The organism is uncultured Phascolarctobacterium sp., assembly GCF_902463975.1.
In the GTDB taxonomy this organism is placed as follows: domain Bacteria; phylum Bacillota; class Negativicutes; order Acidaminococcales; family Acidaminococcaceae; genus Phascolarctobacterium_A.
In genome coordinates this window covers 1-42,276 of the sequence record NZ_CABQHJ010000028.1, presented here as the reverse complement: position 1 = coordinate 42,276, position 42,276 = coordinate 1, and the positions used below count along the sequence as shown (strand labels likewise).

Below are 42,276 nucleotides of genomic sequence, written 5' to 3'. Positions count from 1 at the left end.
ATATAATTGATATAGTAGTAACAAGAACTACTATGAAGCAAATTTTAAAGAAAGGAGAAAATGCAATGCTGAGAAAAATTATTAGCTTGAGCATATCGTTAATTATTATTGTAACCGGACTCATACTAACAAATTTATCTTTACCGTTTTTATCAAATTACTTGGGCTATGATTTACACGGCAATGGCTTAATGGGAATTACCTTTGCTACAATGATACTGACCTTACCAGGTCTTTTTATATCTTCCTGGCTTGGCTTAGTATTGGCACCGTTTATTACAAAATGGCTGTTCAATTACGCTGAACGTCTGACGGTTTCTCTCTCCGGCGTACCTACCAGTGATATTCTGGTAATGATTTTCGGTATCGGCATCGGTCTGATTTTAGCAAATCTGATAGGCAGTCCTTTTTCCAGACTGCCGGTTATCGGACCGTTTATTCCCATCGTACTAAGCCTTGTACTTTCGGTTGTCGGTGCTAAGCTGGCTTTGCGTAAGCATAATGATATTGTGGAGTTTTTTAACCGCATTCCTACGCGTAAGTCCGTAAAGCCTGTCGATGAAACAAAGAGCGTATTGGATGGCCCTTTGGGGGACCGTCTTTACAGCAGCAATAAATTGCTTGATACCAGCGTCATTATTGACGGACGTGTTATGGATATTATGGCTGCAGGCTTTTTAGATGGACAGCTGGTGGTGCCGAATTTTGTGTTGGAGGAGCTGCAGAAGCTGGCGGATTCTTCGGACAACATGAAGCGCGCCAAAGGGCGTCGTGGTCTGGATTTGGTGCATGATTTGCAAATAAGCTACAAGAATCGTATTCTGGTTGTAGATAATGATTACGATGATCTGGATGGCGTGGATGCTAAGCTGGTACGTTTGGCAAGACAGGCTAATGCTGACATCATTACTAATGATTATAACCTGAATAAGGTTGCCGGTATCCAGGGCGTTAAGGTATTGAATATCAATGAGCTGGCGAATGCCATTAAACCGGTAGTTGTTGCAGGCGAGGAAATGAATGTCTTTCTGGTTAAGGAAGGCAAGGAGCAGGGACAAGCTGTTGCTTATCTTGATGATGGCACTATGATTGTCGTAGAAAACGGACGTCACTCTATTGGTCACAGTGCGATTGTTGTGGTAACCAGTGTACTGCAGACATCTGCCGGAAGAATGATTTTCGCCAAAACAAAATAGGAGCTTTGAGATGGGCAAGGATGAACTTATTGTAATTGTTCCGGCTGCAGGCGCCGGTAAGCGTTTGGGGCTGGGGATTAATAAGGCCTTTGCTATGCTGAACGGTGCACCGCTTCTGGTGCACTGTCTGCATATGCTGGAGGCAACAAGTCTGGTTAAGCGTGCCGTTGTCGTGTTGGCGCCGCAGGAGGTTGTTGAAGGCCGTGAGCTTTTGGCAGGCTATCAGAAAGATTATTTTCGGACACTGCCGTTTTGCGTGGTAGCCGGTGGCAAGGAGCGTCAGGATAGCGTTGCCAATGCGCTGGCGACAGTGGAGGAAACAGATTGCTATATAGCTGTACACGATGGCGCGCGTCCCTTTGCGGGACGCGCTGTTTTTGAACGCACATTGGCTGCTGCCAAGGTGCATGGCGCTGCAATTGCTGCCGTTCCGGTGAAGGATACCATCAAGGTTGTCGGCACCGACGGTATTGTAACTGCTACGCCTGAGCGCAGTACGCTGATGGCAGTACAGACACCGCAGATTTTTACCGCAGAACTGCTGAAGCAGGCTTACGCGCAGCTGGCGGCACATCCCGCTGCTGTTACCGACGATGCTTCGGTAGTAGAGCTGATGGGCCATAAGGTAGCGACAGCGTTAGGACGCTACGAAAATATTAAAATTACTACGCCGGAGGATTTGCTTTTTGCAGAAAATCTGCTGGCACAACAGGAGCAGGAAGATGGAAAATAAAATTGTAATGCCGCAATTTCGCATCGGCTGCGGCTATGATGTACATAAGCTGGCAGAAGAGCGCAAATTAATTATCTGTGGTGTTGAGGTTCCATATGAAAAAGGTCTTTTGGGACACAGTGATGCAGATGTAGCTTTGCATGCGCTGATGGATGCGCTTTTGGGCGCTGCGGCCATGGGCGATATCGGCAAGCACTTCCCTGATACGGATGAACGCTTTAAGGGAGCGGACAGCATGCAGCTGACGCTGCATGTCAAAAAGCTCTTGCAGGAGGAAGGCTGGCAGGTTAATAACGTGGATGTGACGATTATTGCCCAACGCCCGAAGCTGGCAGGCTATATTGCCGCAATGCGTACTAATGTTGCCAAGGTTTTGGATGTTGCTGAGTCGGTAGTAAATATTAAGGCGACAACAACAGAAAAGCTCGGTTTTACAGGAAGAGGCGAAGGTATTGCCGCTGAAGCTGTGGCGAGCATTGTCAAGATGTGATATAATAATTAGACTGATAAGTGTAATCTGTTTGGATATACCGGCGGAAGGAAATTTATTTTAGCCGGAGCCGGAGTGATTGTGCTTTTTTGGTAAATCTAATGTTAATAGATAAATTTGGAGGGATATATCAATGTGTAATGATGAAGTTAGAGTAAGATTTGCGCCGAGCCCGACTGGCCCGTTCCATATCGGTGGTGCGCGCAGTGCGCTGTTCAACTATCTGCTGGCCCGCAAAACCGGCGGCAAGCTGATTCTGCGTATCGAGGATACTGACCGTGAGCGTTCTACCCCGGAATCCGAGGAAAATATCAAGGCTGCTTTGAAGTGGCTGGGTATGGACTGGGATGAGGGTGTTGATGTTGGCGGCCCGAACGGACCGTATCATCAGATGGAACGTCTTGATATCTACAAAAAATATACTGACAAGCTGCTGGCTGAAGGCAAGGCTTACTATTGCTACTGCACCGATGAGGAGCTGGAGGAAGAACGCCAGAGCCTGATTAAAGAAGGCAAAATGCCGCGTTATATGGGTAAATGCCGTCATCTGACCGAAGAGCAGATTGCTCAGTTCAAGGCTGAAGGCCGCAAACCGACTGTGCGCTTCCGTGTTCCTGCTGATCAGCAGATTCTCGTTCGCGACATGGTTCGTGGCGATGTAGTTTTTGATTCCAATAATATCGGTGATTTCGTTATTGTTAAATCCGACGGTATTCCGACCTATAACTATGCTGTAGTTATCGATGATGCGCTGATGCACATTACTCATGTAATCCGCGCTGAAGAGCATCTGTCCAACACTCCGCGTCAATGCCTCGTTTATGATGCACTGGGCTTCAAACAACCGACCTTCGGTCACATTTCCCTGATTCTGGGCAAGGACCACACCAAAATGAGCAAGCGTCACGGCGCTACCAGTGTTGACCAATATCGTCAGCTGGGTTACCTGCCGGAAGCTATCAACAACTTCCTGGCACTTTTGGGTTGGGCTCCGAACAGCGAGCAGGAAATCTTCAGCATGGACGAGCTGATTCACGAATTCAGCATGGACCGTGTTGCCAAGAACCCTGCTGTTTTCGATATCGACAAGCTGAACTGGATTAACCAGCACTATATGCGTCAGCTGGATGCGGAAGCATTCTTTGAAGCTGCTAAACCGCACATGATTGCTGCAGGCTACATGACCGGCGAAGAAGAAGGCGAGAAGCTGGCTTGGCTGAAACGCGTTGTAGCAACCGCACAGGAGCACATTTCCTATGCTGCCCAAATTCCTGAATGCGTAGAAATGTACTTCAATGATGAATTCAATTTTGAAAACGAGGAAGCAGAAGCAGTTCTGAAGGCTGAAACTGTACCGACCGTTATCAATATGCTGCTGGAAGAGCTGCCGAAGGTAGAAAACCTGGACAATGCTGCAGTTAAAGCTCTGTTCAAGCAGATTCAGAAAGCAACTAAGCTGAAGGGCAAGGATGTATTCATGCCGATTCGTGTCGCTCTGACCGGTAATCAGCATGGTCCTGAGCTGGCAGCAATGGTTCCGCTGCTGGGCGTTGAGCGTACTGCAAAACGTATTAAATCAAGCTTGGCAAAAGCAGGCGTAACTCTTTGATTGATGACTGACGATAAGGCTTCAACTGCTTCGTAACGGCGTTGCTTGCATCCAAGGCCTTCTCGTCGCTCAGAGAATTTTTGCAAAGGAATAGTTATTATGAGCATTAAAGTATATAACACCTTAACCAAACAAAAAGAAGAATTCGTACCTATTCATCCGGGCAAAGCCAACATTTATGTTTGCGGTGTTACTCCGTACAACCATCCGCATGTTGGTAATGCGCGTCCGTTCGTAACCTGGGACGTTATCCGCCGCTTCTTGGAGCATGAAGGCTATGACGTAACCCATGTACAAAACTTTACCGATGTTGATGACAAGATTATCAACACTGCCAATAAAGAAGGCGTACAATGGTATGATATCTGCAACCGCTATATTGACTCCTACTTTGAAGTAATGGATAAACTCAATGTGCGCCGTGCGCATGTTTATCCGCGTGTATCCGAGCATATCGATGATATCATCAAAACTGTACAATGCTTGATTGACAATGGCTATGGCTATGTTGTTGACGGCGATGTTTTCTACAGTGTAGAAAAGTTTAAATACTATGGTCAGCTTTCCGGCCGTAACATTGAGGATATGATGGCCGGCGCGCGTGTAGACGTTGATGACCGCAAGCATAATCCGATGGATTTTGCGCTGTGGAAATCCGCTAAACCGGGCGAGCCTGCTTGGGAGAGCCCTTGGGGTCCCGGTCGTCCCGGCTGGCATATTGAATGCTCTACCATGAGCATGAAGTATCTGGGCGAAACCTTTGACTTCCATGGCGGCGGCAGCGATTTGATTTTCCCGCATCATGAAAACGAGATTGCTCAATCCGAAGGCTGCACTGGCATTCATCCTTTCGTGCATTACTGGCTGCATAACGGCTTTATTACCGTTAACGAAGAAAAAATGTCCAAATCTCTGGGCAACTTCTTCATGGTTATCGATATCTTAGAGCATTACGATCCGGAAACTCTGCGTTTCTTCATCGTTTCCACGCATTATCGCAGCCCGCTGGACTTCAGCGATGCACGTCTTACCGAAGCACAAAAGAGCCTTGCACGTCTGCGTCAGGCACAGGAAACTTTGGGTGAGCTGAGCGAAATGCTGAGCGCCGGCCCGACTGCCGAAAGCTTGGCACTGCGCGAGAAGGTTAAAGAGCTGCGTGAAGCATTTATGGAAGCTATGCGCGATGACTTCAATACTGCGCTGGCTATCAGCCATATGTTTGCTCTGGCTAAGGAAATCAACATTTACCATAAGGCAGTTGTTGATGCCGGCATTAAACCGGACGGTAAGCTGGTTGCTATGTTCAACGATGTCTTTGCAGAAACCTGCTCTATCATCGGTGTATTGGAAAAAACTGCTGCTCCGGCTGCAGAAGAGGCAGGCGACAGCAAGGAAGCTGAGCTGGTGGAAATGCTTATCGCTATGCGTCAGGATGCACGTAAAAACAAAAATTACGCACTGGCAGATGAGCTGCGCAACAAGCTGAATGAAATCGGCATTGTGCTGCAGGATACTCCGCAAGGCGTAAAGTGGTCTAAGCAATAATGAAATTTGAACAATACAAAATGCTAAAGGAGCATGCCCTGGCAGCCTGTGCGGCTGCCGGTGCTCCTTTTCCTGCAACTAAGGAAATAAATCCGATTCTGTTGGCGTATATCGGCGACGTAGTTTTTTCTATGTATGTCCGTCTGCGCCTTTTGCCGACTTCCAAGCATGTACGCATTGTACATGACATCGGTTCCAAGATGGTTTCTGCAGTGTGCCAATGTCAGGCAATGCAGCAGCTGGAGGCTGGCCTGAGCGAGGAGGAAAGCGTTATTTTCCGCCGCGGCCGTAATGCCAAGTCGATGGTGCCGAAAAGCGCCTCAGTGCATGAATACCGTATGGCAACAGCTTTTGAAGCACTTTTGGGCTGGTTGTTCCTTGAAGAACGCGAGGAGCGCCTGCAAGAGGTTATGGATCTTTCCTTTGATATTATCAGCAAATATATGCAGGAAAATCACAAAAAATAATACCCCTCTATTTGTCCGTTGAAAAGAGAGGAGATGATAAATATGATGGTAAAATTAGTACGTCATACGCCGGAGCCGGAGCGTACTGTGGCTATGAGCGCACGTCTGTGCTATTCACCGATCGGCGCTGCTCAGCTGGAAGAAAAAATCAGTGATGAGCAGGCAGCAAATCTGGTACGCAAATTGGTAAGCATGGGGCACTTGTCCACCTTGGAGCATGTTACCTTTACCTTTGCTATCGAAGGTGTATCCCGCGTTTTGACACATCAGCTGGTGCGCCACCGCATTGCTTCTTATTCCCAGCAGTCTCAGCGCTATGTAAAGGAGCATGATTTTGAAACAATCGTGCCTGCTTCCATTGCTTCTAAGCCTGAGGCTAAGGCTAAATTCGACAAGCTGATGACTGAGATTCAGGCAATGTATGATGAGTTTATCGCACTTGATATTCCGGCTGAGGATGCCCGTTATATTCTGCCTAACGCAACAGAAACGAAGATTGTCTGCACGTTTAATGCACGCTCCTTGCTGAACTTCTTCAGCCTGCGCTGCTGCACCCGTGCACAATGGGAAATCCGTGCGCTGGCTAATGAGATGCTGCGCCAATGTCAGGCTGTAGCACCAGTTATTTTTGAAAATGCAGGTCCGACCTGTGTATCTGAGGGCGTTTGTCACGAGGGCGCTATGTCCTGCGGACGTCTGCAGGCAATTTTGGCGGCAAAAGCCAAGGCAGAGCAAAAGCAGTAAGGAGAAACTATGGCTGAGCAGAATAATGATTTAATAGCTGGACGTAATGCGGTTAGTGAAGCCTTGCGCAGCCAGCGTTCAATAAACAAAATACTTTTGCAGGAAGGCGCTCATGGCGGCAGTCTGGGCGAAATCATTGCCTTGGCAAAGCAAAAGGGCATGCCTGTAGAAACAGTAAAGGCCGAAAAGCTGGATAAGCTGGCTAAGGGCTTGCGTCATCAGGGTGTAGCTGCTTTGGCGGCACCGATTGCATTCCGTACTCTGGATGATGTTTTTGCCCGTGCGGCAGAAAAAAATGAAGAGCCGTTTATTTTGCTTTTGGATGAGCTGCAGGATCCGCAGAACGTGGGCGCGCTTATCCGCAGTGCCGATGCTGCAGGTGTACATGGTGTGCTGATGCCGCGCCGTCGCAGCTGTCCGCTGAACGCTGTTGTTGCCAAGATTTCCGCAGGTGCGGTTGAATATGTACCTGTTGTGCAAATCGGTAATATTGCCCAGACTATTGAAGAGCTTAAGCAGCGCGGCTGCTGGGTTGTAGGCGCTGATATGGATGGCGTTGATTTTTATGCTGCCAATATGAGCGGTCCGATTGTACTGGTAATCGGAGCTGAAGGCAGAGGCTTAGGCCGACTGGCAAAACAAAAATGTGATGATGTTGTCAGCATTCCGATGAACGGCGGCGTTAATTCTTTGAACGCATCGGCTGCGGGAGCTGTCCTGATGTACGAGGTAGTACGTCAACGACATCAATTCTAAAGAGGTGAAGGCATGGGCGAATATCTGATAATTGATGGGTATAATGTAATTAACGCCTGGAAGGATTTTGCCCAGCTGCGCCAGGAAAATCTGGAGCATGCACGCGAGCTGCTGGTAGCGGGTGTGGCAGAATATGCTGCCTTTAAGGGATATCGTGCTGTCGTAGTTTTTGATGCTCAGGAGGTGGCAGGCGCTGCTGCTTCAGAAAAGATTCACGGCATTGATGTTGTGTTTACTAATGAAGGTGAAACAGCAGATTCCTGGATTGAACGACGTACCTATGAGCTGCGGCACGTACAGGCCAAGGTTTTTGTTGTAACCAGTGACTATGCTGAGCAGATTAACATTTTGGGAGCAGGTGCGTACCGCATTTCTTCTAGGGAATTCCGCGAGCAGTATTATAAGACTAAAAAGGAAATTGCCGAGCGTCTGCATGTCCCCAGACGTGCTTTAAACCGCAATGAGCTTGGTGGCAGAGTGAGCGGACATGTTCTGGCTCATCTGGAAAAATTGCGTCGGGAGAAAAGTTGACGGAAAACACCAGGCAGGATATAATAAAAACACTGATGCTTTTATTATGAAGATATTTGCAATAACTGTTTTGCAAGACATTGGCAGATAGATAAACAGACGGAGGATATGCTATTGATGGCTACAGATACTGTAATGCAAAACGATCCTAATGACGCTTTTGCAAAGATGACTGATGAGGAAATCGTTTTAGAATCACAACAGCATGATAATGTTTTAGCACAGGAATATCTGCTGCATAAATACAGAAACTTCGTCAGAGCCAAGGCTCGCAGCTATTTTTTAATAGGTGCCGAGCGTGAAGATATTATTCAGGAAGGCATGATCGGTCTTTATAAGGCTATCCGTGATTTCCGTGCCGACAAGCAGGCTTCGTTTCGCGCTTTTGCTGAGTTGTGTGTAACAAGGCAGATTATTACGGCGATAAAAACTGCTACCAGACAGAAGCATATCCCTCTCAACTCCTATGTATCGCTTAATAAGCCAATTTATGAGGAGGACAGTGACCGCACGCTGCTGGATGTCATCAGCGGTGTGAAGGTTGCTAATCCGGAGGATATGATTATCAGCCGTGAGGAATTCAGCGATATTGAAAGCAAGATGAATGATATTCTCAGTGACCTGGAATGGAAGGTTCTGATGAGCTATCTTGATGGCAAATCCTATCAGGAAATTGCTGCTGAGCTGGGGCGTCATATCAAATCTATTGATAATGCGCTGCAGCGTGTAAAGCGTAAACTTGAAAAATATATCATCAGCAAAGGAGATATTACTGATCTGCGTACAGTTTACAGCGGACTGCTGGCTATTGATCCGTATGAGCGTTTCAAGAATAAAAATTCCTGAAAAAGCGGATAATTGATAAAACTGTAACAAAAATCTACATCATTTTGAAATTTTCAGAATGGTGTTTTTTTATTAAGAGGATTTTTGACAAGTATAGCGAATAAATATATTAACAAGTCAGTAAAGAAAAATTGACACTTCGGTGTTAGAGGAGGTTTTTCAAATGAATCAAGTTGAAGAATTAGTGAAGGTTGTAGCAGAGGCTCAGGCCGACAAAGGAAATGTTGTTATTGTTACCGGTAAACCGGGCAGTGGCAAGAGCAAAGTTTTACGTGAAGCTGCAGAATCTCAAAAATGGACCTACGTTGACTGCCGTATGCTGATCAGTGAGGAATTCCTGGCAATTCCGGCTGCTGACAGAGGCTTGTATGCTCCTGATATGTTTGCTGATATTCTGGCAAGCTACAATGCAGATGTTATCATTCTTGACAGACTGCAGACCTTGTTTGTACCTGTATTCCACATCAATACCGACAGCCTGATGCGTAAGCTGAGCAAAAAGTTTACCATCGTAACCGCATGGCCCGGATACATTGATAACGGTAACCTGTGCTATGACAAATTTGACGGTACCGAAGCTATCCGTATCAGCCCCGATGGCTTTAAGATCTGGAACGTAGAAGGTTAATAGTTAATAAGCGGAGGCTTGATATGGAGCAGAAAAAACGTCGCTTTGCTGTTTTGACCGGCGGAGGTGACTGCCCGGGATTAAACGCTGTAATCCGTGCAGTCGTAAAAACCTTCCTGCAGAACGATTGTGAGGTTTATGGCGTACTCAATGGCTTTAACGGTCTGATAAACGATAATCTAAAATTAATGGATTATGCTGCAGTATCCGGCATTTTGCCGCGTGGCGGAACCATTTTAGGCACTACGAACCGTGATAATCCCTTCCATTTTGCTGTTGAAGAAAATGGTGAGCTTGTATATAAGGATATGCGCGAAAAGGTAGTTGAAAACCTGCGCAAATACGATATAGAGGCCTTGGTTGTTATCGGCGGCGACGGTAGCTTGAATATTGGTGCTGAGCTGGCGCGTGAATGCGATATTAAGGTTGTTGGTGTGCCTAAGACTATTGATAACGATTTGCCCTGCACAGAGCGGACATTCGGCTTTGATACTGCTATGGCTATGGCTACCGAAGCGCTTGACAGACTGCATACTACAGCCGAATCACATCACCGTGTTATGGTGTTGGAGGTTATGGGCCGTTATGCCGGCTGGATTGCTTTGCACAGTGGTATTGCCGGCGGTGCGGACGTTATTTTGCTACCGGAAATTCCTTATAAGCTGGAACCGGTGATTGCTAAGATTCAGGCACGTAAAGCTGCCGGCAAGAATTTCAGTATTGTAGTTGTTGCTGAGGGAGCACGTCCTGAGGGTGGCGAGATGTCAATCGCACGTATGGTTGAGGGTAGCTTTGAGCCAATCCGCCTTGGCGGTGCAGGCGAAAAGGTGGCACAGGCCATTGAAGAGCAGACAGGCATCGAATCACGCTGTACCGTATTAGGTTATCTGCAGCGTGGCGGTTCGCCTACAGCGTTTGACCGTGTGCTGTCGACGCGTTACGGCGTGGCAGCAGCAGAGGCTTGCCTGAGACGTGAATATAATGTTATGGTTTCACTGTACCATGATCAGATTGTTACCGTCTTTATTCAAAAGGCAGCATCCAAACCGCGTCAGGTTCCTGTAGACAGCGAAATCATTCGCACAGGACGCCAGCTTGGATTGTGCTTTGGCGATTAATTTAAACTTGATTAATAGATTTAACCCCAGATTAAGATAAGAATTATATATTACAGAGGATGGTGGCAACACCGTCCTCTTTTTTTTATCAGGAAGCTTTAAGAAGTGTGAAAAATTTAAAAAAATAGTGAGATTTAATTGCAGTTAAGCACGATTCAGAGTATAATAAAAAGGCTTAGTGTTTGCGAAAGGGAGTAAATCATGGACTTAAATTTAATTGCTGTTATTGTGGGTATTGTCGAAGGTCTGACGGAATTTTTGCCGGTTTCTTCTACCGGTCATATGATTATTGTCGGTCACGTGTTGGGCTTTGAAGGCCAGCTGGCAGATGTTTTTGATGTGTTTGTACAGTTGGGTGCCATTTTATCTGTTGTTTTTATTTACAAAGAGCGCTTTGCCAGATTTTTTACTAAGGATGGTTGGGACATCAACAAAGGACTTTCTGTCTGGCATGTTGCTGCCGGTATCGTACCGGTTATGCTGGTAGCCTTCTTCCTGTATCACTATATTAAGGAGTATCTGTTTTCTCCTTTTACGGTAGCAATAGGCCTTTTCCTGGGCGGTTTGTTGCTGATGTTTGCGGAATATAGAACTAAAGGCCGTGAGGCTGAACTGGTTGATGATGTTGATAAAATTTCTATCCGTCAGGCAGTATGGGTTGGCATTTATCAATTTCTTTCCCTGTGGCCCGGCTTTTCCCGTAGCGGCAGTACTATTGCCGGAGGTCTTTTGGTTGGGCTGACTCGCAGTGCCGCAGCAAATTATACCTTTGTGATTGCTGTACCGCTGATGTTTGTGGCCTGTATTTATGATCTGCTTAAAAACCTTCAGTATCTTTCTGCAGGTGATTTGCAGGTATTGGTAATAGGCTTTGTGGTATCCTTTATCGTTGCTTATATTTCTGTATTATGGTTCCTAAAATTTTTGCAGAATTCCAAGCTGACCAGCTTTGCTGTTTACAGAATACTGTTGGCCGGTGTAACCTACTGGTATTTTTACATGTAAGCTTGCTCTGAAATCTTTGCTTGCGAAAGTATTGACAAAACAGGCTTTATCCTTTATAATAATAAAAGAATTTTGTGCTGGCATAGCTCAATTGGCAGAGCAGCTGATTTGTAATCAGCAGGTTGTGGGTTCGATTCCTATTGCCAGCTCCAATGAATTTTTCGCCGTTAGATGTTTATCTGACGGCGTTTTTAGTATAATTTCACGGAGGTGTGTAATATGGTATATCCTTATATGACTCTTGCTGATGGAACAGAAATTGTTTATACTAATGTATTCGAAGAGGATGGCATAAAAAAAGTAGAGGTTCATTTTGAAAGACCTACTGAAAAGGGGTTTGATACTGCCAGGTGTCAATTGCCGTCATATACTTGGCTTATACGGGAAGGCTTCTCCGATGAAGAGATGAAGATGTTTGATGAATTTATGCATAGTAATGCGCACCTATTCTATAAGTACGGTGCGAACGGAGGACTAAAGATTGCCTAATTTATTTACTATTTTAGGATATAAGGTTTATTTTTGGTCAAATGAAAATGATGAGCCGATACATGTGCATATTTCTAAAGGAATACCCAGTAAGAATGCTGCAAAAATATGGTTAACAAGAAATGGTGGCTGTATTTTAGAGAGTAATCCTGAGCGTATTCCCCGAAAAGACCTGTCTGAGCTTTTAGAAATAGTTCAAGCGCAGTTTTTTATGATTTGCGCAGCATGGAAAAAGCATTTTAAGGTTGAACAAATTAAGTTTTACTGCTAAGTCAGGTAATATGTATTTTTCGCCGTTAGATGTTTATCTGACGGCGTTTTTATTTTTCCTGCAAAAAAATAACTGCTAATTCACAGCGAATTAGCAGTTATTTGCTTTATGGCTTATTCTTCTTCAGCAATTTTGCCTTTGAGGTCATGGTCGGTCATTGCGCAAACGCAGGAGTCGGACCAAACGTTTTCTGCGGTTTCAACCATATCGATGATTGTGTAAATCGGCAGGATGATACCCATGATACCGATAGGAGCGCCAATGCCGCTCATCAGAGACAGGGTGAGGAAGTAGCAGCCCATCGGTACGCCTGCGTTACCAACAGCAGCCAGTACGGATACCAGCAGCCAGGTAAGCATGGTGGTCATGGACAGCTCAAAGCCTGCATTCTGCATAACGAAAATGGAAGTGATCAAAATGAAGGCAGCGCAGCCGTTCATGTTGATGGTGGTGCAGATAGGCAGTACAAAGCGGGAAACAGCTTTGTTAACCTTCATGTTTTGTTCAGCGGACGCCATGGTTACAGGCAGGGTGCCTGCGGAGCTCTTGGTGAACAGTGCAACAGCGACTGCCGGAGACATTTTCTTGAATACATCAATCGGGTTCAGGCCTCTTGCCAGCAGGAAGATAGGCAGAACGATGAAGAACTGTACACAGTTGCTGGCCATGATAACCAGAGTGTATTTGCCCAGAGCGCCAACGATTACGCCGGCTTCAATCTGTGCGGAAAGCTGACCTGCGAATGCCAGAATACCGAGAGGCAGTACGAACAGTAGCGCTTTAATAAGAGTGAACAGCAGCTCCTGGAAGCCTAATACTGCTTTCAGCAGAGCTTCTCTGTTTTCGGTTTTAGGCATAAATGCCAGACCTAAACCCATAGCAGCAGCAATCAGCATTACGGAAAGCACGTTGCCTGCGAGGAACGGCTGCAGCATGTTGTTAGGAATAACATTTAAAATGTGGTCATAGTAGCTTAACTTGCCAAGATTTTGCGGTACATTGGACATGCCGCTGCCGACAATTTCTGCCGGCAGGTTGCCGGGAGCTACCCAAAGATAGATAGCAAGACCGATGCCTGCTGCACAAACAGTAGTCAAAAAGGTGTAAACTACGGCGTGAGCAAAAATCTGGCCGGTTTCTTTTTTGCTTCCCAAAGCAGCCAATGTGGTAATTACGGCTAAAGCAATGGTAGGTACGGCGATAAATTGGAAGAGGCGTGTATAAACGGTAGCGATGAAATTGAATAATTCGTTCAGGGGTTTGATTCCCATATAACCGAGAACAGCACCGACTACCAGTGCGCCCATCCATAGAATAAATTGACTTTTGTTGTTTTGTGATTTGTTTTGATTTATCACTTTTTGTGCTAAATCCTTCACATCTGCATTTTGCTGCATTATATCCCTCCTAAAATAGGTGCTGTCAGATTTTTTAGAATTTCTGGCAGCTAATACTCCCTAGGTAGCCTTGCAACATACCTAAAAAATATTATAGCATTTTCTGAAAGATTTGTAAATTTCAATTTAGCAGTCATTAATGATATTTGAATATGGGATGTTTGTGTTTAGGCTTACAGTTATTTCTTGCAGCAAAGCACGTTTTAAGAGCAGTAGGATGTATACTTAGGTCAGAACAAGACGTTATGACGCTGAAATAGCATTTTCATTGCATTTTCATGCCGTTTATGGTAATCTATAATATATTAAAAACGTATAATTTTTTACATAACTGCTATATAAGCAGCATGTTTATTTTTGAAGGAGAGTGAAGGATTGATGCAAAACAATGCACAAGAAATGGTGCTCGTAATTGACTTCGGCGGGCAGTATAACCAGTTAATCGCCAGACGCGTACGTGAAAGCGGTGTGTACTGCGAAATCGTATCCTATAAGCATAGCCTGGAAGCAATTAAGGCTAAAAATCCGAAGGGTATTATTTTTACCGGTGGTCCTAACAGCGCTTATCTGGAGGATTCTCCTACTATTGATCCGGAAATATATACCTGGGGCGTACCTGTTCTGGGCATTTGCTACGGCAGCCAGCTGATGATGCATATGCTCGGCGGTCATGTATGCGTAGCTCCCGAGCGCGAATACGGCAAAACCGTTGTTGACCTCGACACTACTAGCCCGATGTTCGTCGGCCTGCCCGAGAAAAATGTTTGCTGGATGAGCCATAACGATTATATCGAAACCGCAGCTCCCGGCTTCAAGATTGTTGCCAGCACTCCGAACTGCCCGGTTGCTGCTGCTGAGGATGAAGCACGTAAATTGTATTGCGTACAATTCCATCCCGAGGTTCTGCATACCGAAAACGGCACCAAGATGCTGAGCAACTTTGTTTACAATGTTTGCGGCTGTGCAGGCACCTGGAAAATGGATTCCTTCGTAGAGCAGACTGTTGCCGAACTGAAAGAAAGAATCGGCGACGGCAAGGTGCTGTGCGCGCTTTCCGGCGGTGTTGATTCCAGCGTTTGTGCCGCTATGCTGGCTAAGGCTATCGGCAAGCAGCTTACATGCGTATTTGTAGACCACGGTCTGCTGCGCAAAAACGAGCGTGAAGAGGTTTGCGCTGTTTTCGGTGAAGGTGGTCAGTTCGATATCAACTTCATCTGCGTTGACGCACGCGAGCGCTTCTATAGTAAGCTGGCAGGCGTAACTGCTCCGGAAGGTAAACGTAAAATTATCGGCGAAGAATTCATTCGCGTATTTGAAGAAGAAGCTAAGAAAATTGGTGCTGTTGACTATCTGGCACAGGGCACCATTTATCCTGACGTTGTAGAAAGCGGCCTCGGCGGCGAATCTGCAACTATTAAAAGCCATCACAATGTTGGCGGTCTGCCTGACTTTGTTGATTTCAAGGAAATCGTTGAGCCTCTGCGTGACCTGTTCAAGGACGAGGTTCGTCAATCCGGCCGTGAGCTTGGCCTGCCTGAAAACCTGGTAGCACGTCAGCCGTTCCCGGGACCCGGTCTGGCAATCCGCATCATCGGCGATGTAACTCCGGAAAAGGTTGCTATCGTACAGGATGCAGATGCAATTTATCGCGAAGAGGTAGACAAGCTGCCGATGAGCGAGCGTCCAAGCCAGTATTTTGCAGCTCTGACCAATATGCGCAGCGTTGGCGTTATGGGCGACGAGCGTACCTATGATTATGCTATCGCTCTGCGTGCGGTAACTACCACCGACTTCATGACTGCAGAAGTAACTATGTTGCCGCCGGCAACTATTACTACTGCGGCTAATCGTATTGTTAATGAGGTTAAGCACATCAACCGCGTACTCTTTGACTATACCACCAAACCGCCTGCTACTATTGAGTTCGAATAATAAAGAAAAGCCGAAAAAAAACCAGTAATATCAAGACTTTTCGGACTTCGCCCATCGTCTCTGAGAAGGTTTTGATAAGAATCCGCTTGAACGCCATTATTCTGCGTGACAAGTGGTTTGCGAGTAAAGAGTAATTATCAAAGGCTCGCAAAAATATCCATATAACATTTTAGCCCGTACTGATCGGATGTCAGTACGGGCTTTTTGTCGTTCATTTTTCGGTTCTATAATAAGTGTTGGGGTATTGACCTAGATTAGGTCAATACTTGTACTAGTCAACAAATTTTAGACACAAATCACAAAAAAATATACAACAAAAATCTCTCTGTTATTCAGCTACACTTCTATAATGCAACTCGCGATATTGAATAGGCGTCAGATAGTTTAAAGAATAAGCAGGACGCTGTTCATTAAAGAAATGAATGTATTCTGTTACTTCATCTATAACAGACTTTTCTCCTGTTACATGAAAATCAGTAAACATTTCTGCTTTTATCCAACCATTAATTGCTTCCATTGCTGCATTATCGGTAGGTGTTCCTGCACGAGACATAGAATGGGTAATGCTATACATTGGCAACAAGTCATTAAATGCCTTAGACGTGTAAACGGAACCTTGGTCTGAATGTAGGATCATTTCATATTCTGGATACTGCTTCTTTAAAGCAATTAAATCCTCCAAACCGCTAATATATGTCATGCGGTCACCGCGTTTAGAAGAAAGAGAATGGCTTACAATTTCATTATTCCAAAGGTCCATATACAATGTCAGCTCATAATAAATCCCTTTAACATGAAAAGCAGTCATATCGCTTACAATACATTGCAGCGGTCCATCAATCTGCATTTCTTTCATAAGCAGATTCGGGAAAATCCGGTATGAATCCCTTGGTTTCTTGTATTTGTAATGCTTAGTCTGACTTTTAATACCAGTCATTTTGCAACACTTATGTGCATATGCATCCGAAAGGATAAGACCGGTATCCAGACGAATCTTAGCGTTGAGCCAGCGATATCCGTGAGAAGGATATTTAGCATGGTACTCATTAAAAAGCAAAATATTACTAAGCAGATTCCGCATTCTTGTAGAAGGATGAGAGAGCTTCTTCTTCCATGCATAGAAGCTGCTACGCTGTACATTCATTGTTTCGCATATAAGTTTTACCGGAAATTCACCAGAGAGTTCTAATATTATTTGGTATTCTTGTTGCCGTATAGAATTACTCTACCATCCCCTTTCACCGCATAGCCTTTTTTTAATCTAGCTTCTGCAATTCTTGCTTTAAGCAACTCACGAATTAATTCTTCCTTGGTCATAGATTGATAATCATCCGTGTTCGCAGAAAGTGCAGGTGCATTGGGATGTATTATATTACATTTTTGTTGTTTACAATTTTTTGCAGGCAGGTTATTCGCATCTCTGTACATACGCATATAGGTGCGTGCTGTACCTTCGCAAATATTGTATAACTCTGCTGCTTGATAGCGAGTAATCTCGCTGTCATATATTCGGCGACCAATGTCTAATTTTTCTTGTTTAGTGTATTTCATGGTAAACCTCCTGTTTAGACCGAAGTATTGCTTGTTTATTGATGCATATATTAGTGTATTCTATTATATATCATCTGTACAAGAAATACCCCCTCTGTGTCTAAAATAAGTTTACCATTTCAGCTCTTGCCGATCAAGGCATTACTGGCGAGGGGCGTTCTCTGACCGAGCGTAATTTATGGGTACAGAGAGAAAAAGAAGACCTTACAGAAATCATGATGGAGCATAAAATCGAGTGGGAGCAAAAAGGCGAACACAGGGAGCATTTGAGTGTGCTTGAATATAAGCGAGAGCAACGCACCCAAGAGCTTGCCGAGCTGACCGAGCAGACACAGAAAAAGACTGCAGAAGCAGCGGCATTGGATAAGCAGATCGAAAAGACCAAGCAGAAAAAAGTCAATATCGAGAGCATTGACAAAATCGAGGTCAAGCCCGTTATGCTTTCTCCGTCGAGAGTATCCCTTGAAAAGACGGACTACGAAACGCTGTCCGCCGCCGCCAAGAAATACTATGCACAGGAAAAGAAAGAATCCAAGATCCAAAAATTGTTGGATGCGGCAAACAAAAAGATAGACGAATTGAAAGCCGTCATTAGTTCTCGGAGAGAGCAGGTTGCTTCTCTGACCGCTGAGCTATCCAAGTACAAGTCTGTCCGTAACAGGCTCAATTCAGCCAATTTAGAAAAGGAGCACGAACGCCTGAAGAAAAAAGTTCGCACCTACGAGGAAGTAATATCCGAAAACAAACTGTGGCATCTGTTTGGCAAAGTGCGTGGCAAAACACACACAAGGGACGATGCCCGATAATCAAAATCTAAGGAGGAACGGAAAATGAAAGTTATATCTTGTGAGTTCAACATCGACACCGCTTGCGTGGAGCTTTGGCTGGAGGGCGGAACGCTGATTGCCATTGATTGCACCGCTGTGGAAAACGAGGTAGCCGACAATATTTACGAGCGGTCTGAGCTGGACTATTTCACTTACAACGCTCCGCTTGAATATGCGGACTTGATACTCAATGGCGATCCTGCGAAGTATCTGAAAACCGTGACCGTGTATAAGCCTTTTGAAAACTGATTATGGTGAGTGGACATTTTGTCCACTCACCATACCGCCGCCCGTGGGAGCAATCCTACGGGCAGTTTTCTGCATAGTCACAAAAAAGTTACATACTAATTTTCGAAACGGTATTGCAATTATTCGAGCATTAGAATATAATATTACTATTAAAATAGGAGGTATGGCTATGGAATTTATGTCCGCAAGAGAAGCTGCTGATAAATGGGGGATTTCCCAAAGACGAGTTGCTGTCTTATGTTCTGAAAACCGAATTGATAACGCTACTATGATTGGGAATATGTGGATTATACCTACTACGGCAGAAAAGCCGATTGATGCAAGAATTACTCGCTATTCGCAGAGCGATGGCAAAAAAGTTAAACCGTTTTTGAAATGGGCTGGTGGCAAAGGGCAACTTCTTGCTGAGCTTGAAAAGTATTATCCTTTCGGGGATGGAACAATCATCAAGTATGCAGAGCCGTTTGTAGGCGGCGGTGCTGTGCTTTTTGATATTCTGAGTAAATACGACTTAGAAGAAGTGTACATCAGCGATATTAACGCCGAGCTTATTAATACCTATCGTATCATTCGAGACGATATAGACGAGCTTGTAGATATGCTGATGGTTATGCAGAGCGAGTTTGTCCCGATGGATACAGAGCATCGCAAGATCTACTATATGGCAAGGCGTGAACGCTTTAATGATTTGAAAGTCAACGGCAACGAAGCCGTAAATATTGAGAAAGCAGCCTTGATGATTTTCCTTAACAAGACCTGTTTTAACGGCTTGTTCCGTGTCAATAAAAAAGGATTGTTTAATGTGCCTATGGGCTCCTACAAAAATCCGATGATTTGTGATGAGGACAACCTTAGAGCTGTATCTGAAAAGCTCCAAAGAGTACAAATCATTTGCGGCGATTACAGAGAATCTGCAGAGTTTATTGATGAAAACACCTTTGTTTATTTCGACCCTCCGTATCGTCCTATCACCAACACAGCAAGTTTTACGGCATATACAGAAAACCTGTTTAATGACGAAGAACAGATTGAACTTGCAAAATTTGTTGATGATATGAATAGAAAAGGCGCAAAAATTGTAATCAGCAATTCCGACCCTAAGAACTCCAACACAGAGGATGATTTCTTTGATAACATTTATTCGTCCCATAGGATTAAGCGTGTTGAAGCGACCCGCATGATCAACTGCAACAGCGGGGCAAGGGGAAAAATTAAGGAACTTTTGATATCTAATTTCTAAGGAGGATAATTATGATTTGCAACAAAAAACATCGTTATTTGAAAGAATATGATAAACTTCCAGACGCACAGGATAATCAGTATGGTGATAGACACATTTGTGCTGGATGTGCATACGAAGAAGGCTTGCGTGATGGTTTAGCTGGGAATACACCTCAAAGAGATCTTTCTCATTTACCATTTAGCCAAGCAGGCACAGTTCGCCATAAGGATGCTAAAGCTGCGTATGATGCGGGTTATGCCGAAGGTCGAAAAAGAAGTTCTTAATACTGGAAGGGGTTAAAATAATGCGTAATTTTAATGCTTGGTTAGCCAGTTTCCGTGACAGCATTGCGGATTATGGATATTACATTGATTTCGAAAAAGTCCACCGCAATGTCGATGGTATCAAGGTGGAGTTGAATATTCTCAATTCCCTTATTGGCTCCAAAAACATAAAAGAGGATTTTAAGGCTCTGATTAAAAAATACCCCGAAGTATTAAAATGTATTCCTCTGCTCTTGGCTGTCAGAGCGAATGAAATTTACTGCCAGGACGAGAACGGAGGATACCTATATCAGTTTGATTTTGGCAAATATCCTCCGAATAGCTATGCTCACTATGAACGCTATTCCTACTTTATGGACCATACTGGTCTATTTGATTTGCTGTCAAACCACATCATAAACAACCTCGTCGATTACGCCACTGGTGTTGAAACAGGGCTTGATTCCAACGGTCGTAAAAACAGAGGCGGTCATTTGATGGAGGACTTGGTAGAAAGCTTTATCAAAAAAGCTGGATTTATCAAGGGCAAAACTTACTTCAAGGAAATGTACATACATCAGATTACCGATAAATGGGGTGTCGACCTTTCTGCCATTTCCAATCAAGGCAAAATGGAAAAGCGTTTTGATTTCGTTGTCAAAACGCCTACTATGATTTATGGCATTGAAACCAATTTCTATGGTAGCGGCGGCAGCAAGCTCAATGAAACAGCGCGCAGCTATAAAACGCTGGCTCTTGAAACAGATACTATTGATGGATTCGCCTTTGTGTGGTTTACAGACGGCAAGGGATGGACAAGCGCTCGTAATAACCTTGAGGAAACCTTTGATGTAATGGAGAACATTTACAGCATCAAAGACCTTGAGGATGGCATTATCACAGAGGTTTTCAAATAATGGCAAAGAAAATTACAAAATGGGAACCGGAGGACTTTGAGCTTGAAATGACTACGCATTGGTCTTTTCCAAAGCGTGGCGATTGGGCTACCCACGATGCAAAATGGCGTGGAAATTGGTCCCCGTACATTCCGAGAAACATTCTATTGAGGTATTCTCAAGAGGGAGATTTAGTGCTTGATCAGTTTGCCGGTGGAGGTACAACACTTGTTGAGGCAAAGTTGCTCAACCGTAATATTATCGGTGTCGATGTCAATGACGTTGCTCTCGCACGATGCAGAGAAAAGATTGATTTTGAATACGAAGGGGCTAACGGCAAGGTTTATATCCACAAGGGCGATGCTCGGCATTTAGATTTTGTTCCCGACAGTAGCATTGATCTTATTTGTACTCACCCGCCGTATGCTGATATTATTCAGTACAGCGAGGATATTCCGGAAGACTTGTCACTGTTGAAAGTAAAGGATTTCATTGAAGAAATGAAAATGGTAGCCAAAGAGAGCTACCGTGTGCTGAAAAAAGATAAGTTTTGTGCTGTTCTGATGGGCGATACCCGTCAAAAAGGCCATATGATCCCTATGTCTTTTGAGGTTATGCGTGTTTTTGAAGATGCAGGATTTAAGCTAAAAGAGCTTATAATCAAGGAACAACACAACTGCAAAGCTACGGGGTATTGGAAAACAAACAGCGTGAAGTATAACTTTTTATTAATTGCTCACGAGTATCTGTTTGTGTTTAGAAAGTAATATTCAAAATAAAAAGAGGTATTGGAAGAGGGGTGATGGTATGTTCGAGACAGGATTGCAATATGTTCGTGCTGATTTTCATTTGCATACGTGTAAAGACAAAGAATTTATTTATTCTGGCGAACAAAACTCTTTTATAAACGATTATGTTTCTGCACTAAAAGAAGCTAATATAAATATTGGAGTAATTACAAACCATAACAAGTTTGACAGAGAAGAATATAAGGCTATTCGTAAGGCTGCAAAAAAGCAAGATATATTTATTCTTCCGGGAGTGGAATTAACTGTCAAAGAAGGGGCAAACGGAATTCACACGCTAATTGTGTTTGATCCGGATGAATGGTTTGAAAATGGTAATAATCATATTCAAACTTTTTTAACAGCAGCATTCGCCACAATCACTAATCCTGAAAACCGTAATACCAAAAGCATATATGACCTTAAAAATGTATTTGAGCAGTTAAACGCTTATGGACGAGATTATTTTATGCTATTCGCTCATGTAGATCAGAATAGCGGTCTGTTTAGTGAATGTAAAGGCGGATTGCTTGAATCTTTGGCAGGATTTACGCCTTTTAGAAATCGTGTTCTTGGCTTGCAAAAATCCAGAACACGTGATAATCTCACCCAATTTGAACGGTGCTGTGGTTATTTGCCTGCTCTTGTTGAAGGTTCTGATCCCAAGTCTATCACAGATATAGGAAAGGGCGATAAATGCACATATTTGAAAATTGGTGAATATTCGTATGCTGCAATTAAATTTGCTTTACAAGATCACAGAGATAGAGTCAGCGAAAATATCCCTGATAGCAAACACGGATTTATAGAGTCAATATCGTTCCAAGGTGGAAAATTTGACGGGCAAACAATAATGTTTTCCCGTGAGCTGAATACACTTATTGGCATAAGAGGTAGCGGAAAATCATCTGTTTTAGAAGCTGTTCGATATGTTTTGGGTCTTACAGCGCAAATGGACAAAGAATACAAAGATTCTCTCGTTAAAAATGTCTTTGGTTCCGGCGGCAAAGCAACGTTAAATGTAATAGATAAACATGGCAAACGATATGCTGTCAGCCGAATATTTGGAGAGCGGATAAATGTTCTTGATGAGAATGGCAATGACTTAAATATAAATCCGATCAGCTTGTTCGATGGGGTTCAATATTTTGGTCAAAAAGATCTATCCAGCAGTGCAGATCACGAAAACGGTCTGTTGGAAAAATTGATTAGTGGCAGAATTGGTCAACCCTCTAATTTGGATAGCTGTGTAAATGAATTGATCAGAACAGTAGAACGTTTGCTGGATGTGAGCAAAATTCCACAGCAAATGACCGAAGTTACGACATTACAAACCGAACTTGAGCATAAACTTTCTATTTTCGAAGAAAAAGGTGTGGCGGACAAACTAAAAAAGCAAAGCGGTTATGCTACTGACACCACAAAACTTGATGCGGTAAAAATTAAAATAGACGCTATTTCACGTGATATTCGTAATGCGTTTTCAAAGAACGCTGTTGCATCAAATGCTTTGGATGGCTACAGCAGTGACTTTAATAAAGACATATTTGAAGATGTTTCCAGAGTATTATCGCTAATAGATGTTCAGCTCACACAAATCGGTTCTTGCATTGCTGAAATTGATAAACAACGTAGTGGTATGGAAAACATCATATCCCGTCTGAAGGAGCGAACTGATAGTTTAGCAGATAAATTCGCTGAAATTAAGAGGGAGATCAAGGACGAGACTTTGGATGTTGATAGTTTTGTCAAGATGACCGCTGATCTACAAAAAATCAAAGAAAAGCTAAAGCAATTAAGCGAAGAAGCTTCCTCTAAATCAAAAATAGAAGCATCATTTACCAAGGCAATACGAGAGCGCAATGATGCTCTGTTAGCAACCTATAACGCTTATAAAGCTGAAACCGAACGTATTAACAAGAATCAAACCGAACTACGAATTAAAATCACATTCAAAGGAGATCGAGAAGGTTTTAAATCTCAACTGAAAAATGATTTCAAGGGTACTGGTGTCTCAGATATTAAATATCAAGCAATTTGTGATGCCTTTACTGATTATGCGGCGATCATAGAAGATTGGATTATTTCTAATGGTGGTAAACTGAAAAGCATCGTTACCTCCGGCGAATATGTAAAAATGGAAGATAAGCTTCGAAATCAATATGAGGAATTGTTGGGCAGACAAGTTGAAAACAAAGTAGATATTTATTATCATGGAAAACTGTTGCGACAACACTCGATTGGTCAACGAGCGTCAGCACTTATACTGTTCATAGTGACACAGGATGATAATGATATTATCTTCATTGATCAACCGGAAGATGATCTTGATAATAAGGTAATCTATGACGAAGTCATCACCGCTATTGCGCAGAAAAAGCCTTATATGCAGTTTATATTTTCTACGCATAATGCAAATATCCCTGTGCTTGGTGATTCCGAAAGAGTGTTAGTTGTCGAGTTTCAAGAAACCAAAATTGATGTTACCCAAGGTAATATCGACCTGGATTCTACACACAAACAAATTGTTGACATTATGGAGGGCGGCAAAGAAGCATTTGATAAGAGACAACTTATCTATACTTCTTGGCGTTAAAGTTCCACCACTCGTGGCAACGTTTTGGCAACAAAAAATCAGATAGCCCATGCTACCTGAATAATGAAAGCAATATAAATAATCTGTGCTAAATCTCATAAGCAAACCTGTTTAGAATAGGTTTGATGGGAGCGAGTTCGAATAATTTCTGACACAATATTATAGTAAAAAATAATCCCTTAGCTGTGGGTATAAAACTCATAGCTAAGGGATTTTTGTGTCTGTACATATTTATGCGCTGGCCATATTCTGCTTTTTGTTTTACAATAATATCAGGTGATGCATAATTATTGCTTAAGAGGAAAAACTTTTTGAAGAGGCTGCATTTAAAATTATTATATGTATGCACAAAGCAAAGGAGGACGAAAAATGTCAGATAAAATGGAGGTTTATTATTTCAGTCCCACGGGAGGAACGAAAAAGGTGAGCGATATTTTTGCCGCTGCCGTAGGCAAAGAGGCAGTATGGCATGATTTGGGAGATAAGCAAACGGCAATAGAACAGCCGCAAGGCGAACTGATTGCAGTTGCGGCTCCTGTTTTTGCCGGACGGATTCCTTCTGTTGTAAGTGAAAAAATAAAAATGCTTGCCGGTGAGGGAAAGCAGGCTGTAACTATCGCTGTTTATGGTAACAGGGCCTATGAAGATGCGCTGCTGGAGATGAATGACATTCTGATTCAAGGCGGCTTTACGGTAATAGCTTCCGCTGCCTTTGTGGCGCAGCATTCTATTGTGCCGGAGGTTGGCGCCGGCAGACCGGATGCTGAGGATGAAAAGGAAATCCGCATATTTGCAGAGGAGGTTAAGAACAGTACTTCTGCAGAAAATATTCATGTACCAGGCAATCGCCCGTATAAGCCGGAGATGAAGGTGCCGGCAGCGCCGCTTTCGCTGCCATCCTGCACTGCGTGCGGAGCATGCGCTAAAATCTGTCCGATGGATGCTATAGCAAATGAGGATGGCAAGATGGTTACGGATGCAGCAAAATGTATTCTTTGCATGGCCTGCATTCATGTATGTCCTAAGCAGGCAAGAATTCTTCCGCCACCATTGCAGCAAAAAACAGATAACATGCTTGCTGCATTCAAGGATGTCAGAAACAAGAATGAGGTGTTTTTCTAAGAGCTTTTGCTTATATGCGCTCTAACGGCTTTTTAACATACAGAAATGCCGTTGCTTTTGCCAGCAGGCGCAATTTATGCTACAATATAATATCATGATTATTTAAGAGCGGAGAGTAGCGATGATAGCTAAAATAATTATAAGCGCCAATGAAGACGAAACCCGTATGGGGTTGCTGGAAAACGGAATATTGATGGAATATCTGGTAGAGCGCAAGGAAGAGCAGCATCTTGTAGGCAGCATATTTAAAGGTAAGGTCTGCAATGTAGTCCGTGGCATTCAGGCTGCCTTTGTTGATATCGGCCTGGAGCAAAATGCATTTCTGTATCTGGGCAATAAAAAGAATGTTACAGAAGGCCAAAGTCTGATAGTGCAGATATCTAAGGATGCACGCGGTACCAAAGGTCCTACCGCTAACCGCGAAATTACCTTGCCGGGACGCTATGTTGTGCTTTTACCGCAGGCAGATTATGTGGGCATTTCGCGCAAGATTACCGACAAGGAGGAACGCGAGCGCCTTAATATGATTTGCGAGGGTGTGCGTCCTGCCGGCATGGGTATTGTGGTGCGCACGGCGGCAACCGGTGTTGCGCGTGAGCTTCTGGAGCGTGACGTGCAGGAGCTGGCGGCTGACTGGAAGGTGCTGGCGGCTCGTGAGCGTGTGGCGAAGGCTCCCTGCCTGCTGAGGCGTGAGCTTGATCTGCCGATTCGTATTGTGCGCGACTATCTGCGTCCGGAGCTGACGGAAATCGTGATTGATAATCTGCCGATTTATAAACGTGTAGAAGAGCTGCTGGCCGAGATGCCGCAGGCACAGGATATCAGGGTAACGCTGTATCAGGGGCTGGAGGATATCTTTGAATATCACAAGCAGGGAGAAGCAGTTGCCGGCATCAGTGACAGACAGGTGACGCTGCCTAGCGGCGGTTATCTGGTTATTGACCATACTGAGGCGATGACTGTTATTGATGTTAACAGCGGCAAGTTCAGCGGACGCGAAAATCTGGAAGAAACGATTATGCAGATTAACCGTGAGGCGGCGCTGGAGATTGCACGTCAGCTGCGTTTGCGTGATATAGGTGGCATTATAGTAGTAGATTTTATTGATATGCATACCGATAATCACAAAAGAGAGATTATGAACTCTCTGCAGCAGGCGCTGAAGGGAGACAAAATGCATCCTAAGGTGCAGGATATCACGGTGCTGAATTTGGTGGAGATTACCAGAAAAAAATCGCGTCAGAATTTATCAAGTGTATTATATACTCCCTGCCCGGTATGCAACGGCAGCGGACGTGTGCAAAGCAGAGAAAATCTTTCTTTGGAAATCAAGCGTCGTCTGCGTACTTTGCTGAAGCGTCGCAGCAGCTCAAAGAATCTTTTGATTACCGCTAATCCCTGGCTGGCAGAGTGGCTTGTAAGCAAGGATTTGCGTGCCTGGGAACGGGAACTGGCCTGCTCCCTAAAGGTTGAGGCAGATGCTTCCCTGCATGTAGAAAGTTTTATGATTTTAGACAACAGTGGTGTTGACAAATAGCAGACATTAAGGTAAAATATTCCAGTATGGACTGATTTGGTCCGTCCCCAACCGCGCAGAGAGGTTCTGAAAATCCCTGGCGTCAGGGTACCGTATTTGGCGAGTCTATCATTAAGGGAGGTGCAATAGATGTACGCAATTATCAAAACTGGTGGCAAACAATACCGCGTAAGCGAAGGCGAAACTCTGCAAGTTGAAAAACTGAACGCAGAAGTTGGCGCTGAAGTAGTTTTTGAAGAAGTTCTGACCGTTGTAAATGATGCTGATGTTAAGATTGGCAAGCCCGTAGTTGAAGGTGCAAAAGTTGTTGCTAAAGTTGTTGAACACGGCAAAGCAGACAAGATTTTCGTTTTCAAATACAAAGCTAAATCCAACTACCGTAAACGTCAAGGTCATCGTCAACCGTTCACTACTGTTGAAATCACCGCTATTAACGCATAATTTTTATGGTAAGTGTTGATTTATTCAGGAACAAGCAGGGTATGATTACCGGCTATAAGGTCAGTGGTCATGCAGGTTACAGCGAAGAAGGCTCAGACATTGTCTGCAGCGCGGTTTCCGCTCTGACGCAGGCTCCCTTGCTTGGCTTGGAAAAACATTTGAAACTCAATCCGTCCTATGTCGTTAATCAGAAGGACGGAATCTTCGAGGTAGCATTGAACAGTGCTCCTACCGACCTGACAGAGGCTATATTGCAAACCATGATTTATGGAGTGGAATCAATAGCGCGTCAGTGTCCGCAATATGTTCGCATTCAAGAACATAGGAGGTGAAAGTAATGTTTGAAATTATTCTGCAATTACATGCACATAAAAAAGGTACTGGTAGCTCCCACAACGGTCGTGACTCTAACGCACAACGTCTGGGTACCAAAGCTCATGACACCCAGCTGGTAACCGCTGGCAGCATCATCGTTCGTCAACGTGGTACTAAATTCCATCCGGGCAACAATGTTGGCATGGGCAAGGACTACACTATTTATGCTAAGGTTGAAGGTCGCGTTAAATTTGAACGCAAAGGCCGCGACAAACGCCAAATCAGTGTATATCCTGTTGAAGAAGCAGCAATGTAATCTTCATAAAAATTACTCCGTAACCCTTGAGTTACGGAGTTTTTTGTATTTCCGGCACTAGATGAAAAAATGCTTCCCCGCAAAGGGAAGCATTTTGGTTTTAGTAACAGATTATTTTGCCGCGCGGTAGATATTTTCCATATCTTCAATAGTCAGCACCTTAAACTGGCCGATGGTGCGCGTATTCATGAAGCTACATTTATATGCCAGCTCTTTGATTTCCTCTTCTGTAAGGTCCTTGCCTGTCAGTTCGTGAATGCTGGTAGGCATACCGATATGACGGAAGAAGCTTTCCATTGCAGCGATACCTTCCAAAGCTGTAGCTTCGGGATTGCGGAAGTTGTAGGGAATATGGAAAACGTTAGCTGCCAGCTGGGCAAAGCGGCCGATGTTTTCTTTATAAACGTAGCGTGCCCAACTGCCCCATACTGCTGCCAGGCCTGCACCGTGAGCAACGCCGAACATGCTGCTCAGCTCGTGCTCCAGCTGGTGGCAGGACCAGTCGCCGAAGGTGCGGTCACCGGTGGTTTCGTTGTGTGATAGGGTACCGCTCCACATGATTTCGGCGCGGGCGTCGTAATTATCCGGCTCCTTGAGTGAAATTTTAGCATAGCGCATAACATTGCGCAGCAATGTTTCGGCGATGCCGTCGATTAGTGCCAGCTGATGTGTGGCAGGAGCGGTAAAATAACGCTCCAGGGTGTGCACCATGATATCAGTGCAGCCGCTGGCTGTCTGGTAGGCAGGCAGCGTATAGGTAAGCTCAGGGTTCATAATAGCGAATTTACAGTAGCCGTAATCGGTAGAAAGGCCACGCTTGAGCATACCGTCTTCGTTGGTGATAACGCTGCAGTTGCTCATTTCGCTGCCTGCTGCCGCAATAGTCAGCACAGCGCCGAGCGGAGCGCAGGCGGTAATCTCTTTTTTCTTAGCATAATAATCCCACACATCTCCGGGGTTAGCCAGGCCGTAGCCAATGCCCTTGGCGCTGTCGATAACACTGCCGCCGCCGACTGCGAGAATAAAATCAACGTTTTCCTCACGGCAAAGCTCTACGCCCTTCTTAACCATGGAAAGCTGCGGATTAGGCACAACACCTCCCAACAGTACGTATTCCAGCCCTGCGTCCTGCAGGCTGGCGCAGACGCGGTCCAGCAGTCCGCTTTTCTTGGCGCTGTGACCGCCGAAGTGTACGAGTACCTTGTGGGCACCGTAATATTTACACCATTTACCTGCTTCATTTTCGGTATTTTTACCGAAGATTATCTGTGTAGGTGCGTGAATCTGAAAATGATCCATAATATCAGCTCCTTGCGAGTAATAAATTAGCATTGACTAAATGCGATAGAATAATAACAAAAAAGACTGCCTAGTGTCGTAGGCAGTCTCTCTCAAAACAAATCTGGAGAGGACTGAAATACGGCTATCAGAAATCTCTCGTTCTTTGCTTATTATAGGAAATAATATTTTCTTTGTCAATTTATTTTAAGTGTAAGGCTTAGCGCTTCTTTAATCCCAGTATTTCCTCCGGCAGCTGCGCCAGGGTAATAGCTGCAAATACCAGAGCACAGCCAAAGATTTCACGGCTGCTCATAGCTTGCCCCAAAATAAGCCAGCCGCTTACCAGTGCGAAGGCTGATTCCAGACTCATCAGCATGCAGGCAACCAGGGAGCTGACATGCTTCTGACCTACAATCTGCAGTGTGTAGGCTACGCCGCTGGACATAATACCAGCATAGGCGATAGGTGCCCAGCCTGCAACGATATTACTCAGAGAAGGGGTTTCAAAAATAAACATCAGCACACCATTGATTACAGAGCAGGTCATGAATTGGATAAGCGACAGGCGTACACCATCAAGGTTTTTGATGATATTTTCTATAGCAATAATCTGCGCAGCGAAGCAGAAGGCGCAGATAAGGGTATATAAGTCCCCTTTGTTGATAGAAAAGCCTTCGTTGATGCAGATGAAGTACATACCTACGGCAGCTACAGCAACACTGATGCCTTGCAGCAGGGAAACAGAGCGACGGTAGAAGATATAGCTCAATACTGGCACAAGGATAATGTAGAGTGCTGTAATAAAGCCGCTTTTACCGACAGTAGTGTACATAATGCCAAGCTGCTGAAAAAAACAGGCGAGTGAGAGGAAAAAGCCGCAGGTAATACCGCCTTTGATTAAACGGTCTTTATAGATAGGATCATCACTGCCTAAAATAGTAAAGCGTTTACCAGCTTTTTTGTCGAACAATAGGCAGCAGCCAAATAAAAAGACAGTAGCCAGAATACTGCGTGCACAGTTAAAGGTCAAAGGCTCAGCGTAATCGCCACCAACGCTTTGTGCAATGAAGGCAGTGCCCCAAATGAAGGCACACAAGGTGAGCATAAAAACGCCGCGTGTACTGTGATTATTTTCTGTTGATTTTTGCATAAACAACACCCCTATAACAAAACAATAAGATAAAAAATATTATACCATATTTTGTGATGCGTGTACAAAGGTAACAGCTTGAAAAATCGCTGTTGAGCGTAATAATTTGGACTATTTTTTTGCAGAACATTCTCTCGCGCGGGACTTTTTTGTAAAGCAATTGGCGGAAAAAGACAAAAATAAAGCTAAGTGCAAAGTTGGCAAAAAAATCGTCTACAAGCAAAAAAATATCAACATATTGATGAATTTATCTTTGACACCCACGATATATTGTGGTAGAATAAAGCTACCGAAAATGCTACGCTTAACCGTAGCTGTTTTTTATGAAGAGGACAAGGCTTTGACCGTTACGGTCAGAGCCTTGAATAACGTATAGGAGTATTTTAAGAATAACTTATGGGATTTTGTTCTTATACGAAGAATTGAATTTATAGCTTTGATTTTTACAAGAAAGGATGCTGAAAGGTTATGAAAGTAATTAAGCGCGATGGTAAGACAGTAGACTTTGATGCCGCTAAAATTGTTGTTGCTATTCAAAAAGCTAATGCTGCCGTGGAACCGGAATTTCGTATTGAGGAGGATAAAATCCAGGAAATTGCGGATAGCGTACAATCTCGTAACCGTATGCGCCTGCTTGTAGAAGACATTCAGGATATGGTAGAGCATAGCCTGATGGATGCCGGTAAGTTTGAATTGGCAAAGCAGTATATTATTTACCGTTATAAACGTGCTTTGGTGCGTAAGGCTAACACTACCGATGATTCTATTCTGTCCTTAATCCGCAACAGCAATAAGGACGTAATGGAAGAGAACAGTAATAAAAATGCAACGATGGCTGCTACTCAGCGTGACCTGATTGCAGGTGAGGTTTCCAAGGACCTGACGAAGCGTATCATGCTGCCGGCCAAGATTTCCAAAGCGCATGAAGAAGGCGTGCTGCATTTCCATGATGCTGATTATTTTATTCAGCCTATTTTCAACTGCTGCCTGATTAATATCGGCGATATGCTGGATAACGGCACTGTTATGAACGGCAAAATGATCGAAAGCCCCAAAAGCTTCCAGGTTGCCTGCACTGTTATGACACAGATTATTGCTTCTGTTGCTTCCAGCCAGTACGGCGGTCAGTCTGTTGATATCCGTCATCTTGGCAAATATCTGCGTAAGAGCTACGAAAAGTTTAAAAAGAGCATCAAGGAAACCTCCGGAGGCAACATTGATGACGAAACTCTGGAGCGTCTGACAAATGAGCGCCTGCGCTACGAGCTGAAGGGCGGCGTACAGACCATTCAGTATCAGATCAATACCTTGATGACCACTAATGGTCAATCTCCGTTTGTTACCCTGTTTTTGAATCTGCAGAAGGATGATCCGTATCTGAAGGAAAACGCTATGATTGTGGAAGAAATTCTGCGTCAGCGTCTGCAGGGCATTAAAAATGACAAGGGCGTTTATGTAACCCCGGCCTTCCCGAAGCTGGTTTATGTTCTGGATGAGCATAACTGCCTGAAGGGCGGCAAGTACGATTACATTACACGTCTGGCAGTAAAATGTAGCGCTAAGCGTATGTATCCCGATTACATCAGCGCCAAGAAGATGCGTGAAAACTACGAAGGCAATGTATTCTCCCCGATGGGCTGCCGCAGCTTCCTGTCTCCCTGGAAGGATGAAAACGGTAACTATAAATTCGAAGGTCGCTTCAATCAGGGCGTAGTTTCTCTGAACCTGCCGCAGATTGGCATTGTTGCCAAAGGCGATGAGCAGAAGTTCTGGAAACTGCTGGATGAGCGTCTGGAGCTGTGCTTTGAAGCGCTAATGTGCCGTCACAATGCGCTGAAGGGCATTAAGAGCGATGTCAGCCCTGTACATTGGCAGTACGGTGCTATTGCCCGTCTGGGTAAGGGCGAAACTATAGACAAGTATCTGGAAAACGGTTATTCTACCATTTCTCTCGGCTATATCGGCCTTTATGAGCTGACCAAGCTGATGAAGGGCGTAAGCCATACCGATCCTGCAGGCGAGGATTTTGCCCTGCGCGTTATGAACCGTCTGCGCGGTGCCTGCGATAAATGGAAGGCACAGACAGGTCTGGGCTTCGGTCTGTACGGTACACCGGCAGAAAGCCTTTGCTACCGCTTCGCACGTATCGACAAGGAACGTTTCGGCACGATTGAGGATGTTACCGATAAGGGCTACTATACTAACTCCTATCATGTTGATGTACGCGAGAAGATTGATGCTTTTAGCAAATTTAAATTTGAAAGCCAGTTCCAGAATATTTCCTCCGGCGGTGCGATTTCTTATGTAGAAATTCCTAATATGCGTCACAACACCGAAGCATTGGAAGAGGTTGTCAAATTCATTTATGATAACATCCAGTATGCGGAGTTTAATACCAAATCCGATTACTGCCATGTTTGCGGCTTTGATGGTGAAATTACCATTAATGATGATAATGAGTGGGAATGCCCCGCATGCCACAACAAGGATCACTCCAAGATGACGGTTATCCGCCGTACCTGTGGTTATCTGGGAGAGAACTTCTGGAATGTAGGCAAGACCAAGGAAATCAAAGCCAGAGTAATGCATCTGTAATTTGCGAGGTGAGGGCGTATGAATTACGCAGAAATAAAAAATCTGGATATTGCTAACGGACCGGGCTTGCGTGTATCGCTGTTTGTCAGCGGCTGTACGCATCATTGCAAGGGCTGCTTTAACCCGGAATCCTGGAATTTTAATTACGGCCAGCCTTTTACGGAAGCAACGCAAGAGCGTTTGCTGGAGCTGTTGGAGAACGAGCACATCCGTGGCCTGTCGCTTTTGGGCGGCGAACCCTTTGAGCCTGCTAATCAGGCAGCACTTTTGCCGTTTTTACGTAAGGTAAGGGAACGCTTTCCCAAGAAGGATATCTGGTGCTACAGCGGTTATAATTTCGAAAAGGATATGCTGACCGGTAATCTCGGTCCTTGGGAAATCACTGAGGAAATGTTGTCCTACATTGACGTACTGGTAGACGGAGAATTTAAGCTGGAGCTGAAAAATCCTAATCTGCGTTTTCGCGGCAGCGAAAACCAACGTGTAATCCTGGTGCAGGAATCGCTGCAGGCAGATGGGATTGTACAATGGGATGATGGCGAAGGCTTAAGCATTTAGTAATATACAAAACAATAAACAGCAAAGCTTCCCGGCATAAAGATGCAGGGAAGCTTTGTAAAAGAAAATAGCATTGTCGGTCTTTGCAGGACTGACAATGCTATTTTAGTTGTGTGCGTAATGATTGTGGGATAACTGATTCAATAAAGGCTTTAACTATTGCCGGATCAAAATCGAGGCCTGCCTTGTTCTGTAGCTCGATGATAGCGTCGGCGTGAGTTTTTTGCCAATGCTGGGTGCAGGGGTTAAGGTTGCGGTCATAATAGTTGGCAACAGCAACTATGCGTGCACCGATAGGAATATTTTGGCCCTTAAGGCGTTTGGGATAACCGGTGCCATCCCATTTTTCGTGGTGGGCGCGAATGATATCGCTGATGGTATCAAAGCCGGGAATGTTCTCCAACATGCTGGCGCCTGCGATGCAGTGACGTTTATAAATAGACTGTTCGCGCGTAGAAAGAAACGGCAGCTTAGCCAAAATAATATTGGGTACGGAAAGCTGACCGATATCGTGCAGCAGTGCTGCTGTTTTTATCTGCGAAACCTCGCTGGCAGGCAGACCAAGCTTAGCGGCAGTGCTGGCAGAATAATTGGCAACCTGCTGGCTGTGCAGATAAATTTCACTATTTTTAATTTCCAGCATTCTTAAATAGAACTCGCAGATATCCTTCGTCAGGCGAGCATCTGCAAAGTCCAGACATTGTGGTATAGCAATCATAAAGCGTATTTCCTTTTTATCCGTTCAATATCGAGTACAAATAGTATAGCACTTTTTGACAAAAGATAAAAGTATGCAGAGCTATTGACTTGCAAAAAAAATTTTTTCCCATTATAATAGATAGGACAACTCAGGTCTGTGGTTGCAAGTCGATGCCAGTTGCAGGCGAAACGATCCACGTAAGCAGCAAAATTTTGCTGTGAGCACGGTGCAGCTTAGAAGTAAGTCCTGCCGCAAAAAAATTATGGGCGAGAGAGGTAGTAGTGGGGAGCGGAATGCTTAGGAGCGAACCTTCCAGCAGGCGAGTGTGGGGGCGAAAACCAGGTCAGCTGAGTTGTTTTTTGTGCAAGAAAACAAGATGAAGTAAATTGGGAATTGTTTTACATATGGGGATTATGAAGCAGGAGAGGATTTTGAAGAAAATTCTCTCCTGTTGATCTTAATATGGCTATTTACTCCTTGTCTGATATTAAAGTAATGCTTTATACTGTAATTAGTTAGCATGGTAATAGGTAGATTGTTATTGTTAGTGTGTTAAATTTGTAGTCTATACGAGGTGATTTTTATGGATGAAAAATTTAAGCAGATTAGAATTGTAGATATCGATAAGCTTGATGTTTATCAAGATAAACGTAATTGCTATTCTGAAATAGAGAATTTCGTGAATAGCCATAAGGGCACTAAGGGACAGATTTGTACTATAGGTGGTTTGCTTTCTACCGGGAAAACGGTACTTCTTAATCAGATAGCGAAGGAACTGCACGCAAAAGGTCATAAGTGTTTATATCTTAGTTGTTCTGATGAATATGCAAATATTATTCAAGATCGTGATAATAATGTCGTTCATAGACCAGAAATCAAGGAATTGTATGGATTATTAGATCAGGCGATTAAAGAAAATTATAAGTATATTTTTATAGATGAGATAACTTTTATTAAAGATTTTGTTGGTCAGGGTAATGTTTTGTCTAATTATTATGCTAATCAGGGCTTGAATATTATTGTTACGGGTACGGATTCTCTTAGTTTTATATTGGCTACGCAAGATTGTTTGATGGACAGGATGAAATTAATTCACACTTCTTATGTTTCTTTTGCGGAGTATAATAGATTATTAGGCAAAGGTCTTGATGATTATATTCAATTTGGTGGAACATTAAAAGATGAATCACCTTATAAGGACAGAGATGCTACAAGAGAATATACTGGTAAGGCTATAGTGAAAAATATAATTCGTTCGGTTTGTGGAAACGAACATATGGATCCTCAAGCACTTACTTTGTTATATTCAGAAGAAGAGCTTGTCTCGACTATTCATAGATGTGTTAAGCAGATGCATCAGGATTTTCTTGTTTCTGCAATTACTAGAAATAACGGCGCTTTTGAATCACAGCCTTTACATCTTGGCATTAATAATACTCGTAGTTTCCTTTATAGCAGGCATATGCTTGACGAGCAGATAGAAAAATCTTTAGCTGTCTTGAATAAAAACAAAATAAAAGTCAATATGATGCAAGAAGACGAAGATGTTATAAAAAAATTTCTTGAGGATTTGGATTTGGTATTGACTATTCCAACATATCTTTCGGTAAAAGGGGAGAATCCTGTTCGGGAAAGGAATATGCAGATTATAAGTCAGGCTGGTATAGTTTATTGTCATGCTACAGATTTACTTAAATTACTTATTAGTGATGAGCATTGGAAAAATTTAGAAGTGTGCGGCTTAGAGAATAAGGAAAAATTCATAGAAAAAGCAGAGCGTGAAATTAAAGGTGCTATTTTAGCAAACCATCTTATCTATGATACCTATAAGGCGCTTCATGAAAATTATTATGTGACGAAAATTAGTAGGAATTCTGATGGTAAAGAGGTTAACCTGGCTATAGTTGATAAGCAGTCCAAGGATACATATTTGTTTGAAGTAGGGTATTCACAAAATAAAGCTGATAATCAGGTTAAAAATTTAGTAAACGAAGATTTCAATAATTATATTGAGGAGAGCTTTGGTAAAATAAAAGGACGTTACGTTATTTATACTGGCGAGAAAGACAGTGTTGAATCAGCTTTGGGAGAAATTAAGTTTTTTTCTGCAGAACTATTTTTAAAAAGTGTTGTTAATGTAAATAACGTCGAGAATTTATTAGATTTGCTAAATTAAGAAGTCAGATGGTATGAGAATGATTTGCCCCAATAGCATTTCTTTATTGACCATGATTCACTCTACGTAATGGTGATAGTAATGTCTTTTTTTTGTTACCTAAATTACAGTTTGCCGCAAAATGAAAAAAAATGCGGCAAATTTTTATTTTTATACTGTTTTTTTCATAAAAATACTTTACCTTGCGGGAATTTAGGTATATAATGTACGTATCTCAAAAATGGCTTACAATATCGAAAGGGGAAATTGATGATGAAGAAGATTTTGTTTTTAGTTATGGCAGTTTTGGCTGCTGCTTCTATGATGATTGCCGGCTGCGGCGGTGGCGATAAAAAAGCTGCTGAACCGGAAAAGGTACTGCGTGTAGGCACAGAGCCTACCTTTGCACCTTTTGAATTTCAAAAAGAGGGTAGCAAAAGCTATGATGGCTTTGATATGGATCTGGCACGTGCTATCGGCAAGCAAATGGGCTACAAGGTTGAAATTGTCAGCATGGGCTTTGATGCTTTGATTCCGGCACTGAACTCCGGTAACATTGATGTTGTTGCTGCAGGCATGAGCATTAATGAAGAACGTCAAAAGGCTGTTACTTTCTCTGAACCTTATTATACTTCCGGCCTGATCGTTATGGTAAATAAGGACAACAACGAAGTTAAGAGCGTTAAAGATCTGGAAGGCAAACGTATTGCCTGCCAAATCGGTACTACCGGTGAAAAGAATGCCAGAAACGTTGCTAACGCTAAAGTAACTGCTTTCAACACTAATGATGAAGCTGTTATGGAACTGAAAAACAAAGGCGTTGATGCGATTATCAATGATAGTCCTGTAGTTGGTTATTACCTGGCACAGGGTGGTAACACCAGCATGAAGACTGTTGGCGATATTATGGAAGCAGAGCAATACGGTCTGGCTGTTAAAAAAGGTAATGATAAGCTTGCGGGCGAAATCAACAAGGCTTTGGCTGAGTTGAAGAAAAATGGTGAATATGACAAGATTTACAAAACCTGGTTTGGTGAAGTAAAGAAATAATATTTTGTTCACTACGGAGCACGACAGGGTTTAATTGCCGGACGTGCTCCGTTTGATATTAAAAAATTAGAAAAGAAAAAATGAGGGGGACCAACAAATGAAAAAGGTATTAGTATTTTTAATGATGGCTATTATGGCCTGTAGCATGCTGCTGACCGGCTGCGGCGGGGAGGAAAAAAAGGCGTCTGACAGCGCTAAGGTTTTGCGTGTCGGCACTGAGCCTGTATTCGCACCGTTTGAATTTCCTAAAGAAGGCAGCAAGGATCTGACCGGCTTTGATATTGAACTGATTGAAGCTCTTGGCAAGCAAATGGGCTACAAGGTTGAAATGGTAAGCATGGGCTTTGATGCTCTGATTCCGGCGCTGAATTCCAACAATATTGATGTTGCTATTGCCGGTATGACCATTACCGACGAACGTAAAAAGGTTGTTGATTTTACCGAATCCTATTACACCTCCGGTCTGATGATTATGGTACGTAAAGACAGCAATGTAAAATCCATCGATGATTTGAAGGGCAAAACTATTGCCTGCCAAATCGGTACTACCGGTGAAAACAAATCCAGAACTGTTGAAGGCGCTAAAGTAAAGGCATTCAATACTCAGGACGAGGCTTCTCTGGAGCTGAAAAACGGCGGCGCTGATGCTGTAATCGGTGATGCACCGGTTATTGAATACTATATGACCAAAGCAGGCAAGGACTTTGCTAAAACTGTTGGTGAAAGAATGGAAGCTGAGCCTTACGGCATTGCTGTTAAAAAAGGCAGCAAGCTGGCCGGCGATTTAAATAAAGCTTTAGCTGAATTGAAAAAGAGCGGCGAATATGATAAGCTTTATACTAAATGGTTTGGAGAGAAAAAATAAGCAGTGGTTCTCTCCAGCCTGCAACTAAGAATTTAGAAGGGATTGGGAGAATATGAATTTTGAGCTTATGGCAAATTCGTTTCCGCTTTTGCTGGCCGGTGCCGCTATTACCGTAGAGATTACGGCGATGAGCGTTACCTTCGGTCTGCTGATTGGCTGCATGATCGGTATTGCGCGCTTGTGCAGCATTAAGCCGTTGCGTTATTTTGCCAATGTTTATGTCGATTTTATCCGCGGCACCCCGCTGTTGGTACAAATCTTCCTCGTGTATTTTGCGTTGCCTAATATTATCGGCAGCCGTGTTGATCCGTTTGTGGCAGCAATTTCCGCCTGCTCCATCAACAGCGGTGCGTATGTTGCCGAAATCTTCCGTGCAGGCATTCAGTCTATCGACAAGGGCCAGATGGAAGCAGGCCGCAGCCTCGGTATGACCTGGGCGCAGACTATGCGCTATATCATCATGCCGCAGGCCTTCAAGCGCATCATTCCGCCTTTGGGCAATGAATTTATTGCGATGCTGAAGGATTCCTCTCTGGTTTCCGTTATCGGTTTCGAAGAGCTGACTCGTCGCGGCCAGCTGATTATTGCCCGTACCTACGCTTCCTTTGAAATCTGGATGGCTGTAGCTATTATCTATCTGATTATGACCTTTGCTGTTGCAAGGTTTACCGGTTATCTGGAGCGGAGGTTTGACACGAAATGAGCAAGGAAATGATTGTAATCAAAGATCTGAAGAAAAGCTTTGGTGATCTGCACGTACTCAAGGGTGTAAACCTGACTATTGCGGAAAAAGAGGTTGTTGTTATCATCGGCCCCAGCGGCAGCGGTAAGAGTACTCTGCTGCGCTGCATCAACTTTTTGGAGGAGCCTACTGGCGGCAGCATTGTTATCGACGGTATTCCTCTGAACGGTGAGGCTAATATCAACGAAATCCGTAAGGAAGTCGGCATGGTATTCCAACGCTTTAATCTGTTCCCGCATATGACTGTTATGCAGAATCTGATGCTGGCACCGATGAAGGTACGCGGCGTTTCTAAGGATGAAGCAGAAAAGACTGCGCATATGTACCTGAAAAAGGTTGGCATGGAAGACAAAGCCAACAATTATCCTGATCAGCTCAGTGGTGGTCAACAGCAGCGTGTTGCAATTGCGCGTGCCCTGTGCATGAAGCCGAAGGCTTTGCTGTTTGACGAGCCTACCAGTGCTCTTGACCCGGAAATGGTTAACGAGGTTCTGGATGTTATGAAGCAGCTGGCTAACGAAGGCATGACCATGGCTGTTGTTACTCACGAAATGGGCTTTGCCCGTGAGGTTGGCGACCGTGTATGCTTCGTAGACGGTGGCAAGATTTTGGAAGAGGGAACTCCTGAGGAGATTTTTGGCAATCCGAAAGAAGAACGCACCAAAAACTTCCTGTCCAAGATTTTATAATTACTTGATTTTTATTAAAAGCACATCTGTAAAGGTGTGCTTTTTTCAACTAATCATCATTTATGGAGTGATAATTATGCAAATGCAATTCGACGGACAACAATATCCCTATGCCTCACGCCGTCGCGTAGTTTATGGCAGACGCGGTATGGTCTGCACCTCGCAGCCATTGGCCTCGCAGGCGGGCCTGCAGATTTTGCAGCAGGGTGGTAACGCTATTGATGCAGCCATCGCGACAGCAATTTGTCAGACCGTAGTGGAGCCTACGAATAACGGTCTTGGCAGTGACTGCTTTGCGATTGTTTGGGTAAAGGATAAGCTTTATGGTATTAACGGCAGCGGTTATGCACCGCAGAACCTGACGGCGGAGGCAGTGCGCGCTGCAGGACATACAGAGAAAATGCCGTTCAGAGGCTGGCAGGCTGTGACTGTTCCGGGAGCACCTTCAGCCTGGGCTGAGCTGCACAAGCGTTTCGGCCGTCTGCCCTTTGCGCAATTATTTGCCCCTGCTATTGATTATGCGGAAAACGGCTATCCTGTTTCACCGATAGTAGCACGCTTTTGGCAGGAGGGCATCGAGGCGCTGGCGCCGTATAAGGATAATCCTGCGATTGCGCCATGGTTTGCAACCTTTGCACCTAAAGGTGTGGCACCTCGTACAGGTGAATTAGTGCGTTTGGCTGACCATGCCAAAACACTGCGCCTGTTGGCGGAAAGCTACTGTGAAAGCTATTATCGCGGTGAGCTTGCCGAAAAAATTGTCGACTTCAGCGAAAAGACCGGCGGTTGCCTGACTTTGGCGGATTTGGCTGATTATCGTGCGGAATTTGTTGAACCTGTGCATATTAATTATCGTGGTTATGATGTGTGGGAAATGCCGCCAAACGGTCATGGTATTACAGCGCTGATGGCTTTGAATATATTGAAGGGCTTTGAATTCGACGGACGTGACAGCGTAGCAACACTGCATAAGCAGATAGAAGCTATGAAGCTGGCTTTTGCCGATGGCATGCAGTATATTGCCGACCCGCGCTATATGCGCACTAAGGTAGAGGCGATGCTGAGCGAGGAATATGCAGCCAAACGCCGTGCGCTGATTGGCGAGCAGGCCTTGCTGCCGGAAGCAGGCAAACCTTTCTGCGGCGGTACTGTGTATCTGTGTACTGCTGACGGCGAGGGCAATATGGTTTCATTTATCCAGAGCAACTACAAAGACTTTGGAAGTGGCGTTGTGCTACCGGGTTATGGCATCAACTTTAATGACAGAGGCGCAGGCTTTAGCTTAGACGAATCTTCGGATGATTTTCTGCTGCCGCGCAAAAAGCCGTATCATACAATTATCCCCGGCTTTTTAACTAAGGACGGCGAAGCAGTCGGTCCGTTTGGTGTTATGGGTGCCTATATGCAGCCGCAAGGTCATGTTCAGGTGCTGATGAACACGATTGATTTCCTGCTGAATCCGCAGGCTGCGCTGGACGCACCGCGCTGGCAGTGGATTGATGGGCGCGAGGTGTGGCTGGAGGACCGCTTTGCGCCGGAGGTAGTGGAAGAGCTGCGCAAGTTGGGGCATGAGGTGCGTGTAATGAGCGATTACACCAGCTTTGGCAGGGGCGAAATTATTTGGCGCTGCCCTGACGGCGTACTGGCGGGAGCAACGGAGCCGCGTGCTGACGGAACTGTGGCTGCCTGGTAATTTTATAAGTTTGGTGTATTAGTAGAATATTCTCGGCTGTATGCAGTGTTAAAGTAATTTTTTAGTTGTTTTCCAAAGACTGACCAGACACATGATACTACAATAGTAACCTTGTGGTAACTAGCGCACGTGAAAGTGCGTACTTTACAGGACTGCAATTTGGTACTATGATATGTACAGATGATGCGCAACGCATCACGAGGAGGTTAACAGATTATGAAACAAGAAATGTTAGATTTTGTTAAAGAAAAAACTGCAGCTTTAATTGCTGCTCATAGCTGCAGCGCTGAAGCAAAGGCTGCTGCTGAAAAATGGCTGGCAGCTGTTGGTACTGCGGAAGAAGCAGAAGTAACCAAGGCTTATATTGCAGAGCTGGAAGCAGATATCATGCCGATAGACGGGCTGATTGCTTTTGCCGGTTCCGAAGCAGGCGTTGGCGTTTTTGGCGCTGAACTGGCTAAAAGTATTCTGGCACATGCTAAGGAAATCAAGGCTGCCGGTGCTGCATATTGCGATTGCCCGGCCTGCGCTGCCTGCAAAGCAATTCTGGATAAAAAGGCAGAGCTGCTGTAATTAATCTTCAAAAATAACATTGACCGCCCGTATCTCAGGTGAAGTGGAGATGCGGGCGGTTATAATTTTTAAAAAGCATTTCTCTTTGGAGCGTCTGAGATGAATCGAACCTCCGCACACGGTTCCGGAGAAATAGTATGCTTGTTATGTAACGAATTTCAAAGCTATAAACTATTGGTCTTTAGCTGTTGGATATAGTATAATAAACATAGAAAAAGTGCTACCGATAGACGGTTGCCTTTAGAAAATATTAGTTAAAAATAACCGCTCGTTTTCCTAGGACTGGGCGGTTATTTAGTACCATATAAGTGTAAGAGAAAAAGTATGTTGCTTTACTCTCGCACTTAT

General features: G+C 44.1%; 43 protein-coding genes and 1 tRNA gene. 38 read left to right on the top strand and 6 right to left on the bottom strand.

What is annotated here, in order from left to right; genetic code table 11:
• Positions 1–161: 161 nt before the first annotated feature.
• From RDW05_RS08890 to RDW05_RS08815, 16 genes are all read left to right on the top strand, one after another.
• Positions 162–1,196 (top strand): PIN domain-containing protein, encoded by a 1,035-nt coding sequence (locus tag RDW05_RS08890; RefSeq protein WP_307978723.1) that lies wholly within the window; start codon positions 162–164, stop codon positions 1,194–1,196.
• A gap of 10 nt (positions 1,197–1,206) precedes the next feature.
• Positions 1,207–1,929, top strand: coding sequence for a 2-C-methyl-D-erythritol 4-phosphate cytidylyltransferase (ispD, locus tag RDW05_RS08885; RefSeq protein WP_307978722.1), 723 nt, complete (start codon positions 1,207–1,209; stop codon positions 1,927–1,929).
• Positions 1,919–2,419 (top strand): 2-C-methyl-D-erythritol 2,4-cyclodiphosphate synthase, encoded by a 501-nt coding sequence (ispF, locus tag RDW05_RS08880; RefSeq protein WP_293388945.1) that lies wholly within the window; start codon positions 1,919–1,921, stop codon positions 2,417–2,419. The genes ispD and ispF overlap by 11 nt, the downstream gene beginning before the upstream one ends.
• Positions 2,420–2,552: 133 nt before the next feature.
• Positions 2,553–4,028 carry a glutamate--tRNA ligase gene (gene gltX / locus RDW05_RS08875; RefSeq protein WP_304080711.1) on the top strand — a complete coding sequence of 492 codons (1,476 nt, stop codon included), beginning with the start codon at positions 2,553–2,555 and terminating at the stop codon, positions 4,026–4,028.
• Between the two features lie 96 nt (positions 4,029–4,124).
• Positions 4,125–5,573, top strand: a complete 1,449-nt coding sequence (cysS, locus tag RDW05_RS08870) for a cysteine--tRNA ligase (protein ID WP_365688232.1) — start codon at positions 4,125–4,127, stop codon at positions 5,571–5,573.
• Positions 5,573–6,040 carry a Mini-ribonuclease 3 gene (locus tag RDW05_RS08865; protein ID WP_210684851.1) on the top strand — a complete coding sequence of 156 codons (468 nt, stop codon included), beginning with the start codon at positions 5,573–5,575 and terminating at the stop codon, positions 6,038–6,040. Before cysS ends, RDW05_RS08865 begins: the two co-directional genes overlap by 1 nt.
• Before the next feature lie 42 nt (positions 6,041–6,082).
• Entirely contained in the window at positions 6,083–6,784 is a 702-nt protein-coding gene (thyX, locus tag RDW05_RS08860) for an FAD-dependent thymidylate synthase (protein WP_040565068.1), read from the top strand.
• A gap of 9 nt (positions 6,785–6,793) precedes the next feature.
• The gene (rlmB, locus tag RDW05_RS08855) at positions 6,794–7,540 is read left to right on the top strand and encodes a 23S rRNA (guanosine(2251)-2'-O)-methyltransferase RlmB (RefSeq protein ID WP_307978719.1); all 747 of its coding nucleotides are present in this window, start codon (positions 6,794–6,796) and stop codon (positions 7,538–7,540) included.
• Positions 7,541–7,552: 12 nt separating this feature from the next.
• Positions 7,553–8,071, top strand: a complete 519-nt coding sequence (locus RDW05_RS08850; RefSeq protein ID WP_293722832.1) for an NYN domain-containing protein — start codon at positions 7,553–7,555, stop codon at positions 8,069–8,071.
• Between the two features lie 108 nt (positions 8,072–8,179).
• Entirely contained in the window at positions 8,180–8,917 is a 738-nt protein-coding gene (sigH, locus tag RDW05_RS08845; protein ID WP_009145428.1) for an RNA polymerase sporulation sigma factor SigH, read from the top strand.
• A 163-nt stretch (positions 8,918–9,080) separates the two neighbouring features.
• Complete coding sequence (gene brxF, locus RDW05_RS08840; RefSeq protein WP_021720626.1) at positions 9,081–9,545, top strand: BREX-3 system P-loop-containing protein BrxF; 465 nt, start codon at positions 9,081–9,083, stop codon at positions 9,543–9,545.
• A gap of 23 nt (positions 9,546–9,568) precedes the next feature.
• The gene (locus tag RDW05_RS08835) at positions 9,569–10,663 is read left to right on the top strand and encodes a 6-phosphofructokinase (protein ID WP_293722834.1); all 1,095 of its coding nucleotides are present in this window, start codon (positions 9,569–9,571) and stop codon (positions 10,661–10,663) included.
• A gap of 201 nt (positions 10,664–10,864) precedes the next feature.
• The gene (locus tag RDW05_RS08830; protein WP_021720624.1) at positions 10,865–11,668 is read left to right on the top strand and encodes an undecaprenyl-diphosphate phosphatase; all 804 of its coding nucleotides are present in this window, start codon (positions 10,865–10,867) and stop codon (positions 11,666–11,668) included.
• A 76-nt stretch (positions 11,669–11,744) separates the two neighbouring features.
• Positions 11,745–11,820 (top strand) — tRNA-Thr (locus RDW05_RS08825).
• Between the two features lie 67 nt (positions 11,821–11,887).
• Positions 11,888–12,157: a hypothetical protein gene (locus RDW05_RS08820; protein WP_021720623.1), complete on the top strand. Its 270-nt coding sequence runs from the start codon at positions 11,888–11,890 to the stop codon at positions 12,155–12,157.
• A complete protein-coding gene (locus RDW05_RS08815; RefSeq protein WP_303706719.1) occupies positions 12,150–12,428 on the top strand; it encodes a DUF4160 domain-containing protein in 279 nt (92 codons plus the stop codon). Before RDW05_RS08820 ends, RDW05_RS08815 begins: the two co-directional genes overlap by 8 nt.
• 113 nt (positions 12,429–12,541) lie before the next feature.
• Here RDW05_RS08815 and RDW05_RS08810 read toward each other — a convergent pair whose 3' ends face one another.
• Positions 12,542–13,825 (bottom strand): dicarboxylate/amino acid:cation symporter, encoded by a 1,284-nt coding sequence (locus RDW05_RS08810; protein WP_293827999.1) that lies wholly within the window; start codon positions 13,823–13,825, stop codon positions 12,542–12,544.
• Positions 13,826–14,203: 378 nt separating this feature from the next.
• Here RDW05_RS08810 and guaA point away from each other — a divergent pair, with 378 nt between their 5' ends.
• Entirely contained in the window at positions 14,204–15,757 is a 1,554-nt protein-coding gene (gene guaA / locus RDW05_RS08805; RefSeq protein ID WP_307978725.1) for a glutamine-hydrolyzing GMP synthase, read from the top strand.
• A gap of 328 nt (positions 15,758–16,085) precedes the next feature.
• On the opposite strand, the gene RDW05_RS08800 is transcribed toward guaA, so the two are convergent.
• Together RDW05_RS08800 and RDW05_RS08795 are read right to left on the bottom strand one after the other, a co-directional pair.
• Complete coding sequence (locus tag RDW05_RS08800) at positions 16,086–16,952, bottom strand: IS3 family transposase (RefSeq protein ID WP_374111029.1); 867 nt, start codon at positions 16,950–16,952, stop codon at positions 16,086–16,088.
• On the bottom strand, positions 16,949–17,308 hold the full coding sequence (locus RDW05_RS08795) for a hypothetical protein (RefSeq protein WP_307978717.1): 360 nt from the start codon (positions 17,306–17,308) through the stop codon (positions 16,949–16,951). Before RDW05_RS08795 ends, RDW05_RS08800 begins: the two co-directional genes overlap by 4 nt.
• A 215-nt stretch (positions 17,309–17,523) precedes the next feature.
• Here RDW05_RS08795 and RDW05_RS08790 point away from each other — a divergent pair, with 215 nt between their 5' ends.
• The 12 genes from RDW05_RS08790 (at position 17,524) to rpmA (ending at position 27,877) form a co-directional block, all read left to right on the top strand.
• The gene (locus RDW05_RS08790; RefSeq protein ID WP_307978716.1) at positions 17,524–18,114 is read left to right on the top strand and encodes a hypothetical protein; all 591 of its coding nucleotides are present in this window, start codon (positions 17,524–17,526) and stop codon (positions 18,112–18,114) included.
• A gap of 24 nt (positions 18,115–18,138) precedes the next feature.
• The gene (locus RDW05_RS08785) at positions 18,139–18,384 is read left to right on the top strand and encodes a DUF6061 family protein (RefSeq protein ID WP_307978714.1); all 246 of its coding nucleotides are present in this window, start codon (positions 18,139–18,141) and stop codon (positions 18,382–18,384) included.
• A gap of 169 nt (positions 18,385–18,553) precedes the next feature.
• Entirely contained in the window at positions 18,554–19,624 is a 1,071-nt protein-coding gene (locus RDW05_RS08780; protein WP_307978713.1) for a DNA adenine methylase, read from the top strand.
• An 11-nt stretch (positions 19,625–19,635) separates the two neighbouring features.
• The gene (locus RDW05_RS08775; RefSeq protein ID WP_307978712.1) at positions 19,636–19,890 is read left to right on the top strand and encodes a hypothetical protein; all 255 of its coding nucleotides are present in this window, start codon (positions 19,636–19,638) and stop codon (positions 19,888–19,890) included.
• A 20-nt stretch (positions 19,891–19,910) separates the two neighbouring features.
• A complete protein-coding gene (locus RDW05_RS08770; RefSeq protein WP_307978710.1) occupies positions 19,911–20,786 on the top strand; it encodes a type II restriction endonuclease in 876 nt (291 codons plus the stop codon).
• A complete protein-coding gene (locus tag RDW05_RS08765; RefSeq protein WP_307978708.1) occupies positions 20,786–21,532 on the top strand; it encodes a DNA methyltransferase in 747 nt (248 codons plus the stop codon). The genes RDW05_RS08770 and RDW05_RS08765 overlap by 1 nt, the downstream gene beginning before the upstream one ends.
• A gap of 40 nt (positions 21,533–21,572) precedes the next feature.
• The gene (locus tag RDW05_RS08760) at positions 21,573–24,146 is read left to right on the top strand and encodes a TrlF family AAA-like ATPase (protein WP_307978706.1); all 2,574 of its coding nucleotides are present in this window, start codon (positions 21,573–21,575) and stop codon (positions 24,144–24,146) included.
• 369 nt (positions 24,147–24,515) lie between these two features.
• Positions 24,516–25,268, top strand: coding sequence for an EFR1 family ferrodoxin (locus RDW05_RS08755; protein ID WP_307978705.1), 753 nt, complete (start codon positions 24,516–24,518; stop codon positions 25,266–25,268).
• A 121-nt stretch (positions 25,269–25,389) separates the two neighbouring features.
• Entirely contained in the window at positions 25,390–26,805 is a 1,416-nt protein-coding gene (locus RDW05_RS08750; protein ID WP_303680011.1) for an Rne/Rng family ribonuclease, read from the top strand.
• A gap of 129 nt (positions 26,806–26,934) precedes the next feature.
• A complete protein-coding gene (gene rplU / locus RDW05_RS08745; protein WP_009145437.1) occupies positions 26,935–27,246 on the top strand; it encodes a 50S ribosomal protein L21 in 312 nt (103 codons plus the stop codon).
• Positions 27,247–27,251: 5 nt separating this feature from the next.
• Positions 27,252–27,578 carry a ribosomal-processing cysteine protease Prp gene (locus RDW05_RS08740; protein WP_307978703.1) on the top strand — a complete coding sequence of 109 codons (327 nt, stop codon included), beginning with the start codon at positions 27,252–27,254 and terminating at the stop codon, positions 27,576–27,578.
• A gap of 5 nt (positions 27,579–27,583) precedes the next feature.
• Positions 27,584–27,877 (top strand): 50S ribosomal protein L27, encoded by a 294-nt coding sequence (gene rpmA / locus RDW05_RS08735; protein ID WP_021720615.1) that lies wholly within the window; start codon positions 27,584–27,586, stop codon positions 27,875–27,877.
• A gap of 111 nt (positions 27,878–27,988) precedes the next feature.
• Here rpmA and RDW05_RS08730 read toward each other — a convergent pair whose 3' ends face one another.
• Together RDW05_RS08730 and RDW05_RS08725 are read right to left on the bottom strand one after the other, a co-directional pair.
• Positions 27,989–29,176, bottom strand: a complete 1,188-nt coding sequence (locus RDW05_RS08730) for an iron-containing alcohol dehydrogenase (RefSeq protein WP_307978702.1) — start codon at positions 29,174–29,176, stop codon at positions 27,989–27,991.
• Positions 29,177–29,375: 199 nt separating this feature from the next.
• The gene (locus RDW05_RS08725) at positions 29,376–30,308 is read right to left on the bottom strand and encodes a DMT family transporter (RefSeq protein WP_307978700.1); all 933 of its coding nucleotides are present in this window, start codon (positions 30,306–30,308) and stop codon (positions 29,376–29,378) included.
• Positions 30,309–30,776: 468 nt separating this feature from the next.
• On the opposite strand from RDW05_RS08725, the gene nrdD reads away from it, so the two are divergent.
• Positions 30,777–32,903 carry an anaerobic ribonucleoside-triphosphate reductase gene (gene nrdD, locus RDW05_RS08720; RefSeq protein WP_307978698.1) on the top strand — a complete coding sequence of 709 codons (2,127 nt, stop codon included), beginning with the start codon at positions 30,777–30,779 and terminating at the stop codon, positions 32,901–32,903.
• A gap of 18 nt (positions 32,904–32,921) precedes the next feature.
• Entirely contained in the window at positions 32,922–33,461 is a 540-nt protein-coding gene (gene nrdG / locus RDW05_RS08715; protein ID WP_307978696.1) for an anaerobic ribonucleoside-triphosphate reductase activating protein, read from the top strand.
• 100 nt (positions 33,462–33,561) lie between these two features.
• Here nrdG and RDW05_RS08710 read toward each other — a convergent pair whose 3' ends face one another.
• Positions 33,562–34,179 carry an HD domain-containing phosphohydrolase gene (locus RDW05_RS08710; RefSeq protein WP_307978694.1) on the bottom strand — a complete coding sequence of 206 codons (618 nt, stop codon included), beginning with the start codon at positions 34,177–34,179 and terminating at the stop codon, positions 33,562–33,564.
• Between the two features lie 565 nt (positions 34,180–34,744).
• Between RDW05_RS08710 and RDW05_RS08705 the strand changes: the two genes are divergently transcribed.
• The 7 genes from RDW05_RS08705 to RDW05_RS08675 all read left to right on the top strand — a co-directional run bounded on the left by RDW05_RS08705 (position 34,745) and on the right by RDW05_RS08675 (position 41,928).
• The gene (locus RDW05_RS08705) at positions 34,745–36,337 is read left to right on the top strand and encodes an AAA family ATPase (RefSeq protein WP_307978693.1); all 1,593 of its coding nucleotides are present in this window, start codon (positions 34,745–34,747) and stop codon (positions 36,335–36,337) included.
• A 249-nt stretch (positions 36,338–36,586) separates the two neighbouring features.
• Complete coding sequence (locus RDW05_RS08700; RefSeq protein ID WP_363316422.1) at positions 36,587–37,366, top strand: basic amino acid ABC transporter substrate-binding protein; 780 nt, start codon at positions 36,587–36,589, stop codon at positions 37,364–37,366.
• Between the two features lie 97 nt (positions 37,367–37,463).
• Complete coding sequence (locus tag RDW05_RS08695) at positions 37,464–38,231, top strand: basic amino acid ABC transporter substrate-binding protein (RefSeq protein ID WP_307978692.1); 768 nt, start codon at positions 37,464–37,466, stop codon at positions 38,229–38,231.
• 52 nt (positions 38,232–38,283) lie between these two features.
• A complete protein-coding gene (locus RDW05_RS08690) occupies positions 38,284–38,934 on the top strand; it encodes an amino acid ABC transporter permease (RefSeq protein WP_009146117.1) in 651 nt (216 codons plus the stop codon).
• 8 nt (positions 38,935–38,942) lie between these two features.
• Positions 38,943–39,662 (top strand): amino acid ABC transporter ATP-binding protein, encoded by a 720-nt coding sequence (locus tag RDW05_RS08685; protein WP_044484609.1) that lies wholly within the window; start codon positions 38,943–38,945, stop codon positions 39,660–39,662.
• An 82-nt stretch (positions 39,663–39,744) separates the two neighbouring features.
• Positions 39,745–41,355 (top strand): gamma-glutamyltransferase family protein, encoded by a 1,611-nt coding sequence (locus RDW05_RS08680; RefSeq protein WP_374111028.1) that lies wholly within the window; start codon positions 39,745–39,747, stop codon positions 41,353–41,355.
• A 216-nt stretch (positions 41,356–41,571) separates the two neighbouring features.
• On the top strand, positions 41,572–41,928 hold the full coding sequence (locus RDW05_RS08675) for a molecular chaperone Hsp90 (protein WP_307978690.1): 357 nt from the start codon (positions 41,572–41,574) through the stop codon (positions 41,926–41,928).
• The last annotated feature ends 348 nt before the right edge of the window (positions 41,929–42,276 follow it).

What these genes read in the sequence shown, in the direction of transcription:
- RDW05_RS08765 (WP_307978708.1), top strand. Translation starts at nt 20,786, where the DNA reads ATGGCAAAGAAAATTACAAAATGGGAACCGGAGGACTTTGAGCTTGAA.
- guaA (WP_307978725.1), top strand. Translation starts at nt 14,204, where the DNA reads ATGCAAAACAATGCACAAGAAATGGTGCTCGTAATTGACTTCGGCGGG.
- sigH (WP_009145428.1), top strand. Translation starts at nt 8,180, where the DNA reads ATGCTATTGATGGCTACAGATACTGTAATGCAAAACGATCCTAATGAC.
- RDW05_RS08790 (WP_307978716.1), top strand. Translation starts at nt 17,524, where the DNA reads ATGATGGAGCATAAAATCGAGTGGGAGCAAAAAGGCGAACACAGGGAG.
- RDW05_RS08705 (WP_307978693.1), top strand. Translation starts at nt 34,745, where the DNA reads ATGGATGAAAAATTTAAGCAGATTAGAATTGTAGATATCGATAAGCTT.
- RDW05_RS08820 (WP_021720623.1), top strand. Translation starts at nt 11,888, where the DNA reads ATGGTATATCCTTATATGACTCTTGCTGATGGAACAGAAATTGTTTAT.
- ispF (WP_293388945.1), top strand. Translation starts at nt 1,919, where the DNA reads ATGGAAAATAAAATTGTAATGCCGCAATTTCGCATCGGCTGCGGCTAT.
- RDW05_RS08830 (WP_021720624.1), top strand. Translation starts at nt 10,865, where the DNA reads ATGGACTTAAATTTAATTGCTGTTATTGTGGGTATTGTCGAAGGTCTG.
- RDW05_RS08690 (WP_009146117.1), top strand. Translation starts at nt 38,284, where the DNA reads ATGAATTTTGAGCTTATGGCAAATTCGTTTCCGCTTTTGCTGGCCGGT.
- brxF (WP_021720626.1), top strand. Translation starts at nt 9,081, where the DNA reads ATGAATCAAGTTGAAGAATTAGTGAAGGTTGTAGCAGAGGCTCAGGCC.
- nrdG (WP_307978696.1), top strand. Translation starts at nt 32,922, where the DNA reads ATGAATTACGCAGAAATAAAAAATCTGGATATTGCTAACGGACCGGGC.
- rlmB (WP_307978719.1), top strand. Translation starts at nt 6,794, where the DNA reads ATGGCTGAGCAGAATAATGATTTAATAGCTGGACGTAATGCGGTTAGT.
- RDW05_RS08700 (WP_363316422.1), top strand. Translation starts at nt 36,587, where the DNA reads ATGATGAAGAAGATTTTGTTTTTAGTTATGGCAGTTTTGGCTGCTGCT.
- RDW05_RS08835 (WP_293722834.1), top strand. Translation starts at nt 9,569, where the DNA reads ATGGAGCAGAAAAAACGTCGCTTTGCTGTTTTGACCGGCGGAGGTGAC.
- RDW05_RS08760 (WP_307978706.1), top strand. Translation starts at nt 21,573, where the DNA reads ATGTTCGAGACAGGATTGCAATATGTTCGTGCTGATTTTCATTTGCAT.
- RDW05_RS08740 (WP_307978703.1), top strand. Translation starts at nt 27,252, where the DNA reads ATGGTAAGTGTTGATTTATTCAGGAACAAGCAGGGTATGATTACCGGC.
- nrdD (WP_307978698.1), top strand. Translation starts at nt 30,777, where the DNA reads ATGAAAGTAATTAAGCGCGATGGTAAGACAGTAGACTTTGATGCCGCT.
- RDW05_RS08850 (WP_293722832.1), top strand. Translation starts at nt 7,553, where the DNA reads ATGGGCGAATATCTGATAATTGATGGGTATAATGTAATTAACGCCTGG.
- RDW05_RS08865 (WP_210684851.1), top strand. Translation starts at nt 5,573, where the DNA reads ATGAAATTTGAACAATACAAAATGCTAAAGGAGCATGCCCTGGCAGCC.
- rpmA (WP_021720615.1), top strand. Translation starts at nt 27,584, where the DNA reads ATGTTTGAAATTATTCTGCAATTACATGCACATAAAAAAGGTACTGGT.
- thyX (WP_040565068.1), top strand. Translation starts at nt 6,083, where the DNA reads ATGATGGTAAAATTAGTACGTCATACGCCGGAGCCGGAGCGTACTGTG.
- RDW05_RS08730 (WP_307978702.1), bottom strand. Translation starts at nt 29,176, where the DNA reads ATGGATCATTTTCAGATTCACGCACCTACACAGATAATCTTCGGTAAA.
- RDW05_RS08770 (WP_307978710.1), top strand. Translation starts at nt 19,911, where the DNA reads ATGCGTAATTTTAATGCTTGGTTAGCCAGTTTCCGTGACAGCATTGCG.
- RDW05_RS08755 (WP_307978705.1), top strand. Translation starts at nt 24,516, where the DNA reads ATGTCAGATAAAATGGAGGTTTATTATTTCAGTCCCACGGGAGGAACG.
- RDW05_RS08795 (WP_307978717.1), bottom strand. Translation starts at nt 17,308, where the DNA reads ATGAAATACACTAAACAAGAAAAATTAGACATTGGTCGCCGAATATAT.
- RDW05_RS08685 (WP_044484609.1), top strand. Translation starts at nt 38,943, where the DNA reads ATGATTGTAATCAAAGATCTGAAGAAAAGCTTTGGTGATCTGCACGTA.
- RDW05_RS08775 (WP_307978712.1), top strand. Translation starts at nt 19,636, where the DNA reads ATGATTTGCAACAAAAAACATCGTTATTTGAAAGAATATGATAAACTT.
- RDW05_RS08675 (WP_307978690.1), top strand. Translation starts at nt 41,572, where the DNA reads ATGAAACAAGAAATGTTAGATTTTGTTAAAGAAAAAACTGCAGCTTTA.
- RDW05_RS08695 (WP_307978692.1), top strand. Translation starts at nt 37,464, where the DNA reads ATGAAAAAGGTATTAGTATTTTTAATGATGGCTATTATGGCCTGTAGC.
- RDW05_RS08725 (WP_307978700.1), bottom strand. Translation starts at nt 30,308, where the DNA reads ATGCAAAAATCAACAGAAAATAATCACAGTACACGCGGCGTTTTTATG.
- gltX (WP_304080711.1), top strand. Translation starts at nt 2,553, where the DNA reads ATGTGTAATGATGAAGTTAGAGTAAGATTTGCGCCGAGCCCGACTGGC.
- RDW05_RS08810 (WP_293827999.1), bottom strand. Translation starts at nt 13,825, where the DNA reads ATGCAGCAAAATGCAGATGTGAAGGATTTAGCACAAAAAGTGATAAAT.
- RDW05_RS08680 (WP_374111028.1), top strand. Translation starts at nt 39,745, where the DNA reads ATGCAATTCGACGGACAACAATATCCCTATGCCTCACGCCGTCGCGTA.
- RDW05_RS08710 (WP_307978694.1), bottom strand. Translation starts at nt 34,179, where the DNA reads ATGATTGCTATACCACAATGTCTGGACTTTGCAGATGCTCGCCTGACG.
- RDW05_RS08750 (WP_303680011.1), top strand. Translation starts at nt 25,390, where the DNA reads ATGATAGCTAAAATAATTATAAGCGCCAATGAAGACGAAACCCGTATG.
- RDW05_RS08785 (WP_307978714.1), top strand. Translation starts at nt 18,139, where the DNA reads ATGAAAGTTATATCTTGTGAGTTCAACATCGACACCGCTTGCGTGGAG.
- rplU (WP_009145437.1), top strand. Translation starts at nt 26,935, where the DNA reads ATGTACGCAATTATCAAAACTGGTGGCAAACAATACCGCGTAAGCGAA.
- ispD (WP_307978722.1), top strand. Translation starts at nt 1,207, where the DNA reads ATGGGCAAGGATGAACTTATTGTAATTGTTCCGGCTGCAGGCGCCGGT.
- RDW05_RS08780 (WP_307978713.1), top strand. Translation starts at nt 18,554, where the DNA reads ATGGAATTTATGTCCGCAAGAGAAGCTGCTGATAAATGGGGGATTTCC.